General features: G+C 69.3%; 53 protein-coding genes and 1 tRNA gene (2 of these 54 cut by a window edge). 33 read left to right on the plus strand and 21 right to left on the minus strand.

From position 1 onward, the window contains the following. From NQV15_RS07825 to NQV15_RS07845, 5 genes are all read left to right on the plus strand, one after another. Nucleotides 1–2,271, plus strand: the 3' portion of a protein-coding gene (locus NQV15_RS07825; RefSeq protein ID WP_304523571.1) for an aconitate hydratase. 507 nt of this gene lie to the left of the window's left edge; the window shows 2,271 of its 2,778 coding nt (coding positions 508–2,778); its start codon lies off the left edge, out of view; the stop codon is at nt 2,269–2,271. 236 nt (nt 2,272–2,507) lie between these two features. Further along, nucleotides 2,508–3,581 carry a sugar ABC transporter substrate-binding protein gene (locus tag NQV15_RS07830; protein ID WP_257125108.1) on the plus strand — a complete coding sequence of 358 codons (1,074 nt, stop codon included), beginning with the start codon at nt 2,508–2,510 and terminating at the stop codon, nt 3,579–3,581. Nucleotides 3,582–3,701: 120 nt separating this feature from the next. Next, the gene (locus NQV15_RS07835; RefSeq protein ID WP_232399263.1) at nt 3,702–4,481 is read left to right on the plus strand and encodes an ATP-binding cassette domain-containing protein; all 780 of its coding nucleotides are present in this window, start codon (nt 3,702–3,704) and stop codon (nt 4,479–4,481) included. Between the two features lie 16 nt (nt 4,482–4,497). Next, complete coding sequence (locus NQV15_RS07840) at nt 4,498–5,772, plus strand: sugar ABC transporter permease (protein WP_232399264.1); 1,275 nt, start codon at nt 4,498–4,500, stop codon at nt 5,770–5,772. 2 nt (nt 5,773–5,774) lie between these two features. After that, a complete protein-coding gene (locus NQV15_RS07845; protein WP_232399265.1) occupies nt 5,775–6,998 on the plus strand; it encodes an ROK family transcriptional regulator in 1,224 nt (407 codons plus the stop codon). Between the two features lie 19 nt (nt 6,999–7,017). On the opposite strand, the gene NQV15_RS07850 is transcribed toward NQV15_RS07845, so the two are convergent. Continuing rightward, nucleotides 7,018–8,496, minus strand: a complete 1,479-nt coding sequence (locus NQV15_RS07850; protein WP_232399266.1) for a glutamine synthetase beta-grasp domain-containing protein — start codon at nt 8,494–8,496, stop codon at nt 7,018–7,020. A gap of 161 nt (nt 8,497–8,657) precedes the next feature. Between NQV15_RS07850 and NQV15_RS07855 the strand changes: the two genes are divergently transcribed. The 4 genes from NQV15_RS07855 (at nt 8,658) to NQV15_RS07870 (ending at nt 12,393) form a co-directional block, all read left to right on the plus strand. After that, nucleotides 8,658–9,884, plus strand: a complete 1,227-nt coding sequence (locus tag NQV15_RS07855) for an alpha/beta hydrolase (RefSeq protein ID WP_232399267.1) — start codon at nt 8,658–8,660, stop codon at nt 9,882–9,884. A 202-nt stretch (nt 9,885–10,086) separates the two neighbouring features. Then, complete coding sequence (locus NQV15_RS07860) at nt 10,087–10,434, plus strand: YciI family protein (protein WP_232399805.1); 348 nt, start codon at nt 10,087–10,089, stop codon at nt 10,432–10,434. A gap of 40 nt (nt 10,435–10,474) precedes the next feature. After that, nucleotides 10,475–11,761 carry an RNA polymerase sigma factor gene (locus NQV15_RS07865; RefSeq protein WP_232399268.1) on the plus strand — a complete coding sequence of 429 codons (1,287 nt, stop codon included), beginning with the start codon at nt 10,475–10,477 and terminating at the stop codon, nt 11,759–11,761. Between the two features lie 14 nt (nt 11,762–11,775). Beyond that, complete coding sequence (locus tag NQV15_RS07870) at nt 11,776–12,393, plus strand: M23 family metallopeptidase (RefSeq protein WP_232399269.1); 618 nt, start codon at nt 11,776–11,778, stop codon at nt 12,391–12,393. Between the two features lie 2 nt (nt 12,394–12,395). Here NQV15_RS07870 and NQV15_RS07875 read toward each other — a convergent pair whose 3' ends face one another. Beyond that, the gene (locus NQV15_RS07875) at nt 12,396–13,172 is read right to left on the minus strand and encodes an alpha/beta fold hydrolase (protein WP_232399270.1); all 777 of its coding nucleotides are present in this window, start codon (nt 13,170–13,172) and stop codon (nt 12,396–12,398) included. Between the two features lie 47 nt (nt 13,173–13,219). Between NQV15_RS07875 and NQV15_RS07880 the strand changes: the two genes are divergently transcribed. Next, the gene (locus tag NQV15_RS07880) at nt 13,220–14,986 is read left to right on the plus strand and encodes a GNAT family N-acetyltransferase (RefSeq protein ID WP_232399271.1); all 1,767 of its coding nucleotides are present in this window, start codon (nt 13,220–13,222) and stop codon (nt 14,984–14,986) included. A gap of 48 nt (nt 14,987–15,034) precedes the next feature. Then, on the plus strand, nt 15,035–15,382 hold the full coding sequence (locus NQV15_RS07885; protein ID WP_232399272.1) for a TfoX/Sxy family protein: 348 nt from the start codon (nt 15,035–15,037) through the stop codon (nt 15,380–15,382). A 24-nt stretch (nt 15,383–15,406) separates the two neighbouring features. On the opposite strand, the gene NQV15_RS07890 is transcribed toward NQV15_RS07885, so the two are convergent. Continuing rightward, nucleotides 15,407–15,808: a YccF domain-containing protein gene (locus NQV15_RS07890; protein WP_232399273.1), complete on the minus strand. Its 402-nt coding sequence runs from the start codon at nt 15,806–15,808 to the stop codon at nt 15,407–15,409. A gap of 65 nt (nt 15,809–15,873) precedes the next feature. On the opposite strand from NQV15_RS07890, the gene NQV15_RS07895 reads away from it, so the two are divergent. Next, entirely contained in the window at nt 15,874–16,350 is a 477-nt protein-coding gene (locus NQV15_RS07895; RefSeq protein WP_232399274.1) for an SRPBCC family protein, read from the plus strand. A 9-nt stretch (nt 16,351–16,359) separates the two neighbouring features. Here NQV15_RS07895 and NQV15_RS07900 read toward each other — a convergent pair whose 3' ends face one another. After that, nucleotides 16,360–17,589: an HNH endonuclease gene (locus NQV15_RS07900; RefSeq protein WP_232399275.1), complete on the minus strand. Its 1,230-nt coding sequence runs from the start codon at nt 17,587–17,589 to the stop codon at nt 16,360–16,362. An 87-nt stretch (nt 17,590–17,676) separates the two neighbouring features. Here NQV15_RS07900 and NQV15_RS07905 point away from each other — a divergent pair, with 87 nt between their 5' ends. Then, on the plus strand, nt 17,677–18,267 hold the full coding sequence (locus NQV15_RS07905) for an MOSC domain-containing protein (protein ID WP_232399276.1): 591 nt from the start codon (nt 17,677–17,679) through the stop codon (nt 18,265–18,267). A gap of 78 nt (nt 18,268–18,345) precedes the next feature. Here the strand turns inward: NQV15_RS07905 and NQV15_RS07910 are convergent, their stop codons facing one another. Beyond that, entirely contained in the window at nt 18,346–19,263 is a 918-nt protein-coding gene (locus tag NQV15_RS07910; RefSeq protein ID WP_255669744.1) for a LysR family transcriptional regulator, read from the minus strand. A 48-nt stretch (nt 19,264–19,311) separates the two neighbouring features. Here NQV15_RS07910 and NQV15_RS07915 point away from each other — a divergent pair, with 48 nt between their 5' ends. Next, on the plus strand, nt 19,312–20,313 hold the full coding sequence (locus tag NQV15_RS07915; protein WP_232399278.1) for a DMT family transporter: 1,002 nt from the start codon (nt 19,312–19,314) through the stop codon (nt 20,311–20,313). Here the strand turns inward: NQV15_RS07915 and NQV15_RS07920 are convergent. Next, a complete protein-coding gene (locus NQV15_RS07920; protein WP_232399279.1) occupies nt 20,248–20,676 on the minus strand; it encodes a GNAT family N-acetyltransferase in 429 nt (142 codons plus the stop codon). The genes NQV15_RS07915 and NQV15_RS07920 overlap by 66 nt on opposite strands. Nucleotides 20,677–20,967: 291 nt before the next feature. Here NQV15_RS07920 and NQV15_RS07925 point away from each other — a divergent pair, with 291 nt between their 5' ends. The 3 genes from NQV15_RS07925 to NQV15_RS07935 are packed head-to-tail and all read left to right on the plus strand — an operon-like array spanning nt 20,968 to nt 23,608. Next, nucleotides 20,968–22,050, plus strand: a complete 1,083-nt coding sequence (locus tag NQV15_RS07925; protein ID WP_232399280.1) for a type III polyketide synthase — start codon at nt 20,968–20,970, stop codon at nt 22,048–22,050. Continuing rightward, nucleotides 22,047–22,583: an isoprenylcysteine carboxyl methyltransferase family protein gene (locus NQV15_RS07930; protein WP_232399281.1), complete on the plus strand. Its 537-nt coding sequence runs from the start codon at nt 22,047–22,049 to the stop codon at nt 22,581–22,583. The genes NQV15_RS07925 and NQV15_RS07930 overlap by 4 nt, the downstream gene beginning before the upstream one ends. Further along, nucleotides 22,583–23,608: an NAD(P)/FAD-dependent oxidoreductase gene (locus NQV15_RS07935; RefSeq protein WP_232399282.1), complete on the plus strand. Its 1,026-nt coding sequence runs from the start codon at nt 22,583–22,585 to the stop codon at nt 23,606–23,608. The genes NQV15_RS07930 and NQV15_RS07935 overlap by 1 nt, the downstream gene beginning before the upstream one ends. Nucleotides 23,609–23,649: 41 nt before the next feature. Here NQV15_RS07935 and NQV15_RS07940 read toward each other — a convergent pair whose 3' ends face one another. Next, a complete protein-coding gene (locus NQV15_RS07940) occupies nt 23,650–24,573 on the minus strand; it encodes a pyridoxal-phosphate dependent enzyme (protein WP_232399283.1) in 924 nt (307 codons plus the stop codon). Nucleotides 24,574–24,673: 100 nt separating this feature from the next. Here NQV15_RS07940 and NQV15_RS07945 point away from each other — a divergent pair, with 100 nt between their 5' ends. From NQV15_RS07945 to NQV15_RS07960, 4 genes are all read left to right on the plus strand, one after another. Then, a complete protein-coding gene (locus NQV15_RS07945) occupies nt 24,674–25,366 on the plus strand; it encodes a DUF6629 family protein (protein ID WP_232399284.1) in 693 nt (230 codons plus the stop codon). A gap of 46 nt (nt 25,367–25,412) precedes the next feature. Further along, on the plus strand, nt 25,413–28,118 hold the full coding sequence (locus NQV15_RS07950; protein WP_232399285.1) for a helix-turn-helix transcriptional regulator: 2,706 nt from the start codon (nt 25,413–25,415) through the stop codon (nt 28,116–28,118). 120 nt (nt 28,119–28,238) lie between these two features. Continuing rightward, nucleotides 28,239–29,072 carry an alpha/beta fold hydrolase gene (locus NQV15_RS07955; protein ID WP_232399286.1) on the plus strand — a complete coding sequence of 278 codons (834 nt, stop codon included), beginning with the start codon at nt 28,239–28,241 and terminating at the stop codon, nt 29,070–29,072. Between the two features lie 70 nt (nt 29,073–29,142). Beyond that, nucleotides 29,143–30,012, plus strand: a complete 870-nt coding sequence (locus NQV15_RS07960) for an alpha/beta fold hydrolase (protein WP_232399287.1) — start codon at nt 29,143–29,145, stop codon at nt 30,010–30,012. A gap of 89 nt (nt 30,013–30,101) precedes the next feature. On the opposite strand, the gene NQV15_RS07965 is transcribed toward NQV15_RS07960, so the two are convergent. Continuing rightward, nucleotides 30,102–30,175 (minus strand) — tRNA-Gly (locus NQV15_RS07965). Between the two features lie 137 nt (nt 30,176–30,312). Here NQV15_RS07965 and NQV15_RS07970 point away from each other — a divergent pair. Together NQV15_RS07970 and NQV15_RS07975 are read left to right on the plus strand one after the other, a co-directional pair. Beyond that, nucleotides 30,313–30,942, plus strand: coding sequence for a hypothetical protein (locus tag NQV15_RS07970; protein WP_232399288.1), 630 nt, complete (start codon nt 30,313–30,315; stop codon nt 30,940–30,942). Nucleotides 30,943–31,008: 66 nt separating this feature from the next. Next, nucleotides 31,009–31,716, plus strand: a complete 708-nt coding sequence (locus NQV15_RS07975) for a FadR/GntR family transcriptional regulator (RefSeq protein ID WP_232399289.1) — start codon at nt 31,009–31,011, stop codon at nt 31,714–31,716. Nucleotides 31,717–31,743: 27 nt separating this feature from the next. Here NQV15_RS07975 and NQV15_RS07980 read toward each other — a convergent pair whose 3' ends face one another. From NQV15_RS07980 to NQV15_RS07995, 4 genes are all read right to left on the minus strand, one after another. Beyond that, a complete protein-coding gene (locus NQV15_RS07980) occupies nt 31,744–32,940 on the minus strand; it encodes an amidase (RefSeq protein WP_232399290.1) in 1,197 nt (398 codons plus the stop codon). A gap of 50 nt (nt 32,941–32,990) precedes the next feature. Next, nucleotides 32,991–34,811 carry a hydantoinase B/oxoprolinase family protein gene (locus NQV15_RS07985; protein WP_232399291.1) on the minus strand — a complete coding sequence of 607 codons (1,821 nt, stop codon included), beginning with the start codon at nt 34,809–34,811 and terminating at the stop codon, nt 32,991–32,993. After that, nucleotides 34,808–36,889, minus strand: coding sequence for a hydantoinase/oxoprolinase family protein (locus NQV15_RS07990; protein WP_232399292.1), 2,082 nt, complete (start codon nt 36,887–36,889; stop codon nt 34,808–34,810). Before NQV15_RS07990 ends, NQV15_RS07985 begins: the two co-directional genes overlap by 4 nt. A gap of 149 nt (nt 36,890–37,038) precedes the next feature. Next, the gene (locus tag NQV15_RS07995; protein WP_232399293.1) at nt 37,039–37,989 is read right to left on the minus strand and encodes an alpha/beta fold hydrolase; all 951 of its coding nucleotides are present in this window, start codon (nt 37,987–37,989) and stop codon (nt 37,039–37,041) included. Between the two features lie 38 nt (nt 37,990–38,027). Between NQV15_RS07995 and NQV15_RS08000 the strand changes: the two genes are divergently transcribed. Beyond that, nucleotides 38,028–39,500 carry a protein adenylyltransferase SelO gene (locus NQV15_RS08000; RefSeq protein ID WP_232399294.1) on the plus strand — a complete coding sequence of 491 codons (1,473 nt, stop codon included), beginning with the start codon at nt 38,028–38,030 and terminating at the stop codon, nt 39,498–39,500. Between the two features lie 40 nt (nt 39,501–39,540). On the opposite strand, the gene NQV15_RS08005 is transcribed toward NQV15_RS08000, so the two are convergent. Both NQV15_RS08005 and NQV15_RS08010 read right to left on the minus strand, forming a co-directional pair. Then, a complete protein-coding gene (locus tag NQV15_RS08005; protein ID WP_232399295.1) occupies nt 39,541–39,993 on the minus strand; it encodes a DUF1801 domain-containing protein in 453 nt (150 codons plus the stop codon). Nucleotides 39,994–40,005: 12 nt separating this feature from the next. After that, entirely contained in the window at nt 40,006–41,739 is a 1,734-nt protein-coding gene (locus NQV15_RS08010; RefSeq protein WP_232399296.1) for a DEAD/DEAH box helicase, read from the minus strand. 95 nt (nt 41,740–41,834) lie between these two features. On the opposite strand from NQV15_RS08010, the gene NQV15_RS08015 reads away from it, so the two are divergent. Both NQV15_RS08015 and NQV15_RS08020 read left to right on the plus strand, forming a co-directional pair. Next, nucleotides 41,835–42,224 carry an OsmC family protein gene (locus tag NQV15_RS08015; protein ID WP_232399297.1) on the plus strand — a complete coding sequence of 130 codons (390 nt, stop codon included), beginning with the start codon at nt 41,835–41,837 and terminating at the stop codon, nt 42,222–42,224. A gap of 94 nt (nt 42,225–42,318) precedes the next feature. Beyond that, nucleotides 42,319–43,257, plus strand: a complete 939-nt coding sequence (locus NQV15_RS08020; RefSeq protein WP_232399298.1) for a class II glutamine amidotransferase — start codon at nt 42,319–42,321, stop codon at nt 43,255–43,257. Between the two features lie 69 nt (nt 43,258–43,326). On the opposite strand, the gene NQV15_RS08025 is transcribed toward NQV15_RS08020, so the two are convergent. Both NQV15_RS08025 and NQV15_RS08030 read right to left on the minus strand, forming a co-directional pair. Continuing rightward, nucleotides 43,327–44,127, minus strand: coding sequence for an ABC-2 transporter permease (locus NQV15_RS08025; protein ID WP_232399299.1), 801 nt, complete (start codon nt 44,125–44,127; stop codon nt 43,327–43,329). After that, nucleotides 44,124–45,065, minus strand: a complete 942-nt coding sequence (locus tag NQV15_RS08030; protein ID WP_232399300.1) for an ABC transporter ATP-binding protein — start codon at nt 45,063–45,065, stop codon at nt 44,124–44,126. The genes NQV15_RS08025 and NQV15_RS08030 overlap by 4 nt, the downstream gene beginning before the upstream one ends. A 212-nt stretch (nt 45,066–45,277) precedes the next feature. Between NQV15_RS08030 and NQV15_RS08035 the strand changes: the two genes are divergently transcribed. The 3 genes from NQV15_RS08035 (at nt 45,278) to bsh (ending at nt 48,263) form a co-directional block, all read left to right on the plus strand. After that, complete coding sequence (locus tag NQV15_RS08035) at nt 45,278–46,456, plus strand: sensor histidine kinase (RefSeq protein WP_232399301.1); 1,179 nt, start codon at nt 45,278–45,280, stop codon at nt 46,454–46,456. After that, nucleotides 46,453–47,139, plus strand: coding sequence for a response regulator transcription factor (locus NQV15_RS08040; RefSeq protein ID WP_232399302.1), 687 nt, complete (start codon nt 46,453–46,455; stop codon nt 47,137–47,139). Before NQV15_RS08035 ends, NQV15_RS08040 begins: the two co-directional genes overlap by 4 nt. A gap of 152 nt (nt 47,140–47,291) precedes the next feature. Next, entirely contained in the window at nt 47,292–48,263 is a 972-nt protein-coding gene (bsh, locus tag NQV15_RS08045; protein WP_232399303.1) for a choloylglycine hydrolase, read from the plus strand. A 60-nt stretch (nt 48,264–48,323) separates the two neighbouring features. On the opposite strand, the gene NQV15_RS08050 is transcribed toward bsh, so the two are convergent. Continuing rightward, entirely contained in the window at nt 48,324–49,031 is a 708-nt protein-coding gene (locus NQV15_RS08050) for a DinB family protein (protein WP_232399304.1), read from the minus strand. Between the two features lie 190 nt (nt 49,032–49,221). Here NQV15_RS08050 and NQV15_RS08055 point away from each other — a divergent pair, with 190 nt between their 5' ends. After that, entirely contained in the window at nt 49,222–51,516 is a 2,295-nt protein-coding gene (locus NQV15_RS08055; protein ID WP_257125109.1) for a glycoside hydrolase family 3 protein, read from the plus strand. On the opposite strand, the gene NQV15_RS08060 is transcribed toward NQV15_RS08055, so the two are convergent. Beyond that, a complete protein-coding gene (locus NQV15_RS08060) occupies nt 51,513–52,121 on the minus strand; it encodes a class I SAM-dependent methyltransferase (protein WP_232399306.1) in 609 nt (202 codons plus the stop codon). The two genes, NQV15_RS08055 and NQV15_RS08060, sit on opposite strands and share 4 nt — an antisense overlap. 112 nt (nt 52,122–52,233) lie before the next feature. Here NQV15_RS08060 and NQV15_RS08065 point away from each other — a divergent pair, with 112 nt between their 5' ends. Then, the gene (locus NQV15_RS08065; protein ID WP_306459368.1) at nt 52,234–53,007 is read left to right on the plus strand and encodes a hypothetical protein; all 774 of its coding nucleotides are present in this window, start codon (nt 52,234–52,236) and stop codon (nt 53,005–53,007) included. A 76-nt stretch (nt 53,008–53,083) separates the two neighbouring features. Here NQV15_RS08065 and NQV15_RS08070 read toward each other — a convergent pair whose 3' ends face one another. From NQV15_RS08070 to NQV15_RS08080, 3 genes are read right to left on the minus strand one after another with little or no spacing between them, the layout of a single operon-like run. Further along, entirely contained in the window at nt 53,084–53,740 is a 657-nt protein-coding gene (locus tag NQV15_RS08070; protein ID WP_232399308.1) for a response regulator, read from the minus strand. Further along, complete coding sequence (locus NQV15_RS08075; protein ID WP_232399309.1) at nt 53,737–54,879, minus strand: sensor histidine kinase; 1,143 nt, start codon at nt 54,877–54,879, stop codon at nt 53,737–53,739. The genes NQV15_RS08070 and NQV15_RS08075 overlap by 4 nt, the downstream gene beginning before the upstream one ends. After that, entirely contained in the window at nt 54,876–55,268 is a 393-nt protein-coding gene (locus NQV15_RS08080) for a hypothetical protein (RefSeq protein WP_232399310.1), read from the minus strand. Before NQV15_RS08080 ends, NQV15_RS08075 begins: the two co-directional genes overlap by 4 nt. A gap of 160 nt (nt 55,269–55,428) precedes the next feature. On the opposite strand from NQV15_RS08080, the gene NQV15_RS08085 reads away from it, so the two are divergent. Both NQV15_RS08085 and NQV15_RS08090 read left to right on the plus strand, forming a co-directional pair. Beyond that, nucleotides 55,429–56,391 (plus strand): LysR substrate-binding domain-containing protein, encoded by a 963-nt coding sequence (locus NQV15_RS08085; RefSeq protein WP_232399311.1) that lies wholly within the window; start codon nt 55,429–55,431, stop codon nt 56,389–56,391. 66 nt (nt 56,392–56,457) lie between these two features. Then, nucleotides 56,458–56,644, plus strand: partial view of a Glu/Leu/Phe/Val family dehydrogenase gene (locus tag NQV15_RS08090; protein WP_232399312.1) — the 5' portion only. It continues 965 nt past the right edge of the window; 187 of the gene's 1,152 nt are visible here — the first part of the coding sequence; its start codon is at nt 56,458–56,460; its stop codon lies off the right edge, out of view.

Genomic DNA, 56,644 nt, shown 5'->3' on the forward strand with positions numbered 1-56,644 from the left:
AAGGTCGTCCCCCCGGGAACCGGCATCGTGCACCAGGTCAACATCGAGAAGCTCGCGCGCGTCGTGTTCGACAAGAACGGCACGGTCTACCCCGACTCCTGCGTCGGCACCGACTCGCACACCACGATGGTCAACGGCCTGGGCGTCGTCGGCTGGGGCGTCGGTGGCATCGAGGCCGAGGCGGCCATGCTCGGCCAGCCGATCAGCATGCTGATCCCGCGCGTCGTCGGCTTCAAGCTCTCCGGTGAGCTGCCCGAGGGCGCCACCGCGACCGACCTCGTGCTGGTCATCACCGAGAAGCTGCGCCAGCACGGCGTGGTCGGCAAGTTCGTGGAGTTCTACGGCTCCGGCGTCGGCGCCGTCCCGCTGGCCAACCGCGCCACGATCGGCAACATGAGCCCCGAGTACGGCTCGACCATCGCGGTCTTCCCGATCGACGACGAGACCACGAAGTACATGCGCCTCACGGGCCGCGACGAGCAGCAGATCGCCCTGGTCGAGGCCTACGCCAAGGCCCAGGGCCTGTGGCACGACCCGGAGCACGAGGCTCGCTACTCCGAGTACCTCGAGCTCGACCTCGGCGATGTCGTCCCGTCGATCGCCGGCCCGAAGCGTCCCCAGGACCGCGTGTCGCTGACCGAGAGCAAGGGCTCGTTCCGCACCGCTCTGCGCGACTACACCGAGCAGGACCTGAATGGCTACGACGAGGCCGTCGACGAGTCCTTCCCGGCCTCCGACGCGCCCAGCAGCACCGATGACGGCCTGAACGGCGACAAGCCGAACGCGCCTTCCCCGTCCGGTGCCGGACGCCCGAGCAACCCGCAGTCGGTCACGCTGGAGGACGGCACGTCCTTCGAGCTCGACCACGGCGCCGTCACGATCGCCGCGATCACGTCGTGCACCAACACGTCCAACCCGTCGGTCATGATCGGCGCGGGCCTGCTGGCCAAGAAGGCCGTCGAGAAGGGCCTGCAGCGCAAGCCGTGGGTCAAGACGACGCTGGCTCCCGGCTCGAAGGTCGTCACCGACTACTACGAGAAGTCCGGCCTGAACGTCTACCTGGACAAGCTCGGCTTCAACCTGGTCGGCTACGGCTGCACCACCTGCATCGGCAACTCCGGTCCGCTGATCCCCGAGGTCAGCAAGGCCGTCAACGACGGCGACCTCGCGGTCACCGCCGTGCTGTCGGGCAACCGCAACTTCGAGGGTCGCATCAACCCCGACATCAAGATGAACTACCTGGCGTCCCCGCCGCTGGTCATCGCGTACGCGCTGGCCGGCTCGATGGACGTCGACCTGTTCAAGGAGCCGCTGGGCCAGGACCAGGACGGCAACGACGTCTTCATGAAGGACATCTGGCCGTCGCCGCAGGAGGTCGAGGAGGTCATCGCCGCCTCGATCGACTCCGACACGTTCAGCCGTGAGTACGCCGACGTCTTCGCCGGTGACGAGCGCTGGCAGAACCTGCCGACCCCGGCAGGTGACGTGTTCGAGTGGGACCCCGAGTCCACCTACGTCCGCAAGGCGCCCTACTTCGACGGGATGGCCCTCGAGCCGTCGCCGGTCGAGGAGGTCACCGGTGCGCGCGTGCTGCTCAAGCTCGGCGACTCGGTCACGACCGACCACATCAGCCCCGCTGGTGCGATCAAGAAGGACAGCCCGGCCGGCAAGTACCTGTCCGAGCACGGCATCGAGCCGCGTGACTTCAACTCCTACGGCTCGCGCCGTGGCAACCACGAGGTCATGATCCGCGGCACCTTCGCCAACATCCGTCTGCGCAACCAGATGGCTCCCGGCACCGAGGGCGGCTACACCCGCAACCTCATTGCCGGTGGCGAGGTCACCAGCGTGTTCGAGGCGTCCCAGGCCTACCAGGAGGCCGGCGTCCCGCTGGTCGTCCTGTCGGGCAAGGAGTACGGCTCGGGCTCGTCGCGCGACTGGGCTGCCAAGGGCACCGCGCTGCTGGGTGTCAAGGTCGTCATCGCCGAGTCGTACGAGCGCATCCACCGCTCGAACCTGATCGGCATGGGTGTCCTCCCGCTGCAGTACCCCGAGGGCCAGAACGCCGAGTCGTTGGGCCTGACGGGCGAGGAGACGTTCGACTTCACGGGCATCACCGAGCTCAACGAGGGCCGTACCCCCAAGACGGTCCACGTGAAGGCGGGCGACGTCGAGTTCGACGCCGTCGTGCGCATCGACACGCCCGGTGAGGCGAACTACTACCGCAACGGCGGCATCATGCCGTACGTGCTGCGCAGCCTGCTCGACTGATCAAGTCCGCGCACCTCAGGGGCATCGCCGATTCCGGCGGTGCCCCTGCTGCGTTGTGTGCCGATGCGACAAAATGCTGTCGGCAACAACAATTTGTTGCGAAGATGCTGGACGCGCCTCCAAACGCGCTATACGTTGTCCCAAACAACAAACGCGTTACGTGCTCGAAACATGTCGGCCACGACGCACAACTGGAGGAATTGGAGGCGGTCTGTGTGAAGCGGACACGCAATCTCGTGCTTGCCACAGTCATGGGTGCGACTCTCGCACTCAGTGCGTGCGGTGGTAGCGACAGCGAAGGCGGCGACGGCGGCAGCGCCGGCGGCAACAGCAAGGCCGAGGGCAAGATCGGCGTGATCCTGCCTGACACCAAGTCATCCGTGCGGTGGGAGAGCGCTGACAAGCCGGCGCTCGAGAAGGCCTTCAAGGCCGCCGGCGTCGACTACGACGTCCAGAACGCCGAGGGTGACGCCGACAAGATGGCCACCATCGCCGACGGCATGATCACCGGTGGTGTGACCGTGCTGGCGATCGTCAACCTCGACTCCGAGTCCGGTGCCGCCATCGAGTCCAAGGCGGCCAAGCAGGGCGTCAAGACCATCGACTACGACCGCCTCACGCTGGGTGGCTCGGCCGACGTCTACATCTCCTACGACAACAGCAAGGTCGGCGCCCTGCAGGGCGAGGGTCTGGCCAAGTGCCTGGGCGAGAAGGACGCGAACATCGTCTTCCTGAACGGTTCGCCGACCGACAACAACGCGAAGCTGTTCTCCGACGGTGCGCACAGCGTCCTCGACAAGGTCTCGACGTACACCAACGTCGCTGAGCAGTCCGTCCCGGACTGGGACAACGACAAGGCCGTCACGATCTTCGAGCAGCTCTACACCAAGGTCGACGGCAAGGTCGACGGCGTCTACGCGGCCAACGACGGCCTCGCGGGCGGTGTCATCTCGATCCTGAAGAAGAACGGCCAGAACGGCAAGGTCCCCGTGACCGGTCAGGACGCGTCGGTCGAGGGTCTGCAGAACATCCTCGCCGGTGACCAGTGCATGACGATCCAGAAGTCGGCCACCGGTCAGGCCAATGCGCTCGCGGAGACCGCAATCGCGATGGTCAAGGGCGAGGACCCCAAGACCACCAGCACGGTCAAGGACGATGAGGGCGGCCGCGACGTGCCGTCGATCCTGCTCGACCCGGTCTCGATCGACAAGACCAACGTCCAGGCAGTCGTGGACGCCGGAGACCTCAAGGCCTCCGACATCTGCGAGGGCAAGTTCGCCCAGCTCTGCAAGGACAACGGCGTCGGTTGATCCGCGGGGTGCGACCCCTCGGAGCTCTTCCGAGGGGTCGCACCCGGTGCTGTTCCCGGCACCGCTCCAGCGTCACCCCATCGCCACACTTTCTCGGATCCTGCCCTCGGAAGGCTCACCATGAGCGACACCACCCCACTCCTGCAGCTGCGCGGAGTCAACAAGAGCTTCGGCGTGGCCCACGTCCTGCACGACGTCGACCTCGCCATCTATCCCGGCCAGGTCACCGCCCTGGTCGGTGACAACGGCGCCGGCAAGTCCACGCTGGTCAAGACGATCGCGGGCATCCACCCCGCCGACAGCGGCGAGTACCTGTTCGAGGGCAACCCGGTCCACGTGCACGGCCCCAAGGACGCCTCCGCCCTGGGCATCGAGGTCGTGTACCAGGACCTCGCCCTCGCCGAGAACCTCGACATCGTCGAGAACATGTTCCTGGGCCGGGAGAAGACCAAGGGCCTGGTCCTGGACGAGACGACGATGGAGTCCAAGGCCCGCGAGGCACTGACGTCGCTGTCGGTGCGGACCGTGAAGTCGGTCCGCCAGAGCGTCTCCAGCCTCTCCGGTGGCCAGCGCCAGACCGTGGCCATCGCCAAGTCGGTGCTGTGGAACTCCAAGGTCGTCCTGCTGGACGAGCCGACCGCCGCGCTGGGTGTCGCGCAGACGCGCCAGGTCCTCGACCTGGTGCGTCGCCTGGCCGATTCCGGGGTGGGCGTGCTGCTGATCTCGCACAACCTCGTCGACGTGTTCGAGGTCGCTGACCGCATCACGGCGCTGTACCTGGGCCGGGTCGCGGCTGACGTCGCGACCAAGGACGTCACGTCCCGTCAGGTCGTCGAGCTCATCACGACCGGCACCTCATCCGACCTCGACGTGGCCGCGGCTTCGTCCACGACCATCTGACGCGGGGGACACTCACATGACTGACATCATCGACTCGGACGCCAAAGAGGCTGAGCAGGTCGGCTTCGCCGCCGATCTCACGCAGTCCGCAACGCTGGGCGAATCGATCCGGGCGTACATCCAGCGCGTGCGCGGCGGCGACATGGGGCCGCTGCCCTCGATCTTGGGCCTGATCGTCCTGCTGATCGTCTTCGGCTTCGCCAACGACCGGTTCCTGTCGAACCTCAACCTGGCCAACCTGACGACCCAGGCGGGGTCGATCATCATCCTGGCGATGGCGCTCGTCCCGGTGCTGCTGCTCGGTGACATCGACCTGGCAGCGGGCTACACCGGCGGCACGTCCGCCGCCGTCATGGGCCTGCTGATCGTCAAGCAGGACCAGCCGTGGGGAGTGGCGGTCCTCGCCGCCCTGGCGACCGGTGCCGTCATCGGCACGATCATCGGCGTGCTGGTGGCCAAGCTCGGTATTCCCTCGTTCGTGGTGACGCTGGCGTTCTTCCTCGGACTGCAGGGCGTGCTGCTGAAGCTGATCGGTGAGGGCGGCTCGGTCCGCGTCAACCAGGAGGTCATCAGCGGTATCGCCAACAGCAACATGAGCGTGGCCGCAGGCTGGATCTCGGCGGTCGTCATCATCGCGGCGCTGGCGGCCCTGGGGCTGCTGGGTCATCGTCGCAAGGTGTCCCGCGGGCTCCAGCACCAGCCGCTGGCCGTCGTCGTCGCGCAGATCGTCGCGATCGGCGCGTTCATCCTGGTCGTGACATACATCCTGAACCAGAACCGCAGCGTCAACGCGAACTTCCCGATCCAGGGCATCCCGTACGTCATCCCGCTGGTCGTCGTGCTGCTGATCATCTGGTCGTTCGCGCTGGGTCGCACGACCTGGGGACGTCACGTCTACGCCGTCGGCGGCAACGCCGAGGCGGCACGTCGTGCCGGCATCAACGTCGACCGCATCCGCGTCTCGGTGTTCATGCTGTCCTCGACCACGGCCGCCCTGAGCGGCATCGTCGCCGCCTCGTACGTCGGCAAGGTCTCCACCTCGTCCGGCGGCGGCAACACCCTGCTGTACGCGGTGGGCGCGGCCGTCATCGGCGGCACGAGCCTGTTCGGTGGCAAGGGCAAGGCCAGCAACGCCATCGTCGGTGGTCTGGTCATCGCGACGATCGCCAACGGCCTGGGCCTGCTCGCCCAGGCGTCCTGGATCAACTTCGTGGTCACCGGCGGCGTGCTGCTCCTCGCAGCGAGCGTCGACGCGGTGTCGCGCAGGCGGCGTTCCGCGACAGGCCTGTAGACATGGCCTCCGCCGGACGCGCAGGTGTCGGCACCAACCAGGAGGACATTCGCCGGCACAACCTCGGGACGGTGCTCGGTCACGTGCACCGTTCGGAGCGGCTGTCGCGCGCTGAGCTGACCGCACGGATGGGTCTGAACCGCAGCACGATCGCGGGTCTGGTCACCGAGCTGGAGTCGCTGGGGCTGGCCGAGCAGGCCAAGCCCTCGGGGGCCCGGATCGGGGCCGGCCGGCCCTCGGTCGACGTCAAGGCACGCAGCGGGGCATATGTGTTGGCCGTCGACCTGCGGGTCGACGGCCTCACGGTCGCCCGCGTGGGGCTGGGCGGCATCATCCAGTCCCGGGCGACCGGCCCCGTGCCGCAGGGGCACGACCCGCACGCGATCACCGACTCGGTCCTGGACCTGATGCGGCTGGTCGTCAAGGACGTCGAGCCCGGCTCCGCGCTGGTGGGCGTCGGGGTCGGTGTCCCGGGCATCATCCGTGCCGAGGACGGGTTGGTGCGCCTGGCGCCCAACCTGTCGTGGCGTGATGTGCCGTTCGCGCAGATCCTGGGCGAACGCCTCGGGTCGATCGGCATGCCCGTGCTGGGCAATGACGCCGACCTGGGCGCCCTGGCCGAGCACCTGCGCGGTGCCGGGGTCGGCGTCGAGGACCTCGTGTACCTGTCCGGTGAGGTGGGCGTGGGTGCGGGCGTCATCGTCAGCGGCCACAAGCTCGAGGGGGCCGGCGGCTACGCCGGCGAGATCGGCCACATGCCGTTCCTGCCGGACGGCAAGCTGTGCCACTGCGGCGCGCATGGCTGCTGGGAGACCGAGATCGGTGCCGAGGCCATCGCCCTGGCGATCGGCTGCCCGGCAGAGCGCGTCGGCGCGCTGGGGGAGTTCCTCGAGGGAGTTCACGAGGCGTCGCCGGACCTGCGCCAGGTCGGCCGCCACCTCGGCCGCGGCATCGCCGGCATCGTCAACATGCTCAATCCGCGGGTCATCGTGCTCGGCGGATACCTGCGGTCGCTCTCGCCGCTGGTGCAGGAGGACGTCGATCAGGAGATCGCCGTCCATGCGCTGACCGCTTCGCACGAGCTCGTCCGGGTGACGCTGCCGGGACTCGGCGGTGACTCGGTGCTGCACGGTGCGGCCGAGCTGGCCTTCGAGCCGCTGCTGGCCGATCCGGTCGGGCGGCTGGCCACCGCCTGCCGCGACGCCGAGGCCGCGCTCGCCGTCTGACGACGGCGAGCGCGGGCGCTCAGCCCACGTGCCAGTAGCGGCGGACGAGCTCGTCGCGGGTCGCGTCGTCCTTGGCGACCTTCTTCATGAGCTTGGCGTCGTCGTGTGCTCGCAGCCCGTCGATCGTGGCGTCGATCAGCTCCGGTGGGAAGACACCGTCGGCCTCCAGGGCCGCGCGGTCGCGCTGGAGCGCGTCCGCCGAGTCGGCGCACGACTGCGGCAGCTGCTCGAACTTGTCGTGGTCGTCGGTGCTGAGACGGGCGGCTCGCTTGAGGCTCTTGGGATCGTTGAGTCCGCGCCTGGCCGCGACGGCCATGCCGGCCAGGAGCAGGTGAACGTCTGCCGAGCCGTCGCCGAGCCGGAGCTCGACCGTCTGGGGGTGGATGTCCGGTGTGGGGATCGGCTCCGAGCTGCCGGGGTTGGCGTGGGCGACCATCCCGGGCAGCACGCCGCCACCCCATGCCAGGGGCACCCGGACCAGGCCGGTGCGGTCGGTCTCGCCCCAGCTGATGCCTTCGGGTGACTCCCCGCCCTCGCTGAACCGAAGGTAGGACGTCGGCACGGTGTTCGCGAACGCGGTGAGCGCCTTGGCCATCGACAAGTAGCCGGCGATGAGCTGTCGCCCGGTGTCGTTCACGCCGCCGTCGTCCGTGATGGCGTTGGCACCGTCGCGCACGAGCCTGCTGTGCACGTGCAGACCGCTGCCCGCCCCATCCCCGCTGACCGACGGGGCGAAGGTCACCTCCAGCCCGTGCCGGTAGGCGACCTCGCGCACGACCCACTTGGCGATCACGAGGGCGTCCGCCGCCTGTTCGACCGGTACGGGCCAGAACTCGATCTCGTGCTGCACCAGCTGTCGGTCGTCCTCCAGGATGTTGCCGACCTCGCCGTGCGCGTACTTGAGCCTGATCCCCATGGCGGCCAGGTGCCCGAGAGCCTCCTCCCGGATCTGCTCACCCTTGGAGAACGGCGACGATTCCTGGTAGCCGTGCTCCTCCTCGACCGGGAAGATGCGCTCGGGCTGGTCGACGAGGTAGTACTCGAGCTCGCCGAACGCCTCGAGCACCATCCCGGTGTCCTCGGTGAGTGCCTCGGCGGCGCGGCGCACGACCTGCTCGCGGGAGTACGACAGGGGCTGGCCGTCCTCGTCGTAGAACGAGCACAGGACGTCGAGGGAGGGTCGCTCCCCGAACGGGTTGATGAAGGCGGTGCGGTGACGCGGCACGATGTAGACGTCGCTGGACTCGCTGCCGACGCCGGGGAAGATGCTCGAGCCGTCGACCCGCTCGCCCTGCGTCAGCACCTCTGCCAGGTGCTCCCGCGAGTCGACCGGGAAGGCGACCGACTTGAGTCGGCCATCGCCGCCGACGTAGCGCAGATTCACTTGTCGCAGCTCCAGCTCCTCGGCGGCTCGGACCAGGTCGGCGCAGGTGAACTCGGCAGCAGGCTTCTCCAGCAGGCGGACGATCGGATGGGGTTCGAAGGTGTCGGTGCTCATGGTTGGTTGGTACCCGCTGGCCGCCCGGTGACGCTCCAGCGCGTAGTCGCATCTCGCAACCGTGCCCCGTGCTCGGTGCTCGGACGGTAGTGCCTGCTGTACCCGGCATTGGGTAGTTGAAGGGATCGAACGGGCGGATCCACGGCCATAGCGTCGATGTCATGACCACATCAACGAAGTACCGCAGACTGGCCATCGGGCTCACCGCCGCCGCCCTGCTCGCAGGTGGCGTCAGTGCAGCGAACGCCGGCGTGGCCGAGAAGACGCCCCACGAGGGACACTCGGCCACCACCAAGACCTCCGGCTGGGCGGGCATCACCCGCAAGCAGGTCACCATCGACTTCGGCAAGGGCTGGGTCACCAAGGCCGAGCTGACGTACCCGACCAGGTCGAAGGGACGTCTGCCTCTCGTGGTGATGCTGCACGGCAGCGGCCACAACGACATGAACCAGACGTTGCCGGGCGGCAAGGGAACGACCTTCGTGCCGATCGCCCAGGCCGCGTCCCGGGAGGGCTTCGCGACGCTGCGCTTCAACAAGCGCGGCGTCACCGACATCGGCCCGGTGGAGAGCAAGGATCCCCGCCAGCTGAACCCCAAGAACCCGTACGAGCAGATCCAGAAGGACGCCGCCTCGGCGATCCGGTTCGGTGCCGCGTCGCCGAGGGTGGATGCCTCACGGATCTTCCTGCTCGGGCACAGCGAAGGGACGAACGTCGCGGCCAATCTGGCCTCCGATCCGCGCCGCTACCGGATCCCGCAGCCGGCCGGCGTCGTCGAGATGGGGGTGGTCGGGCAGAGCATCAAGGAGCTGCTGACCTTCCAGCTCTACGGTCGTCTCCTGCTGCAGCTGCACGACGAGTTCGACGTCGACGGCGACGGCCGGCTGACCCAGGAGGAGGCAGTCAACGGCTTCATCGGGCAGCCGAAGGACCTCGCGGACCAGCTGCGTCCGGTCCTGCTCGACGGGGACGAGCTCCGGGCCAGCACCGACACCGACAACGACGGCACGATCGCGGTCGACGCGGAGGCCGGCGTGGTGCTGCGCAAGGCCACCGGGATCGACAACTACCCGGACACCCCAGGGCTGGAGGACTTGAAGGAGTACGTGGCCGACATCGCCCGCTTCCCGACGGTCACCGAGGCGCTGCCGAAGTTCTCGGGTCCGACGCTGCTGCTCAACGGCGAGAACGACCTGCAGACCCCGGCTCGTGTCGCGCTCACCGCTGACGCGGCGATCGCTGCGGCCGGCAACAAGGATCACAAGGTCGTCATCTACCCGGGCATGGCGCACACCATGAACATCACGCCCAAGTTCACGCCCGAGTTCGGCGATCCCGACCCGCAGGTCCTGCGTGACATCCGCAGCTGGTTGAGGTCCCACCGCTGAACCCACCCACCCCGAGGGCGGCCGCCGAGCAGGCGGTCGCCCTCCCGCGCGTCCAGCGCTGGCGGCAGGCAATTCCGGAGCCGCTGGAGAAATCTTGGACCTGGATGTCGAAGGAACCGGTTGCCGTTCGACGTGTGGGCGAGGAGCATTTCAGCAACCACAAGGAGTGATCACCATGCCGCGTTTCATGGGTTTCGTGAGGATGGAAGAAGGCGTCGGCACACCGCCGCAGGAGCTGTTCGAGGCGATGGACGCCTACATCGGGGAGCAGTCCGCCAAGGGTGTGTTCATCGACGGCGGCGGCCTCTACGGCACCGAGGACGCGGTGAACTTCGTCGCCCGCAAGGGCGAGGTCAGCCGGGTCGACGGGCCGTACGCCGAGACCAAGGAGGTCGTCGGCGGCTGGGCCATCCTGCAGTACGACACTCTCGAGGAGGCGGTTGCCGACCAGCAGGAGTTCGCCGAGCTGCACGCGAAGTACTGGCCCGAGGTCACCGTGATCTCCACGCTGCGGCAGATCTCGATGGGCCCGGACGCTCCGGGCGACTGAGCGGTAGCCCGTGGCGACGGGAACTCATTACGCTGGTGCGGTGCCGGCCGACACCAGTGCGGAAGACCCGAACCGGGCGATTCTCGCCGCGTGGCGGGCCGAGTCGGCTCGCCTCGTGGGCGCCCTGACCCGGATGACCCGGGAGGTCGAGCTCGCCGAGGACCTGGCACAGGACGCGCTCGTCGCGGCGCTCGAGCAGTGGCCGACGACCGGTGTCCCTGACAATCCGGGTGCTTGGCTGATGACGACGGCGAAGCGGCGCGGCATCGACCACTTCCGGCGCGCGGACGTCCTGCGCCGCAGGATCGACGATCTCGGGCGGGCCGCTGGGGGACAGGAGCAGGCCATGCCCGATCTCGACGACCAGGTCGACCACATCGAGGATGACGTCCTGCGGCTGATCTTCCTGACCTGTCACCCCGCCCTGACGGCGGAGTCGCGGGCGGCGCTGACGCTGCGGCTGGTCGGCGGTCTCACCACCGCGGAGATCGCCCGCGGCTTCCTGACCACCGAGGCCACAATGGGCCAGCGGATCTCCCGCGCCAAGAAGACCCTGTCCGCGGTGCGAGCAGAGTTCGAGCTGCCGACGGGGCAGGAGCGGATCAGCCGGCTGGACGACGTCATGGCCGTGATCTACCTGATCTTCACCGAGGGGCACACCGCCACCTCCGGCCCGGACTGGATGCGTCCCGAGCTGGCGGACGAGGCGATGCGGCTGGCCCGGATGCTGGCAACGCTGGCTCCGGACGAGCCCGAGGTTCTCGGGTTGCTGGCCCTGCTGGAGCTCCAGGGCTCGCGGATGCCGGCGCGGATCGACGAGTCCGGCCTGCCGGTGCTGCTGGAGGCGCAGGACCGGACCCGGTGGGACCAGCTGATGATTCGCCGCGGGATGACCGCGCTGCAGCGGGCGGAGTCGCTCGCGGCGGGCGGCACGCCGGTGGGCCGGTACTTCCTGCAGGCCTCGATCGCCGCGCAGCACGCCCGGGCGGCGCGCCCCGAGGACACCGACTGGCGCCGGATCGCGTGGCTGTACGACGTCCTGGCCCAGGCTGCGCCGGGACCGATCGTCGAGGTCAACCGGGCCGTCGCCCACGGACGCGCATTCGGCCCCGACGCCGGGCTGGCGGTGCTCGACGCCGTGCCCGCCGGCTCCCCTGGCGACACGCCGCTGGTGCCGAGCGTGCGTGGGGACCTGCTCGAGCGGGCCGGGCTGCACCGCGCGGCGAGTGAGGCGTTCACCGCGGCGGCTGCGCGAAGCCGCAACGAGAGCGAACGAGCGCTCCTGCTCGGCCGGGCCCAGGCCTGCTCCATGCGGGTAGAGAAGTAGCGCGATCATCCGCCATGCCCCAGACCGTGAACCTCACGTTCCCGTTCCGCGGCCGCTGGCTGGTGCAGAACAGCCCCGCCAACCGGGTTCCCAGTCACGGCACGGACGCCTTCGCCTCGGCGTACGCGATCGACTTCGTCCCGGTGGACGCGCGCGGTCGCACGGCACGGTTCTCGATCGCCTCGCTCCTGCATCCCGAGCCTCCCGACCTGTTCCCGGGGTTCGGGCGCCCGATAACCGCGCCCGCGATCGGTGTGGTCGCGGCCGTCCACGACGGCGAGGCCGACCACGACGCCTTCCGGGGTTTACCGTCGGTCCGGTACGCGTTGACGCAGCACCGGCGCGCTGCCCGGGGATGGCGCGCTCTGGCTGGCAACCACGTGATCATCGAGATCGGACCCGGGGAGGTCGTGGCGCTGTGCCACCTCCAGCAGGGCAGCGTCACCGTGTCCGTTGGGCAGCCTGTCGCCGAGGGGGACGTGCTGGGCCGGTGCGGCAACTCCGGCAACAGCACCGAGGCGCACGTGCACGTGCAGGTGATGGACGCGGTGGACCCGGAGCGAGCCACTGCCGTCCCTGTCCGGTTCGACGAGTGGCTCCCGCGCAACCGGGAGATCGTGGAGATCGCGTGACGTCAGTGCGCGGCGACGTTCGCCGCCAGCACCGCGGGCCACGCGTCGAGGTCGGACCGGCTGCCCGCCACCTGGAGCGTCGCCGACGGCAGCAGCGCCTGCAGCGCCTCGGCCGTCGAGAGCGGATGTGCCGGATCCTCGGTCCAGGCCAGGATCGCGGCCGGGGTGCCGATCCGGGCGATCGCCTCGGCCGGCGGCAGGTCGCTGGCCGCTGCCCCGCGCAAGAGTGCAGGCAGCAGGCTGACCGGCACGTCCGGCACCGTATCGGGAAGGCCGGCCGTTGCGGGCGGGACCGGCGCCAGGCGTCCGGCCTCCAGGAAGGCGTCCACGCCCTGCTCCTCGACCAGCTGCGCCGCGGCGCGGTAGTCCTGGCTCTTCGCGACCCGGGTGTCCCATGCGGTGGGCGGCACGAGCAGGGTGAGCCCGCTGAACCGCTCGGGTTCGCGCAAGGCGGCGTGCAGCAGGGTCGCGGTGCCCATGGACGGTCCCACGCCGTGCACCTGCTCGCCGGGGAACCAGTGGTCGAGCAGCCGCAGGAGGTCGTCCGCGAGACTGGGCCAACGGTAGTCCGCCGGCTCCGGCCGCCCGGTCGAGCGTCCGTGGCCGCGTGCGTCGTACCGCAGCAGGCGGCTGCCGCTGAGGCCCCGGCCGAGGTCGAGATCCAGCACCCGGTCGCGCGAGCGGCTTGAGGTGAGGCCGTGCAGCTGGACGACCGCGGGTCCGCCCTCGTCGCTCAGCTCGACGTCCAGCTCGGCGCCGGGAACTGCGAACGTGCTCACCGGTACGTCCCCCTGCCACGTGGTTGCTCAGCGCTAGGGTATCGGCCATGCGACTCACCAACGTCGCCCATCTGCGCCTCCCGTTCGGACGACTGATCGGGTACGACGTGAGGGTGTCTGCACCCGGCCGTGAGCTGCCCATCTCGTTCGACCAGCGGCGGCACGTCAAGGCGGGGGACCGGCCCGGGTCATGGATGGCCATCTCGATCCGGCTCGACCAGCCGGTCGACAGGGACGTCCTCGCAGCCGCGTGGCTGGCGGTGATCGCCCGCCACGGCACCCTGCGGTCGGTGTTCGTGCCCGGCGACGACGGAGAGTCGCGGCTGCACGAGGTCGAGGTGGTCGGTGGTTCGTGGACCGAGCACCCCATCGCCCCGGGGCAGGCCGTCAACGATGCCCTCAAGGAGGTGCTCGACGCGGCGTGTCGCCCCTGCTCGGCGCCCTCGCACCGGCTCAGCGTCCTGGAGACCGCGGCGGGTCCGACGATCGTCGTCGCCGCGGATCACTCCCACGTCGACATGTGGTCGATGCTGGTGATCGTCCGTGAGCTGCTCGCCGCGCTGGCGGACGCCGGAGCGGGCCGGGCATCCAGTCTGGTTGCCGTTCCCGCGTTCGCCGAGCACTCCGCCGCGCTGCTGGACCGGGCCAGGGCGCCGCAGGAGGTCCACGACCGGTGGCGCGAGATCCTCGAGGGCAGCGGCGGGATGATGCCGCGGTTCCCGCTGCCACTCGGGGAGCCGGTGCCGCACCTGGAGCGGGTCGAGGTGCGCGACGTGCTCGACGTCGACGACAGCGCCGCCTTCACCGCGCAGGCCGGCGCCGATGGCGTCTCGACGCTCACGCTCGCAGTCTCGGCGATGACCGGGGTCACCCGCGAGCTGGCCGGTGAGCCGCTGCGCGCGGTCTTCCCGGTCCACAGCAGGTACGAGAGCACCTGGCACGACTCGGTCGGATGGTTCATCACCAACTCCGTGCTGGAGTCGGGCGATCCCGATCCGCGCACGTGCGCGGCCGCGGTCAAGGAGGCCGTCCAGCTGGGCTCGTGGCCGCTGGAGGAGATCCTGCGGCCATGGGGCGGCATGCCCGAAGCGCCCGGCATGTTCGCGATCTCGTGGCTCGACCTGCGGCGCCTGCCGGTGCGGGTCGACGCGGCCGGTCTCGAGGCCCAGTACGTCAGCGCCGCGATCCGCACCGACGGCGTCATGCTGTGGTTCATCCTCGACGAGAGCGGGCTGCACCTGCGGTGCCGCTACCCGGACACGCCGGAGGCGCGGACGCATGTGGGCGCGTGGCTGGACCAGCTGGTGGCCCGGCTGCAGCGCATCGCTCGTTCGTCGGCGGGCGGCCGCCTCGAGGTCGTCGGCCGGAGCTACCGGGTGGAGCGGGCGACCCGGGCCGACGTGCCTGCTGTCGTCGCTCTGCTGGCCGACGACGGGCTGGGACGAACCCGCGAGAATGCGGACGACGCGCGGTACGAGGCGGCGTTCGACGTCGTGGCACGTGACTCGTCGCAGTACCTCGCCGTCGTCCGCGACGAGACCGACGGGGTCGTGGCGACGATGCAGCTGACGATCATCCCCGGCCTCGTGCGCTCCGGCACGACGCGGTTGCAGATCGAGGGGGTGCGGGTCGCGGCGGCGCACCGCGCCCGCGGGCTGGGCGCGGCGATGCTCGAGTGGGCCCACGCGCACGGTCGCTCGCGGGGTGCCACGCTCGCGCAGCTCACGACGGACGGATCCCGGGAGCGGGCGCGGTCCTTCTACGAGCGGCTCGGCTACGAGCCCAGCCATGTCGGTCTGAAGCGGCATCTGTAGGCCATACTGGGAGGTGGTCGCTGCGAGACGAGCCCGAGGGGGTTGGCGATGGCATATGACCAAGCCCTGGCCGGACGGATCCGCGCCGCCGTCGAAGCAGCCGCCGGGGCGGTCGACTGCCGTGAGATCTCGATGTTCGGCGGACTCTGCTGGACGGTCAGCGGCCACATGGCCGTCGGTGCAGTGGGCGACGACCTCATGGTCCACGTCGGCACGGATGGTCTGGACGAAGCGCTGCGACAGGGTGCGCGACGGGCAACGATGGGGGAGCGGACGATGGGCGGCGTTGTGCTGGTCGCCGCCGCGGACCTGCCGACCTCCGCGGCACTCGACGGCTGGGTCGACCCCGCCGTGCAACGGGCCCGGGCTAAGCCACCCAAGACCGCCAAGGGCTGACCGTCGTCGGTGATAGGGGCGCCGTCAGGTGGTGACGAGCGCCGGATGCGACGCGTCCGCTGGCACGATGTCCCGCCCGAGCGGGAACAGCGAGATCGGGATCAGCTTGAAGTTCGCCAGGCCCAGCGGGATCCCGATGATGGTGATGCACAAGATGGCGCCGAGCACCGCGTGCCCGATCGCCAGCCACAGGCCCGAGAAGATGAACCACAGCACGTTGCCGATACCCGAGGCGACGCCGGCCCCGGGCTTGACGACGACGGTTCGTCCGAACGGCCACAGCGCGAACAGGCCGATGCGGAACGAGGCGATGCCGAACGGGATCCCGATGATCGTGATGCACCACAGGGCTCCGGCGAGCATGTAGCCGAGGAACATCCAGAAGCCGGAGACGACGAGCCAGAGGATGTTGAGCAGTAGTCGCATGTTTTCCGCCTGTCGGTGTCCACTCCACATTCTCACGCCCGAGCGTGCCGGTATCGTCCGGTGCCGTGCCCCCGCGAGCCAGGACCATCGAGAACGAGGTCGACGTGCCGGCGGACGCCGCAGCAGTCTGGGACCGGGTCGTCGATCCGGACGGCATCAATCACGAGATGCAGCCGTGGATGACGATGCGTCTTCCGCGCCGAGCCGCCGGGATGACCATCGAGACCATCCCGCTCGGTAGACCGGTGGGACGGGCCTGGCTGCGGCTGTTCGGCCTCGTCCCGTTCGACTTCGATCACCTGATGCTCGTCGAGGTCGAGACGGGCGTCCGGTTCGTGGAGAGGTCCACCATGATGAGCATGCGGCGCTGGGAGCACGAACGGACATTGACAACCGTCGCCGGTGGCACGCGCGTGCGCGACCGGGTGACCCTCCAGCCGCGGGTGCCCGTCCCGGGGCTGACCGTCGTTCTCGCGCGGGTGGTCGATGCGTTCTTCAAGCACCGGCAGCGGCGACTGGCACGGTACTTCGAAACCCATTGAGCTGCTCGCCTATTGGCGTAGGTGTCCGGGCAGCAGTGGTGGTGGGTCGGATCGGTATTGGTGGCCGGTGGGGGTTCGCCAGACGGTGGCTTTGCCGTCGGCGGTGACGGCCCAGCCTGGTAGGTGCTTGATGCTGTGGGATCGAGCGCACAGGCCTTGGCCGTTGTCCTTGACTGACAGTCCGCCGTGCTCGTAGGCGTGGACGTGGTCGTCGTGGCGAACTTTCAGGTCGCAGCCGGGTTGGCGGCAGTACTGGTCGCGGGTGCGGATGTGCGCCGACGTGGTGCGGTCGAAGCGGCGCCTGCGGGGTTCGCGGACGGCCAGGGTGCCGTCGACGGGGTCGATGAGCAGGCGGCGGACCGAGGCGCGGGGTGCGCGGGCGAGGATCTCCTCGGCGACATCGGGGCAGATGGGTCCGTAACCGGTCAGCTCGACGGGAGTGTCGCCGCCGGCGACGAGGGTCTTGGCGTCCAGGACCAGGTTCAGTTCGACATCACAGGAGTCTGCGTAGGTCAGGCCGGTGACGCGTTCGACCAGGGTCTGGCACATGATCTGCCCGCGGGTGCGGGGATCGCCGGTGGCGCGCAGGCCGCTGGCGTAGTCGTCCAGGGCTTTGTAGGCGGCCAGGATCTGCTCGGCGGGGCCGCGGACGTGCAGGTGCGCGACGCCGTCCTTGTCGGGGAACATCGACACGCGTTGATCGGCACGGTTGCGGGTGGCCCGCTCGTGCGCGGCTTCGGCGTCGATGCTGATGACGACCCGGGCGGCAGCACGCCTGGCTTCGGCGGTGGTCAGGCCCGGCAGCTCGGGGGCGAGCTCACCGTCGGCGACGATCAGGTCGTCGACGTGCAGGGAGTCGACTTCGTGGGCGATGCCCCGAACGGTCGCTTCGCTGATGACACCGGTGGCGAACAGGGCGAACACGGCCGGCATCTGCGCCATCACTAGCGCGACACCGACCTGGGTGCCGGCGGCGGTGGGGCCGATGTTGCGGGCCATCGCCACTTCGCCGATGACCGAAAGGGTCGGGTCTCCAGTGCCCAAGGGCATCAGCTTGGTGCGCTCGGAGAGCAGTCCGGCGATCTGCGCCAGCTGTTCGGCCTGCAGCGCCCGGATCCCACGATCGAGGGCCACGATCGCATCGATCCGGTGGCCGCCACGGTCCAGAACCGGGTCCCCACCGAAGTCGTGGGCGCGCACCCGAGTCAGTACTGACTCCGTCGGCGCGTCCTTGAACATACCTCCACACTAGAGGCCACCACCGACACAAACTTCCTGCGAGATCAGCGGTTTCCACACCCTCGACTCGCACGACACAATGAGCTCATGCCCACCCCTCAGGTCGTCGCCGTCAGCCGTGACCAGACCCACCGATTCAGCAAGGTGCCGGTCGACTCGATCACCCTGGTGGCTGGGCTGGGGGTGCTCGGGGACGCCCACGCCGGCACGTTGGTGCAGCACCGATCGCGGGTGCGTCGCAACCCCAACCAGCCCAACCTGCGGCAGGTGCACCTGCTCCAGGCCGAGATCTTCGATGACGCCCGCGCCATGGGCTACGAGCTGCACGCCGGCGACCTGGGGGAGAACATCCTGACCGCAGACCTGGACCTCCTGGGTCTGCCGACAGGGACGTTGCTCGACCTGGGGGGCCCGGTCGTGCGGCTCACCGGGCTGCGCAACCCGTGCGTCCAGATCAACACCTTCCGGGCCGGCCTGATGAAGGTCGTGCTGTCCCGCGCGGACGGGACGCCGTCCGAGCAGCCGGCGCCCTCAACCGCGTCGGCGAAGCACTCGACCACGCACGTCATCCGCAAGGCAGGAGTCATGGCTGTCGTCGATCGCGGCGGCGACGTCGTCCCGGGCCAGGCGATCACGGTGACTCTTCCCGACACGCGCACACCACTGAAGCCGGTCTAACTGGGGATGTTCCCTATTCCCCGATATGACGCGGATACGCCTCGCGGGTTCTGAACCGACCTTCGCGGCGGGTCCCGTTCACTCGGGGGCCCAGCGCTCGGTGAGCCCCGTCGCGATGGTCTTCACCTCTGCCAGAACTGCCTTCACCGTGGCGCGCTCGAGGGTCTCCGCTCTGGCGAGGCAGTCGATGTATCGGCCGAGACCCGGATTGGCGATCGGGCGGAGCACCAGGTCCGGATGGGCGCGGAGGTCGCTGGTGTACCGGGGCATCAGCGCTATGCAGTCGCTGGCGGACACCACCGCGGCGGCCACCAGGAACTCGTTGATCCGGTGCACGATGCGGGCCTCGTTGCCGCCGACGCCCGCGATCACGGTGATGGCCTGTTCCAGTGGGAAGCCCTCGTGCACCGCGACCCAGGACTCATCACCGAGATCGGCTGGCTCGATCGCCGACTTCGCTGCCAGGCGATGGTCGCGTCGGACGACGATGTCCAAGGGCTCGAACAGCAGCGGTTCTGCACGCACCGATGTCGGCCACGTCGGGGAGCCGACGAGTCGATGCGCCAGGACCAGGTCGTGATCGGTCGTGAGCGAGGGAAAATCACCCTGAGCCACGTCGAAGTCGCCCAGCCTGAGGTCCGGCTTGTCGGGTCCGTGCAGCGCCTTGATCAGCGGCGCAAAGATTGCCAGTCCCGCGCTGTGGAAGGCTGCCACCGAAACGGTGCCGGAGCGGTCGTCCTGGAAGCGCGCCACTGCCTGCTCGGCGCGCTCGAGCGCCACCTCCACGTCGATCGCAGCCTTCGCCAGAGCGCGTCCGGCGTCGGTCAGCGCCGTCCGTCGCCCGTCCCGGTACGTCAACGGGACGGGTGAGCGGCGTTGCAGCGCACTGATCTGCTGCGAGATCGATGACGGGCTGACGCGCATGGCGGCCGCCACCGCGGCGATGCTGCCCCGGTCGCCCAGCTCTCTCAAAGCTCGAAGCTGGCCAAGTTCCATAAGGCCAAACTAAACCATCAGTTCCATAATCACTGTCTTGTCTAATGTGTGAGCCGGCAAGACGATGATGAGATGCACCTTGTCTCCCGTTTCCGCGTCGACCTGCTCCTGTTCATGGTCGCCGCCGCGTGGGGCTCGACGTACCTCGTGGCCAAGGAGCTGGTGACCCCGAGCTCCGTGGTGGCACTCCTGGCGCTGCGGATGCTGCTCGCCGCCACCGTCATGGGGGCGATCGTGGCGGCTCGGCGCCGCCCGGTGACCGCAGCCGAGCTGCAGGTAGGTGTCTTTCTCGGAGGGCTGCTGGCCGGCGTGTTCGTGTTTGAGACCTTTGGGATCGCTCACACCTCGGCCACGAACGCCGGACTGATCATCAGCCTGACGATCGTGTTCACGCCGATCCTCGACTCGTTCGTCTCCGGTCGCCGGTTGCCGGTCACGTTCCTTGTCGCCGCCACGATCGCCGTCGTCGGGGTCGCACTTCTCGCCGGAAACGGTGCACTGCGTCCACCGAACCTCGGCGATCTGCTGATCCTCGGAGCGGCAGTCGTCCGAGCTGTCCATGTGACCTGGATGCCCAAGCTCACGGCCGACAGGCCGATGGACACACTCCACCTCACGACGGTGCAGCTGGCCACCTGCGCGGCGCTCTTCTCCGCGGGATCCGTGGTTCACGGCGACTCGATCCCGCAGTACGTCGCCCAGCTCGACCTCGGACGAGTCACCCTGTTCCTCTATCTGGTGCTCGTGTGCACGGTCTTTGCCTTCTTCGTTCAGATCTGGGCAGTGCGGCGCACGTCCCCCTCCAGGGTCAGCCTGCTTCTTGGCAGCGAACCCATCTGGGCCGCCGTCATCGGCATCACGGTGGCCAACGACAGCCTCACGCCGGCCGGCTATTGCGGCATCGGCCTCATCCTTGCCGGCACGGCCTGGGGCCGCTCCGTCGAGCGGAACCACCGGCTCCTGGCCGGGAGGCGGCCTGCCCCGTCACGGTCTGACAAAGACGCCCATGCGCCCGGCCGGACGGAAGCCGTTCCTTTCGTAGAAGGCTGACGCGTCCCCGTCTCGCGCAGTCAGGAGATACCAGTGCCGCACGTCTCCCAGCTGATCGGCCAGGGCCTGCAGGAGCCGGGTGCCGTGGCCACAGCGCTGCACGCCTGCGCGAACACACATCTCCTTGAGGAGGAAGTGATCGTCGCCCGCTGAGCGTTCCAGATGACCGAGAGCGAAACCGAGCAGCTCGCCGGCGGGATCCCACAGACAGACGCCGTGGGCACGAGGTGTGGCGAGGATGTCGCCGAGCCGCTGCGCAGCATCGACGGCACTCCACGATTCGTTCCACGGTGGCGCGCTGAAGGTGTCGACGTAGAGGGAGACACAAGCGCCGAGCGCGTTGGTCGTCAGCGTGGTGATCACGTATGAACCATGTCAGGTCGGTTGCCCCGCGGCCTGTCGGACGGAGTACGGCGAACACGGAGCCGCCTCCATGGTGACGTCCGCTGCCAGGATGTTGGCTCGAGACTGCGAAGTGCCCGACCCTGTGCCTGGCACAGATCGACCCCACGACGGGCTGCATCGAGGCCTGAGCTGATCGGACCACGTCGACGCTGGGATGACAATTGTTCTCGAGATGTCGCCCCGGTCGGCCCGTGTGACGATGAAAAGAACCGGCATGGCGCTGCGGCGCCCCCGACGAAGGGAACGCGCGTGCAGATTCTCTCGGTGCGTGGCGCACTGCCCGAGCACTGCTACCAGCAGGACGAGATCACCGACGCCTTCGTGAGAGTCGTCGGTGACGGAACCCTCGATCGTGACCAACTGCAGGCCTTCCACGACCATGCGGGCGTCCGACAGCGACATCTCGTGCTGCCGTTGGAGGACTACGCGGAGCTCGACGACTTCGGACGCTCGAACGACCTCTTCATCGAGCACGCGGTTGCGCTGGGGTCCCGCGCGCTGCTCGATGCCTTGAAGGCGGCTGGTCTGACGCCGTCCGACGTCGACCTGATCGTGACCACCACCGTCACCGGAGTGGCGGTTCCGTCGCTCGACGCGCGGCTGGCCTCCGCCATCGGCCTGCGACCGGACGTGAAGCGCGTCCCGATCTTCGGCCTCGGATGCGTGGCGGGCGCGGCTGGTATCGCCCGCCTCCATGATCATCTCGTCGGGCATCCCGGCGACGTGGCGGTGCTGGTCTCGGTGGAGCTGTGCTCGCTCACGGTCCAGCGCGCAGACGTCTCCGTCGCCAACCTGGTGGCCAGCGGCCTGTTCGCCGACGGCGCGGCGGCCCTCGTCGCGCGGGGCTCAACGGGCGGGCGACCAGTGACCGTCCCCTCCGGCGCTGCCACGATCGAGGTGATCGACTCGCGCAGCCGGTTGTACCCGGACTCCGAACGCGTCATGGGCTTCGACCTGAGGTCGACGGGGCTTCGGATCGTGCTGGACGTGGGCGTGCCCGCCGTCGTCGAGCAGTTCATCGGTGGCGACGTCGACCTGTTCCTGGAGTCCCACGGATTGACCCGGGCCGACATCGACTTCTGGGTCTGCCACCCAGGTGGGCCGAAGGTGATCGAGGCGCTCGAACGGACGCTCGGGCTCAGCCACGAGGACGTCGCCCTGACGTGGGAGTCGCTGGCCACGGTCGGCAACCTCTCGTCCGCCTCGGTGCTGCACGTCCTGATGGACACGCTGCGCGAGCGACCACCGGCGCCGGGTGCGTACGGCATCCTCATGGCGATGGGGCCGGGCTTCTGCTCCGAGCTGGTGCTGGTGCGCGGGGCAGCGGCATGACCAGCCTGCTGGCGTTCACGATCCTGGTCGGTCTCGTCGGGCTCGAGCGGGTCGCGGAGATGATCGTGTCGCGCCGCAATGCCGAGTGGAGCTTCGCGCGGGGCGGCGTCGAGAGCGGCCAGCGGCACTTCCCGGTCATGGTGGCGCTCCACACGGCGTTCCTGGTGGGCATGCTCGTGGAGGCGTGGTGGCGACGGCCGGACGTGCCCGCGGCCCTCGCCTGGTCGATGCTGGCCGTGGTCATCGCCTGCCAAGCGGGACGCTGGTGGTGCATCCAGGCGCTGGGCCGGCACTGGAACACGCGGGTGATCATCGTCCCGGGCACACCGCCGGTGCGGCGCGGGCCCTACCGGGTGCTGAGCCATCCGAACTACGTGGTCGTCGTGGTCGAGGGAGTCGCGCTGCCCATGGTCCACGACGCGTGGATCACCGCCGTCGTGTTCACGGTGCTCAACGCCGCCCTCCTGACGGTGCGGCTCCGCGTGGAGTCGGCCGCCCTGCGCACGTTGCCGGTCGCCCAGCCCGCCGCCTGATGCGGGACCTCGTCGTCGCGGGCGGAGGGCCGGTCGGACTCATCACGGCCCTGTTCGCGGCGCGCGCGGGCCTGGACGTCGTGGTGCGTGAACCGCGCCGGGGCCCGGTCGACAAGGCGTGCGGGGAAGGGCTCATGCCGGGGGCGGTGGCCGGCCTCCAGGAGCTCGGTGTCGAGCTGTGGGGACGTCCGCTCGCCGGCATCCGCTACCTGGATGCGACGCGTTCGGCCGAGGCGCCGTTCCGCCACGGCACGGGCATGGGGGTCAGGCGGACGGCGCTGCACGCCGCGCTGACCGAGGCGGTCGCCGCCGCTGGCGTCGAGGTGGAGCAGGCGGCGGTCCGGGACGTCCAGGATCGTGGCGATCACGTGCTGGCCGACGGCACGCCCGCCCGGTACCTGATCGCTGCGGACGGTCTGCACTCGCCGACCCGGCGGGCGCTGGGGCTGGACGGAGTCAGCCGCATGCCGCAGCGGTACGCGCAGCGCGCGCACGCGTCGATCGAACCGTGGACCGACCTCGTCGAGGTGCACTGGGCGCAGTCGGGGGAGGCATACGTGACGCCGACCGCCGACGGCCAGGTCGGCGTGGCGATCCTGACGCGTCAGCGGGGCAGGAGCTTCCACGACCTGCTCGCCGACCACCCGGGGCTGGTCGAGCGCCTCGCCGGTGCACCGCTGGGCCGCGTCAAGGGTGCCGGTCCGTTGCGCCAGCGCGCGACCAGGCGGGTGCAGGGACAGGTGCTGCTGGTCGGCGACGCGGCCGGCTACGTCGACGCGCTGACCGGCGAGGGGATCGCGCTGGGTCTCGCGCAGGCCAGGGCCGCGATCGCCGCCGTGCTCGCCGCCGACCCGGAGCGCTACGAGCAGGACTGGCGACGGCTCACCTGGCGCCACGACCTGATGACCGCGGCCCTGGTGACGGCGAGCCGGGCGTCCCTCGTCCGCTCCGGCATCGTCCCGGCAGCACGACGGCTCCCGGCGGTGTTCGGCTGGGCGGTCGACCAGCTCGCCCGACCCGCCTGAGCGCGCCCGAGGACGCTCGCGACGGCTGGTCGTCGGCGGGGCTAGAACGCCTCGTGGCCGAACAGGCCGGGAAGCCCGCCGGTGTGCAGGAAGACGGTCCTGTCGCCGGGCCGGATCCCTCCCGAGGCGACGGCCGAGACGAGACCGGCCATGGCACGTCCGGAGTAGGTCGGGTCGAGGATGAGTCCTTCGGTGCGGGCGGCGCGAGACAGCGCGGCACGCGTCGACTCGGCCAGGTGCTCGTACCCCTGCCCGACCTGCCCTCCGTCGATGCGCAGCGAGTCCGCGGCGCCCTGGGTGCCGGACCGCATCCCCTCCATCAGGGCGTGGACGGTGCGGCGGGCGTCGGGCACGGCGCCGGTGTCCACGCCCAGGACCCGTTCCGCACCGAGGGCTGTGACGAGTCCGGCCATGGTTCCACCTGATCCGACGGCGACGACGACGTGGCGGACGTCGGGCACCTGGTCGAGCACCTCCTGGCCGGCGCGCACGTACGCCTCGGCGCTCGCAGGGCTCGAGCCGCCGAACGGGATGCGATGGACTCGCCCTCGGCTTCGGTCGTGCTCGACCTCGTCCGCGACGGCCTCGGGCGGCCGGCGCCCGGACCAGATGATCTCCGCCCCGAAGAGGCGGTCGAGCAGGACGTTGCCCCGCTCGGTCTCGGGCGCATGACCCTGGAGCACCAGGACGACCGGCAGGCCGACCCGCGCGCCCGCCGCGGCCGTGAGCCGGGCGTGGTTGCTCTGGGCTGCTCCGGTGGTGACCACCACGTCCGCCGCGGCATCCAGGGCCTGCCCCATCGTCACCTGCAGCTTGCGGACCTTGTTGCCGCCCCCGCCGAGCCCCATCAGGTCGTCGCGCTTGACGAGCAGATCGTCGGCGTCGAGGCCGAGGTCCACCGCGAGCCTCGGTGCGGCGTCGATGGGGGTGGGGCCGTTCATGAACCCTGCCGTGCCGTTGCTCATGTGTCTCCCTGTCGTGGGGGCTGCCAACTCTAGCCCGGCGGAGCCCACAGATGGCTGACGGAACGTAGGCTGAGGTTCTACCCACAGAGAGCCGGCTGCCATGTGCTTCTCCACCGAGGCCGATGTGGTCGCAGGGATCGCCCTGCTGCCCGTGGCAGCACTGTCGCTGCGCGAGGTCCGCCACGTGCGGGAGCTGCCATTCGCCGCGCTACCGCTGCTGTTCGCCGCCCATCAGCTCACCGAGGCCATCGTCTGGGCGGGATTCGACGGTGACGTGTCGTCGAGCGTCCAGAAGGTCGCGGCGATGGTCTACGTGGTCTTCGCCTTCTCGGTGCTGCCGACGCTGGTCCCGGCCGCCGTGCTGCTCCTGGAGCCGAGGGGCGCCCGGCTGCGGGTGTCACCCTTCGTCGTCCTCGGCCTGGTGGTCTCTGCCCAGCTGACCTACTTCGTGCTCAACGGCCCGGTCTCCGTCGAGGAGCACAACCATGCCGTGGAGTACCACGTGGGCCTGCAGAACGGCACGTTCTGGGCCGTGCTCTACATCGTTGCCGTGATCGGTCCGTCGCTGTTGTCGGGATACCCGTCCATCGTGGCCTTCGGTCTGCTCAACCTGGTCGGGCTGACACTGGTCGCCGTCCTGTACCGCGAGGCGTTCGCCTCGATCTGGTGCGTGGTGGCGGCCCTCCTGTCGGTGCTGGTGCTGGTGCACATGTATCTCCGTAGACGTCTGCCCGACCCGCACAGGCTTCACGGACAACCGCTCGAGCCGTCGCCTGATCCGGCGAACCGTTAAGTGAAGGGGTGTCCCATAGCCGGGCCCGGCCCCTACGATGCGAGCCATGGTCCCCACCAACCGGCTCATCGGGCGGTCGCGAGAGATCGACTGGCTCTCGTCGGTGCTGTCCGGCGGCTGGCGGGCCGCGGTCGCGGAGGGCGACGCCGGCGTGGGCAAGACAGCGCTCCTGGACGAGCTGGAGCGACATGGCCGAGCCGACGGGTGGACGGTGGTGCGGCTCCAGTGCGTGGAGGCGGAGCGCGGATTCCCGTACGCTGCTCTCGACCGGATCCTGCGACCGCTCAAGGCCTACGTCCAGGCGCTGGCCGATCACCAACGCATGGCCGTCGAGGTGGTGCTCGGACGCAGGACCGGTGATGCTCCCGCCGTCATCGCGCTGGGCACAGCCGTCCTGGACCTGCTCGTGCTGGCAGGTGAGGACTCGCCGCGTCTGCTCATCGTCGACGACGCGCACTGGATCGACACAGCGAGCGGCGAGGTGCTGATGTTCGTGGCGCGCCGGCTCAGCGACGCCCGGGCGTCGATCGCCCTGGGGTTGCGCACCGGCGAGCCGACCGACCTCGACGTGGCCGGCATCGAGCACCTCGAGCTGTCGCCGCTCGACCCGGCGAGCGCGGCCGAGCTGCTCGACGCTCATCACCCCACCCTGTCCTCTGCGCTGCGGGCCGAGGTGCTCCGGTGGGCGGTGGGCAATCCGTTGGCGCTCGCCGAGCTGCCGGCTTCACTGGCGGCCGGCTCGACAACGGTCGCGAGGCCCGAGCTGCCGCTGCCACGACGACTCGAGCGGGCGTACGCCCAGCGTCTGGGGCGCTTGCCGCGGGATGAGCGAGACGCCCTGCTGCTCCTGGCGCTGGACGGGATGGCAGAGGCGATCGGGGATCACGGCTTGGCACACGGGCTCGACGGAGCCCGCACCGCCGGGCTCGTCGACGTCCACCCGTCGGACGGTCGACTGTCATTTCGTCACCCCTTGGTGCGGTCCGCGGTCGTCGGTGCGGCGTCGTCGGGGCAGGTGCGGACCGCGCACCTGCATCTTGCCGAGGTCCGCGCGAGCGATCCGCTGCGACGAGCCCACCACCTGGCGTCGGCCACGATCGAGCCCGACGAGGAGGTCGCACTCGTCGTGCAGAGGGGCGCCGAGCACGCCGCCCGGCGTGGTGGAGCCACCGTCGCGGTCAAGCTGCTGGTCCGTGCCGCGGCGTTGAGCGAGCATCCGGACGTTCGGGAGCGACGCCTCGCCGACGCCGCCTTCGTCGCCACCAGCGCGGGTCTGCTCGATGACGCCGCGGCGCTGCTCGGCCAGCTGGACCGGATCAGCGGCGAGCTGACCTCTCCGTCGGCGGTGCTCACCGACGCCTATCTGCGGCTGTTCCGTGGGGGTGCGGCTGTGCCGACGCACCGCATGGTGCTGGCCACAGTGCGACGGCACGGCCATGACGTGGACGACGAGACTCTCGATCGTCTCATCAACGTGCTGCTGATGATCACCATGTACTCCGCCGATCCGGCCCTGTGGGCACAGACCGAGTCTCTGATCGATGAGCACGCCGAGCGGCTCGGGCCGGTGAGCTTGCTCGTGCGCGAGATCGGGGGACACCTGCTGAGTCACGCAGACGGTGCCCGCGACCGCGTGGCCGAGGCGTTCACCCTGCCCGGCCACGACCCATTGGACGTGGTCATGTTGGCGCTCTGCGCCTTCTGGGTCGACTCGCTGGGAGAGCACCGCTCATACCTGGAGCGGATGGTCGACAGGGAGGTCGCGGCCGGCGCCCGGTCCGACGCGATGGCGCTGCTGCACTTCACGCTCCTCAGCCAGACGGACGCAGGGCTCTGGGACGACGCTGCGACGACGTTCGCCCGCGGTGTGGAGCTGAGCACCGAGCTCGGATTCGAGATGTTCACCTATCTCTACCGCGCGTTCTACGCTCGCGTCCTGGCTCAGCGCGGTGACATCGAGGCAGCCCGCGAGCTGGCGTTCTCGGTCGACGCGTGGGCCCGCCCACGGGGACTCGGGGTCATGCTTCATCACGTGGAAGGTGCCGCGCTGGCCGGCCTGCTCGCGGTCGGTGAGTACCACCGGGCATGGGGTTTCGCCATCGGCCTCGGCGCGCCCGGCTCCTTCCCGCCGTACGTCCATGAGTCGTTCCGTTGCCTGCTCGACGTCGTCGAGGCCGGGATGGCGACGGGCCACGCCGACGAGGCGCGCCGGCACGCGCTGGCGGCGGATGCTCAGGGCGTGCGGGCCGTGTCACCGCGGATGGACATGCTGACGACAGCTGTTCTGGCGATCACCGACATCACTGCCGAGGCGGACCGGTTGTTCACGATCGCGTCCGCACACCCGGCCGCGCCGGCTTTCCCGTTCGACCAGGCCCGGATCAGTCTGGCCCACGGCAGGTGGTTGCGGCGTCACGGCGACCTGCGCCGCGCACGGGTCGCCTTGACCCGTGCGGTCGACCAGTTCGACCGTCTGGGCACCCCGCCGTGGGCGGAGCGTGCGGCGCACGAGCGGTCGTTGGCGGGATCCTCCGGTGGGGAGGCTGACGACCGCCTCCGCCACCTGACGGAGCAGGAGCTGCGCATCGCCGAGCTCGCCGCGACCGGGTTGAGCAACAAGGAGATCGGTGCTCGGCTCTACCTGTCCCCGCGCACGGTGGGCACGCACCTCTACCGCATCTTCCCCAAGCTGGACATCACCTCCCGCGCCGCGCTGCGCGACGCATTGGCAGAGGCCAAGTCCGACGAGTGACGTACGCATGTACGTCACCAGGTGAAGTCATCTGACCGACCGCGACGGCGCTGTGTCCCGCCAACGTTGATGACGAGCCGGAACACCCCGGCTCGCCAGAGACGGAATCGAGACACGAACATGCCGATGCTGACTGTGGGCGCCGAGAACGGTGCGCCCGTCGAGCTCTACTACGAGGTGCAGGGCAGGGGAGCCCCCGTCGTGCTGATCCACGGATGGCCGTTGAGCGGCCGATCCTGGGAGAAGCAGGTCGTCGCCCTGGTCGAGGCCGGCTACCAGGCCATCACCTACGACCGTCGCGGGTTCGGGCGGTCCACACCCACCTGGGACGGCCACGACTACGACACCATCGCGGCCGACCTGGACGCCCTGCTCGTCCACCTGGACCTGACGGACGTCACGCTGGTCGGCTTCTCGGCCGGTGGCGGCGCCGTCGCTCGCTACATCGGCAGCCACGGCACCGCCCGGGTTGCCAAGGCGGTGCTGGCCAGCGCGGTGACTCCGTTCCTGCACGTCACCGATGGCAACCCCGAGGGCGGCCTGGACGACGGCACGATCGCGCACTTCGAGGCCGGCATCCGCGCCGACCGAGCGGGATTCGCCGACCAGTTCCTCACCCTGCTCTACTCCGCCGCCGGCACGTCCACCGTCAGCGAGCCGCAGCGCCTGCACGGTCGCGACCTGGCCAACGCCGCCTCGCCGCGAGCGACCCTCGCGGGACCTGACGCGTTCGGACGCACCGACTTCCGCCCCGACCTGGAGAAGTTCGACGTGCCCACGCTCGTCATCCACGGCGACTCGGACGCCGTCGTGCCCTTCCACGTCAGCGGACGGCGCGCGGCTGCTGCGATCGACGGGGCCGAACTGGTCCTCATCGAGGGCGGCCCACACGGCATCAACGTCTCTCACGCCGACCAGTTCAACGACGCGCTGATCGGCTTCCTCGACCGCTGACCGGTCCGGCCCACCTTTCCCCGCAACACCCACCCACCGGCGCGTCCGCGCCACCCACAAGGAGAACACCATGTCCATCCACCGCCCCCTCACACGCACCAAGATCGTGACCTCCGGCATGGCCCTCGCGGCCGTCGTCGGCCTGAGCGCGACGGCCCCGGCGTTCGCGTCATCGTCCGGCGACTCCACCCACACGGCGGCGGCTCGCACCGCCGCCAAGCCCACCATCGTGCTGGTCCACGGTGCCTGGGCCGACTCGTCGAGTTTCGCGCCGGTCACCAAGAAGCTGCAGAAGGACGGGTACACCGTCCTCAGTGCACCGAACCCGCTGCGTGGCCTGCGCCAGGACTCGGCCAACGTCGCGACGTTCGTCAACGCGGCCACCAAGGGCCCCGTCGTGCTCGTCGGTCACTCGTACGGAGGCAGCGTGATCACCAACGCGGCCACCAAGACGCCGCGGGTCAAGGCGCTGGTCTACGTCGACGCCTACGCACCTGCGAAGGGGGAGAGCGTCATCGACCTGACCGGCGCCAAGCCCGGTTCGGCGTTCGCGGTGAAGGACCCGACCACGGTGTTCAACTTCGTCCCCTACGCGAACGCGCCGAAGGGTGACGTCGACGCCTACGTCAAGCCCGAGCTGTTCAAGAGCACCTTTGCCGCGAAGCTGCCCACCTCGCACACGAAGGTGCTCGCGGCGAGCCAGAGCCCGATCGCGCTGAGCGCGCTGCAGGCCCCGTCGAAGACTCCTGCCTGGAAGAAGATCAAGAGCTACTTCTTCGTCGGCACCCGCGACAAGGTGCTGCCCGCGGCCCAGCAGATCGCGATGGCCAAGCGCGCCGAGGGTGTGATCGTCACGCGCAAGGCTGACCACCTGTCGATGCTGGAGAAGCCCAAGCAGATCACGACGCTGATCGAGCGGGCCGCCCGCCACGCCAGGTAGCGGCTCCACCGGAGGGCTCCTGCCCGGGCGACCACCCGGGCGGGAGCCCTTCATCGAGCGCCCAGCCGTCGATCCGGCGGAAGGAAGCGTGGAGCGGACGCGAGGATTTGAACCTCGACCCATTCCCTGGAAGGGAAGCGTGCTGCAACTACACCACGTCCGCGACGTCAGCCGTCGAAGGCTGACCCGCCCAAGTATGGACCGTCCGGTGCCCCGCCGGCCGGGAGGGTATGACGAGTTCGTTGACAGCCTTTCGCCCGGGTTCCACACTGGGGCCAACCCCTAGCCCATGGTGGATCCGTGAAACGCACGCCCGTCGTCCTCGTGGCCGTTGCCGTCGCTGGTCTGGCGACCGCCGGAATCGTCGCCGTCGTGAGCGGCGACGCAGCGGGTTCGAAGCCCGGGGGCACACCTCCTGCGGCCGCCATCGCACCCGAGGCGGAGCCGTCGCGCCAGTTCGATCGCGACACGCTGGAGCGTCAGGCGAAGGAGCAGGCCGATCAGACCGCGCAGGCGCAGGACGCGCTCGCGGACCAGGTGAGAAAGCGGGCCGATGAGCTCGGGGCGGCTGCGTCGTCGAGGCCCCACCAGCTCCAGGTGACCATCAGCGAGCAGAAGCCGTATGACGCCTACATGCCGGGGGACCGGCCGGGTCAGTGCGTGCGCGCCTCCTTGGCGCCGGCGAGCCTGGTCGTGACAGACGCCGCGGCCACGTCCTCGACCCCGCTGGCGGACCAGGCCCTGCCCGCGACGGCTCGCCTGACCCCTGGCGGCACCTGCGAGGCGCGGATGAGCGTCGAGGTGCCCAGGGCCGCGATGTACCACCTCGGGGTGGCGATCATGGGACGTGGGATCAAGGGGCCGACCGACCCCGGTGGCACCGAGGTCCAGGCCGGAGTGAGCCCGCAGCGAGTCGTCGTGGTGGGCTGACGTCGCCCACGTCCCGGCACGGTGGGCCCGGTCCGTGATTGACTTCACGGGAACGGAAGGACGTGCATGACCAAGGGGAAGCTTCCCGCCTACGAAGTCGTGGCGGCAGAGATCCGGCAACGGATCCTCTCCGGTGAGTTCGCGCCGGGAGAGCGGCTGCCCAGCGAGGCCGAGCTGATCGAGTCGTCGGGCAACAGCCGCAGCACGATCCGCGAGGCGATGCGCACGCTGGCCAGTGAGAACCTGGTCTACACGACCCGTGGGACGACCGGCGGCACCTTCGTGGCCAGCCCGGACGTCGCAGCCATCACCTCGCACCTCGAGAACAGCGTGACCCTCATGGCCGCCGCGCTGTCGGTCACCGTCGAGCAGCTGATGGACGTGCGCCAGCTCACCGAGGTCCATGCGGCAGGACGCGCGGCGCACCACCGGACCGAGGAGCAGATGGCCACGATGCGCCGATCCGTCGACTCGGCCGCCCTCGAGACCGACTACGCCGGCCACCAGGACTTCCACATGCAGATCCTGCACGCGTCCGGCAACCCCATGCTCGAGCTGGTGTGCGCGCCCGTCTTCCGGGTGCTCAGTCGTCGGTTCGTGGCGGACCGGGCGGCGGCGGACTTCTGGGAGGCCTCGCAGGCCGAGCACCGCGCGATCATGGCGGCCATCGAGTCGCAGGACTCGCTGACCGCCATGTCGCTGATGCAGCGGCACCTGCACCGCATCGAGGACGCGTACAAGGAGATGGAGCTGCTCACCAGCCCGGTGAGCTGAACCCCACGTCCGTGCCGCTCCGGGCGCTCAGAGGCAGACGGGCGGTCGGCGCGTGTGCCAGTCGGTCTCGGACTGGTAGAGACGGCCGATCGTGAACAACGCCTCCTCGTCGCAGTGGGCAGCGGTGAGCTGGGCGCCCACCGGCATCCCGGAGCCGGCGTGGAAGCCGACCGGCAGCGACATCGTCGGCCCGTTGTGCAGCGACCACGGGTACGACAGCTGGCCCAGCCGCACCGACTGGGTCAGCACCGCCTCCTCCTCGCGCGCGAACGGGACGTCGACCGGAAGGGTGGGTGTGACCACCACGTCGACACTCTCCAGAACCTGCCGCATCCCGGCCCGGAAGTCGCTGCGCGCTCGAGCGGCGGCGCGGTGCTGGTCCGCCGTGATGAACACGCCCTGGCGTATCCGCTGCAAGGTCGGCGGCTGGAAGCGCTCCGGTTCCTCCAGCCGCTCTCGGTGCAGCTGCGCCAGGTCGTGGTACAGCAGCGTGTAGACGTGGCTCTGTGCCTCGTCGGCCAACGGGATGTCGATCTCGACGACCTCCAGGCCGAGGTCGCCCAGGTGCTGGACGAAATCGGCGACGGCCCGCGCGACGTCCGGATCCACGTCGTCGGTGACGAACCGCCGCGGCACCCCCACCCGCCGGGGGGCGGGACGGGTGCTTCGGGGCGTCTCGCACAGGACGTCGAACGTCCGCGCGACCAGGTCGACGGTGCGGGCCATCGGGCCGACGGTGTCGAAGTCCGGGCTGACGGGGAAGACGCCGGTCATGTCCAGGATGCCCGGCGTGGGTCGCAGGCCGACCACGCCGCAGGCGGCGGCCGGCAGCCGGACCGAGCCCCCGCTGTCGGTGCCCAGGGCGATGTCGACCAGGCCGGCCGCGACCGCCGCTCCCGACCCACCACTTGAACCAGCCGGAACCCGCCGCGGGTCCCACGGGTTGCGCGGCCCGCCGGCGGCCGAGTTCTGCGATGTCACGCCGACGGCGAACTCGGCCAGGTTGAGGGTGGCGACCACGGCGGCGCCCGCGGCGCGCAGGCGCCGCACGACGGTGGCGTCCTCGTCGGCCACCCGGTCGGCGAAGAAGGTGGAGGCGCACGTGGAGCGAACCCCACCGACGTCGATGTTGTCCTTGACCCCGAGGGTGAGTCCAGCCAGCGGACCGGCCGCCGTCTCACCCGGCTCCACCCAGGTGATGACGGAGTTGATGGCCTCGTCCACCCTCAGGTGCCCGGGGGAGGGGGCCGTGCGGCCCCCTCCCAGCACGGTGCTCAGACCGCGGCCCTCGCAGCCCGCAACCGCTCCGTGCCGGCCTCGTCGATCGTCCACGTCTGCGTGTCGACGACGACACCGTAGTCGCGCGCGGCGTCCTCGGCCGTCAGGTACTCGTCCCACACGTCGGAGAGCACCTTGAACGCATCCCGCTCGAACGGGTCGCCGAACCCTCCGCCGGAGGGCATCTTGATGTCCAGCGTGTCGCCCGAGCGGATCATCTCCTGGGTGACCTTGGAGTACAGCACCTCTTCGCGATCGGTGCCGACGTTGCGGACGAACGAGCCCGAGACGCCGTCGTGACCGCCCAGCGCGCCGGCCGGCGGGTCGGAGCGGTTGTCGGCCTCCGAGCCCAGGAACGTGTCGGTGAGCATCAACCAGCTGCGGTGGCTGCCGATGCCGCCGCGCCACTTGCCGGGCGCCGGGGCGTCGTCCCTCAGCTCGTAGCGCAGCGCGCGCATCGCGTGGTTGAGCTCGAGCTCCTCGATCGGGTTGTTGCGGGTGTTGGCCATCAGGGCGTCGACGGCGTCCATGCCGTCCTTGCCCTGGCGACCGCCGTAGGAGCCCTCGTTGATCTCGATGTAGACCCAGTACGACTCGCCGTCGTCGGCCAGACCCGAGTAGGCGATCGCGCACAGCGCCGCCGACGAGCCCGCGATCGCGTGGTCCGGGAGCACCGGGGCCAGCGCCAGGTTGATCGAGTCGAAGACCCGGTTGACCTGGGAGAAGCGCGCGAAGCACGACGCCGGGAAGTCCGGGTTGAAGATCGTGCCCTCGGGGGCGTACGCCTTCACCGGCCGGAAGCAGCCGTCGTTCTGCGGCACGTACTCGTCGATCACGGCCTCGTCCAGCAAGATGGTGCGGATCGCGCTGACCGCCACCGGCAGCACCGAGCCCTCGAAGGGCACGTTGAAGGCGGTCGGCACCTGGGGGCTCGACCCGGTGAGGTCGATCAGGATCTCGTCGCCCTCGACCTGCACCCGCACGGCCACGGCGACCGGGACGTCCCGGTTCTTGCCGTCGTCGTCGAGGTAGCCCACGGGAGCCTCGTAGCTGCCGTCGGGGATGGCCCGGATGCGCGAGCGGAGCATCTCCTCGGAGTAGTCCATCCAGCGCTCGGCCGAGCTCATGACGACGTCCAGGCCGTACTTCTCCAGCATCTCGACGAAGCGCTTCTCGCCGATCCGTGCCGAGGCGATGAGGGCCTCGAGGTCGCCACGGTTCTGCTCGGGGGTGCGCACGTTGTCGAGGATGTGCTGGATGAGCGCGTCGTTGCGCACGCCGCCGTCGTAGATCTTCATCGAGTCGATCAGCTTGCCTTCGGCCCAGACGTCCACGACGTCCATGCAGAGGCCGGGGAAGTTGCCGCCGATGTCGGAGACGTGGCCGGTGCACCCGGCGAAGCCGACGTGCTCGCCCTCCCAGAAGATCGGGATGACGACGCCGTAGTCGGGGGAGTGCGCCGCACCGTGGTACGGGTGGTTGTGCAGGACCACGTCGCCGGGCTTGTACGTGCCGGCCAGACGACGGTTGATCCCGCGGATGTACGCCGGGATCGAGCCGCAGTGCATCGGCGTCGAGTCCGACTCGCACAGCTCGCGGCCGTTGACGTCGAACAGGCCGGCGCCGAGGTCCTCGGACTCCCTGATCAGGCTGGAGTAGGCCATCCGGTACAGGACCTGAGCCATCTCCTTGGCCGTGGAGTCGAGGGCGCCGCCGATGACCCGCAGGGTGATCGGGTCGACCTCGACGTCGTTCCAGGTGCGCGTGGCCTCACCGGCGAGGGAGACACCGGTCGTGGGCATGACGTCCTTGCTCATGCGGAAGCCCTTTCGATGATGATGTGGCCGACCTTGTCGATCGTGGCCTGCTGGCCGATGCCGATGATGGTCGTGGAGTCGAACTGCTCGACGATCGCCGGACCGGTGAAGGTGTTGCCGGCCAGCAGCTTCTCGCGCTGGTAGACCGGTGTGTCGACCCACACGGGGTCGGCGGAGTCGCGCTCCCAGAACAGGGCGCGGGTGGTGGTCTTGATCGCCCCGGAGGCGTCCGTGCCGCCGGACTCGATCTCCTGGATCTCGACGTGCGGCACCGTGCCGACGCCGGTGACCCGGATGTTGACGAGCTGGACCGACTTGTCGTCGAAGCGCTGTGAGTACGTGCGGCCGTGTGCCTCGTGGAAGGCGTCGGCGACCTGCTGCACCCACTCGGTGGTGATCTCGCCGGCCGGGGCCGGCACGCGCAGCTCGTACCCCTGGCCGACGTAGCGGCAGTCGACGCTGCGCTCGAGGCTCACGTCCTGCTCGGGGATGCCGTCGGCGCGGAGCTGGTCGCCGGCCTCGGTGGCCAGACGGTCCATCTCCGACTGGAGCAGCGCCAGGTCCGGGTCGTCCGAGGCCGTCCAGACCGTGGTGGGCACCTCGTAGCGGATGTCGGTGGTCAGCAGCCCCACCGCGGAGGTGATGCCGGGGTGGCCCGGCACGATGACGCGCGGGATGCTCAGCTGCTCGGCGATCTGCCACGCGTACAGCGGCCCGGCGCCGCCCTCGGCGACGAGGGAGAAGTCGCGGGGGTCGTATCCCTTGCGCACCGAGTGCAGGCTGATCGCCTCAGTCATCGAGTGGCTCAGGATCGTGAAGATGCCCATCGCGGCCTTCTCGATGCTGGTGCCGAGCTTCTCGGCGATCTGCTCGCGGACCGCGTCCACGGCCAGGTCGCGCTTCACGGCCATCGTGCCGGACAGGAAGCTGTCCTCGCGGAGCCAGCCCATCACCATCATCGCGTCGGTGGAGGTGGGCTCCACGCCGCCGCGGTCGTAGCAGGCGGGGCCCGGGTACGCGCCGGCGCTGCGCGGGCCGACGCGGAACATGCCGCCCTCGTCCACGACGGCGACCGAGCCGCCGCCCGCACCGATGGTGTCGACCTCGGCCATCGGGATCATCGCGTGGTAGTCGCCGATCCGGGTGTCGAGGAGGTGCTTCATCCGCAGCCGGCCGTCAGGGGCGACGCCGACGTCAGCGGAGGTGCCGCCCACGTCGAGGGTGATGACGCTCGGGAATCCCGATGCCTTGCCGATCGCGCATCCGCCCAGCAGGCCGGCGACCACGCCGCTGGTGAGCAGCGAGACCGGGATCTCGCTGGCGCTGCGGGCGGTGACCAGGCCGCCGGCCGAGGTCATCAGGTGCACGTCCTCGCCGACCTTCGCGGCGGCGGCCTTGTCGGCCAGGTTCGCGACGTAGGTGGAGGTCTTGGGGCCGACGAAGGCGTTCAGGGCCGTCGTGGAGAAGCGCTCGTACTCGCGGTACTGGGGAGCGACCTCGCTGGACAGCGAGATGAAGACCTCGGGGTACTCCTCGAGGATGATCTCCTTGACCCGCTGCTCGTGGGACGGGTTGCGGTAGGCGTGCAGGAAGGCGACCGCGATGGCCTCGACCTGGCGCTCGCGCAGCACGCGCACCTCACGACGCACGGCTTCCTCGTCGAGCGGGGTGATGACGTTGCCGGCGGCGTCGATGCGCTCGGGGACCGTGCGGCGGTTGCGCCGGGGGACCAGCTGCCACTTCTGCCACGGCAGGTCCTGGTAGTTGGAGTAGTTCAGCGGGCGCTTCTTGCGCGCGATGTGCAGCAGGTCGCGGAAGCCGTCGGTGGTGATCATGCCGACGTCGCTGCCGTTGTGCTCCAGGACGATGTTGGTGGCCACGGTCGTGCCGTGGAAGAACATGTCGATCTCACTGGGATCGATCCCGGCCTGCTCGGCCAGGACCTTGATGCCGTCCATGGTTCCGATGGAGGGATCATGATTGGTCGAGGGCGTCTTGTGCACGGTGACCGTGCCGTCGTCGTCCCACAACACGAGGTCAGTGAACGTGCCACCGACGTCGACTCCGATTCGCTTCATGCTCATCCGTTCTGCGGTCGTCACTAGGGGAGCTCCATAGTGACCCGCACCACGCCCGGAAATCAATACCTCTGACAATTAAGTTTGTTTTGGTCGCAAGTCGCGGCAAAAAGACCTTGCGATCCCGCAAAGAGCAGAGGAATAGCGGCTCACGTCCTGCGGCCGTCGAACTTCAGGAGGCTCTCGACCAGCGCTTCCGGGTTCTCCTCGGCGATCCAGTGACCCGCATCGGCGATGCCGACGACGGTGACGTCATCGGCCAGCTCGCGTCCGATGTCCTCGGCCGCGTCGGCGTGCGCCAGGCTCGCCGTCCCGTACAGGCCGAGGCATGGGATCGTCAGCTTCCCGCCGTCGCGCACGGCGGCGCGGATGTCGTCGGCGTCCTGGTCGAAGGCGCGGTAGAGGTCGAAGCCGGCGCGCATGGCCCCGGCCTGCGCGTAGGCGGTCGCGTACGCATCGGTGTCGACGGCCATTGGCCTGGCCGCGTGGCGGTCGAAGAAGTACTGCAGGTAGAGGCGCTCCCGGCCGGCGACCAGCGCCTCGGGCAGGTCCAGCAGGGCGTGGAAGTTGTAGTGCCACTCGATGGCGGAGTTCCTCAACCGGTCGAACACCGCGGTGCCCGGTTGGCTGGCCTCGCCGTACCCCAGCGCCCGCGTGGCGTCGCGATACCGGAACGCGTACGCGGTGGCGACCATCGAGCCGATGTCGAGGCCGAGCACGAACGCCGGCCGCCGCAGACCGAGGTGCTCGTGCAGGAGGAGGTGGATGTCCTCGGCCATGGTCCATTTCGAGTAGCCGGCCCGCGGGAGCGTCACACCACCGCGCAGGTCCGCCGTCCTCCCCGGGCCGTCGCTGGGACGCGAGGAGTGACCGGCCCCGCGGTAGTCGGGAGCGATCACCCGGTACCCGGCGTCCGCCAGCGGCCCCAGCACATGGCGCCACTGCCACGCCGTCTGCGGATAACCGTGCAGCAGCACGAGGGTGTCGTCCCCGTCGCCGCAGTCGTAGTAGTGCAGTCGGACCCCGGTCTCCAGGTAGGCAGAGGCCGTCATGGTGCCGATGCCGTCGCCGGCCCTGCGGGCATTCACTGTGGGCTCCATGACGAGAGCCTAGGCGCGCTCGCGACGACGTGCCGCTGATGAGGCCCGCGACTACGCTGGACGGGGTGACGACGACTCCGGTGACGCTTCCAATCGGCAACCAGTTCGCGTCCGAGCTGCCCGAGCTGGCGGTGCCGTGGCAGTCGGACGAGACGCCGGACCCCCGGTTGCTCGTGCTCAACGAGGCGCTGGCCTCCGAGCTCGGTCTCGACGCGGACGCGCTGCGCAGCGCCGACGGCCTCGGGCTGCTCACCGGCACGACGGTGCCGCCGGGCGCCACGCCGGTCGCCCAGGGGTACGCGGGCCACCAGTTCGGCGGCTATGCGCCGCGCCTCGGTGACGGGCGTGCCCTCCTGATCGGCGAGCTGACCGACCGTGAGGGACGACTGCGCGACCTGCACCTCAAGGGGTCCGGACGTACCCCGTTCTCGCGTGGGGGAGACGGCCTCGCCGCCGTCGGCCCGATGCTGCGCGAGTACGTCGTGAGCGAGGCCATGCACGCCCTGGGTGTGCCGACGACGCGCGCGCTGGCAGTGGTCGCGACCGGTCGGGACGTGCGGCGCGAGACCGTCCTGCCCGGTGCCGTGCTGGCGCGGGTCGCGAGCAGCCACCTGCGGGTGGGCAGCTTCCAGTACGTCGCCGCGTCCGGCGACGTCGAGCTGCTGCGACGGCTGGCCGATCACGCGATCGCCCGTCACCACCCGGCGGCAGCGGGCGCCGAGCACCCGTACCGGGCGCTGTTCGAGGCCGTCGTCGCCGCCCAGGCCGACCTGGTGGCGCGGTGGATGCTGGTGGGCTTCGTCCACGGCGTCATGAACACCGACAACATGACGATCTCCGGCGAGACCATCGACTACGGGCCGTGCGCGTTCATCGAGTCCTTCGATCCCGGGGCGGTGTTCAGCTCGATCGACACCGGCGGACGCTACGCGTACGGCAACCAGCCCGCGGCCGCGGAGTGGAACCTCGCCCGGTTCGCCGAGGCGCTGCTGCCGCTGCTCGCGGACGACCAGGAGCGTGCGGTCGAGCTCGCGGTGGAGTCGCTCGGCATGTTCCGCTCCAGGTACGCAGCCAGCTACTCCGCGGGCTTCGCGGCCAAGCTCGGCCTCACCGGGGCGGACGCCGCGCTGGGCGATGAGCTGCTGGGGCTGTTCCACGCGAGCCACGTCGACTGGACCGGCGGCTTCCGCGCGCTGTCGTCCGCGGCCCGCGGCGACACCGCTCCCGTCCGCGATCTGTTCATCGATCTGGCCGGCATCGACGACTGGCTCGCCCGCTGGCGCGCTCTCGATCCTGACCCAGCCCTGATGGACCGGACGAACCCCGTCCACATCCCGCGCAACCACCTGGTGGAGGAGGCGCTCGACGCCGCGACCGCCGGCGAGCCGGACCTGGTCGAACAGCTCGTGGACGTCGTGCGGCGCCCGTTCGAGCAGCGTCCGGGCCTGGAGCGCTACGCCGCCCCGGCCCCGCAGGATTTCGGCCGGTACATCACCTACTGCGGCACCTGATCGGACAGGGGCGCCCCACGTCTCCGGCAGACGAGACGGACTACTCCTGGGCCGCCCGGCGGATCAGCGCGGCGAGGTGGTCCCATGCCTTCTGACTCGGATCGGTCAGGGCGTACGAGGTCGCCCACACGCCGTCCGGCTCGTCCAGGTCTGCTTGGGCGCTGAAGCCGAAGGTCGAGTAGCGCTCCTTGTCCTGCTGGCCGCTGCGGAAGAAGCAGACGACCTTGCCGTTGCGGGCGTACCCGGGTTGCCCGTAGTACAGCTTCGGCTGGAGGGTCGGCGCGACGTCCGTGACGATGTCATGGACGCGCTGGGCGAGCTCGCGGTCACCGTCCGGCATGCCGGCGATCTTCGCCCGCACGTCCTCGGCGTCGGCTGCCGCCTTGTCCTTGGCCCGGCTGTTCCGGGCCTGCTTCTTGAGCTCGGCCGCCCGTTCCTTGACCGCCGTGCGCTCCTGCTCCGAAAGCGTGCCGTCCTCGTCCATGCCGTTCATGTTGTCACGCTGTCAGCCGTCGTTCGTCGTCATGGCCGTGGGTGGCAGCCAGTCGGCCCCGAGGAGCTGGGCGATGTCGGTGAGGCCGGCGGTGTCGCTGCCTGCCGTGTCGGATGCTGCGGCGATGCGCTCGACCATGACCTTGCCGACCTGCTCCTCGACGGTGCCCTCGGCGTAGGCGATGTGCCACGGCGAGACCTGGTGATCGCGGTGGGTGCGGCCGGTCACCTGCCGTGCGGCGATGCCCGAGAAGCGGGCCTGGTGGAAGATGCCCACCCGCGGCTCGGTGCTCGACCGGCGTCCGTCCGGGAGGGTCTCGCCGGCGTGCAGGCTGATCGAGGCGACCGTCGTGAACACGCAGACCTTCGCCTCTCCGGTCTGGAACCGGAGCCGCTCGGCCTCGACGTCGAACCGGTCGCGACCGTAGATCGAGGCCACCTCGATGCCGGAGTCACGCAGCCGGTCGGCGATCGGATCGGCGGCGGTCGTGACGAACTCGACCGAGCACGCCACCTGGCGATCGGCCTGGACCTGCTGGCCTATCCAGGCGACCGTCGAGTCGACCCGGATCAGCCCCGCCTTCTGCCGGAAGCGCAGCAGCGCGGCCCGGCCCTTCGCAACACTGCGGCCGCGTCGCGCGATGTCCATCTCACGGCAGAACTCGCCCCATTCCGCCTCGTAGGCCGTCCGCTCTGTCGGTGTCAGGGTCACCGGCATGCCGGCGATCGGCACCGGCCCCCACGGCGCCGCGCGGTGCAGCATCGCCGGCGGCCGATCGTCCGAGAGCCAGCCCCGCACCAGCTTGAGGTCCGCCGCACGTCGCGCGGGATCGGTGGTCCACTCCGCTCCGTAGCGGCCGCGCTCCACCCCGACGCCGTGGCGCTCGAGCGCGGCGGCGAACACGCCGCCGGGCTGTGTCGCCGAGGTCCACTCCTTCATCGGCTCGCCGAGCACCTGCGCGTAGGCGGGCGCGAGGTAGGGCAGCTCGAGTGGCGTGTGGCCGGGTGTCGCGGTCGTCGCAATGACGAACGGCGCCTTGTCGTGCGGCTTGCCGTGCCCCGAGACCTTCGCCCAGAACTTCCACCGCTTCGTCGTCGTCCGTCGCAGTGCGTGGGCCTCGTCCGCGATGATCACGTCCCACGTGTGGTCCTTGACCTTCTCAAGCCGGTCCCACGTGATCACGACCCATTCGAGGCCACCGTCGCCCAGCGCGGTGATCGTGCGGCACCAGTGGCCGATCGTGATCGCCGCGGGACGGTCGGCCACGACAAGAACCCGCTGCGCACCGCGGAGGTCGCCGACCGCCGTCGCGCCGAGGACGGCCGAGATCGTTTTGCCCACGCCGGGCTCGTCGGCCAGGAGGAACAGGCGGCCACCGGCGGCGGCACGCTCGGCGATCGCGTCGGCCGCTTCGAACTGGATCTTCCGCGGCTCGAGGGCGCCGGTCGGCTCAGGGCTGGGCGTCGGGTCGTCGGGGTTCAGGGAGTTCTCGACGAACCGGCCGAGCGTGTACGCGCCGGGGGAGTACGGAGCGAGGTGCGGAGGCAGGGCGCGCCCGACGAACAGGTGGGTCTTGACCGCCGGGTGCCAGATGGCCCCGTCGACCTGCGTGCCGTAGGGCACGTCGAGCACCCACACCCGCTCGCCCGGCCCGGCGACCGGCAACGGCTGCGTGGCCTGTCGTGTCCCGCCACGACGTGGGGACGCGCTGCGCCGACGAGCACTGGATCGGCGGGAACTGGGCACCCCCGGACGTTACCCGGACCTCCGACTCGATCAGTGCTGGCTCGCCCGAGCCGGATCGCTCGACCTGGGGCATCAGGTGGCTGCACAATCGCCCCATGGACCTGTCCCCGCTGGGCGTACGTGCCGCCGCGGGCAGCCTGCGCTCGTCGGAAGGTGTCCTGCTCCACCACACCTGGACCGATGAAGGTGTCTCCGTCAGCCCGGCCGCCAACGGCGCGCACCTGCTGCACTTGTCAGTGGCGCTCTGCGTCCTGAACGACACGTACCGGGAGGCAGGCCGACTCGACGTCACGGTGGACGGCATCTGCGTCGAGGTCGACGGTGGCTTCGATGCCGAATGGCGATCAACCGGCATCGAGTACGCGGTCACGCTCGACTCCCGGGCCCCCGCAGCGGATCTGGCGCGCCTGAACGATGTGGTCGACAACATCGCCGAGATCCCTCGCGCGATCCGGGCCGGAGCCCGGGTCAACCGACGTCCCTGACGCAACGGTCGCTCACCCGCGCCCCTAGGCTGCTGAGGCGCGAAAAGCCGATCCAGATTCGACGAACCATCAGTGAGGGAACTTCATGTGCCGAGTGCTTGCCTACATCGGGCCGGAGATACCGGTGGAGAATCTGCTTCTCAAGCCCGAGAACAGTCTCGTCAACCAGACCCTCGACCCGGAGCGCCATCCGCAGCTTCAGCTCGCCGGCTGGGGTTTCGGGATCTGGAGCGAACATCTGCTGAAGACAGATGAGCCCCTGCTCTACCACCGACCGATGGCTGCGTTCTACGACGACAACGTGGCCGGCATCGTGCCGAGCCTCCAGGCCAGCACGCTGCTCGCCCATGTGCGAGCCGCCGACTACAACTCGGCCGCGGTCCTGGCCGACGAGAACTGCCACCCGTTCTCCTACCAGGGCACGCCGTGGATGATCGCTCAAAATGGTGATCTGCCGAACTGGAAGCTGTTGCAGCGTGAGCTGCTGCAGCACTGCAAGGACGAGTTCCTCAAGCAGATGCGCGGCACCACCGACACGGAGTTCCTCTACGTGCTGCTGCTCTCGCTGCTCGAGGACGACAGTGATGAAGGCGTTCAGCGTGGGTTCGAAGAGATGCTGAAGCTCATCGTCAAGGCCATGGACACCCTCGAGCTTCCGAGCCTGACCAAGCTGAAGATGGCCCTGGTCGCCCCGAACCGCATCATCGGAGTCAACTTCGGCACAGGACACCAGGGCGAGACCGACCCGGCGGGGGACTGGCAGGAACTGCGAAAGTCCGGCCCGGGGACCGACGATTTCGCGCTCTCGATGCTGCTGGAGCCGATGTATCTGCTGATGGGGCGCAACTTCGAGGACGACGAGACCACCTACGACTTCGAGGACTGCACGGAGGAAGAGGCGACGTCCGTCATCCTCGCCTCCGAGCCGCTGACCGAGAACGATGGCTGGTTGAACCTGGAGTTCGGGGAGATCGTCTTCCTCGAGAAGAAGGGCGAGAACATCACGAGGACCGTCGGCAGCTTGACGGTGTAGGGCGACGGCCAACCGCCCACCGCCTCGAGGAGGCAGTGGGCGGGCAGCGGGCGAGCGGATGGGTGCTGGTCATGCAGCGCGACGCTTGAACGCCACAGCGGCCGCGAGGAGCGGTACGACGATCCATGCGGCGAACACGGCCGCACCGGCGGCCGGGCTGAGGATGGACGCCTCCGGTGCCACCGCGGTGAACGAGCTTCCGGCGATGGACGGCAGGTACTGCAGGACCTGGTCGCGCGAGCCGGCCGGAAGCATGATCGTGCCGAGGGCCGGGACGAGGAAGATGATCGCGAACAGGACCGAGATGGCTCCTGCCGTGCTGCGCAACAGGGTGCCGATCGCGAGCCCCATCAGGGCGGTGCCGGTCAGGAACGCACCGGCACCGATCACGGCACGCAGGACGCCCGGGTCACCCAACGAGACCGTGTCGATGTCTCCGCTGGCGATCAGGGCCTGACCGGCGAAGAACGCGACGAAGGCACTCGCCCCGAGCGCGACCATCGTCGTGACCGCCAGCACCGCGACCTTGGCGCCGAACACGGGCAGCCGGGACGGCACCGAGGTCAGCGTGGTCCGGATCAGCCCGGTGCTGTACTCGCTGGTGATCACGAGGACACCAAGCACACCGATGATGAGCTGCGCGATCTGGACGCCGGCGAGGGCTGCGCCGGCGGTGTCGCCCTCGACATCGGTCTGCGTGCTGCCCAGCACCCCGCCGACCATGGCGGAGAAGATGAGGCCGATGAGCAGCAGCGCTGCCGCCGCGGAGGCGAGAGTGACCATGTTGCTGCGGATGGACCGGATCTTGGTCCACTCCGAGCGCATCACGCCGCTCATCGTGATGCGGCGGGGTTCGGTGTGGATGCTCATGAGAATGCCTTCTTGTCTGTGGAGTGAACGGTGGTGGTGGTCTCGCCGGTGTACTCGACGGCGTCGCGGGTGAGCTCCATGAACGCCTCCTCGAGGGAGGCCTGGTTGCTGCTCAGCTCGTGCACGGGGATCGACGCCTCGCCGGCCCGGGCCCCGATCTGCTCGGGGGTCAGGCCGATGACGTCCAGCGATCCGTCCGGCTCCGTCGTCACGGTGACGCCGTCGCCGGTGAGCAGCGGCTGCAGCAGTGCGGCCTGCGGGCTGCGGACGCGCACACTGCGGACGGAGCGACTCATGAGCTCGGCGACGGGCAGGTCTGCGATGAGCGTGCCGCGGCCGACGATCACGAGGTGCTCGGCGGTCATGGCCATCTCGGTCATCAGGTGGGAGGAGACGAACACGGTGCGGCCCTCGGCGGCTAGGCCGCGGAGCAGCTCGCGGATCCAGCGGATGCCCTCGGGGTCGAGGCCGTTGACCGGCTCGTCCAGCACCACCGTCTGCGGGTCCCCGAGCAGGGCGCCGGCGATCCCGAGGCGCTGCCCCATGCCGAGGGAGAATCCGCCCACCCGCTTCTTGGCGACGTCGGCGAGGCCGACCAGCTCGAGCATCTCGTCGACCCGGCGGGCCGGCAGTCCGTGGGTGTGGGCCTGGGCCAGGAGGTGATCGCGGGCCGACCGGCCGGGATGTGTCGCCCCGGCGTCCAGCAGGACGCCGAGCTCGTGCAGTGGCATGGAGTGCTCGCGGTACGGGCGGCCGTTGACGGTGGCGGTCCCGCCGGTCGGCTCCTCCAGACCGACCAGCATCCTCATGGTGGTCGACTTGCCGGCCCCGTTGGGCCCGAGGAAGCCGGTGACGACCCCGGGCTTCACGGTGATGGTGAGATCGTCCACCACCGTCTTGGAGCCGTACTGCTTGGTCAGGTGCTGAAGCTCGATCATGATGTTTCCCCTCAGGTGGCCGGCGCTTCCGGCGTTGAGAAAGAGCCTCGTCGTTCGGTGCCGCCGGGTCGTCGTCCTGGCGCAGACACCTGTTCCTGCTGCAGCCGGAGCAGCACGGCGACCATCCACGACCCGGGTACTGCGTCTGCGGTACCCCGGGCGTACTGCGTCGATACGACGCCGTGAGCGCTCGCGCTTCGTAGGCTGTGCGCATGCCAGGGCTCAGCGACGTGCGCGCATTCCACGACGATCACCCCGTGGTGTTCGACGCGCTGCTGGCGCTGGCGCTCATGCCGGTCGTGGTCTTCATCCCCGATTCGGCTCGCGCGGAGCCCTCGTCGTTGTCCGGCGCCGCTGCCGTCGTGGCCGTCCTGACCTGCGCCGCGCTGGCCTGGCGTCGCCGCCACCCGGGCGCTGTGCTCGTTGCCACCGTCGTGGGCGCCGCAGCGGTCATCCTCCTGGACGGGGGACCGTCGACGATCTCCTTCGTGCCATTCGTGGCGTTGTACTCGTTCGCGGTCGCGCACGGCTGGCTCAGCACGCTGGTCGGCTTCGCGGCGTCGGTGGTGGGGGTGGGGACCGCCGTGGCGCTGGCCACGACTCCGTGGCCGCCCGACTCCCGCGCCTTCCAGCACGTCTCGTCGTTCGCGGTCGCCGCCGCCGTGGGCATGACGGTCCGGGCGCGCCGCGCCTACGTCGTGGCGATCGAGGAACGCGCCGAGCGAGCCGAACGCACCCGCGAGCAGGAGGCCGCCCGGCGGGTGGCCGAGGAGCGGTTGCGCATCGCCCGCGAGCTCCACGACGTCATCGCCCACCGCGTCGCGATCGTGAACGTCCAGGCGTCGGTGGCTCGTCATCTCGTGCTGTCCGACCCGCCGGCCGCGCTGACGGCGATCGAGCACGTGCGAGAGGCGGGGAAGGCGATCCTCGATGAGCTGGGTGAGGTCCTGAATGTCCTGCGCCAGCACGATGACGAGGTGGACCCTCACACGCCTGCACCAGGTCTGGACCAGCTCGAGCACCTGGTCGCGTCCTTCCGGGCAGCGGGCATGAGCATCAGGCACTCGGTGTCCGGCAGTCCTCGCGCCATCGCCGGGGGAGCGGACCTCGTGGCCTACCGGGTTCTCCAGGAGGCGCTCACCAACGCACACAAGCACGGGACGGGAACCGCAACCATGACGATCTGTTACGAGCCGACCCACGTCGAGATCGAGGTGACCAATCCCGTCGGTGACGACGAGACGGATCACTCCGGAGGCACCGGCTTCGGCCTCATCGGGATGCGCGAACGCGTCGCCGCGGTCGGCGGGCAGATGGCCGCCCGGCACGGTGCTGACGGGCGTTTCGAGGTGTCGGTCCGGCTCCCCGACCGGGCAGGAGTGCACGCATGAGCATCCGTGTGGTCATCGCGGACGACCAAGGGCTGATCCGTGCAGGCTTCAGGTCGCTGATCGACTCCGCCCCGGACATGTGCGTGGTGGGCGAGGCCGCCAACGGGCAGGAGGCGGTCGACCTGATTCGGTCCGCCCGGGCCGATGTCGTCGTCATGGACATCCGCATGCCCGAGCTGGATGGTCTCGGAGCGACGCGCCTCATCTGCGCCGACGAGGACCTGGCCGGCGTCCGTGTCCTCATCCTGACCACCTTCGAGCTCGACGAGTACGTCCTCGAAGCCGTCGAGGCCGGTGCCAGCGGCTTTCTCGGCAAGAGCGTCGACCCGGAACAGCTGGTGCAGGCGATCCGGACATTGGCTGCCGGCGACGCCCTGCTCTCGCCCAAGGCCACCCGGGCCTTGATCAGCCGCTACGCGAGCACCGACGCGGCCGGCCCGACCGACGCCCTGGACTCGACGCTGTTGCCGGCGCTGACCGACCGAGAGCGCGAGGTGGTCGCCCTGGTGGCCCAGGGGCTGACCAACGACGACATCGCAGAGCGGCTGTTCGTGTCTCCGCTGACGGCCAAGACCCATGTGAACCGGGCGATGATGAAGGTGGGTGCGCGCGATCGCGCGCAGCTTGTCGTCATCGCGTACCAGAGCGGCCTCATCCGCCCCGGAACGGCACCACGACGCTGATCGAGCGGGCCGCCCGCACCAAGTAGCGGACCTCGACAGTGCCTAAGTCCTCTGTCCAGGACCCGATGACCTTCCTAGCGTTGACACCAGCCCGGCCGGACCCCGTCCCGGGCCGGATCAGTCGAGTCGGACACCACCGTGGAGGTCGCAGCGTGTGCACTGCAACGAACTATGTCGCCAAGGATCACTACTTCGGGCGCAATCTGGATCTGGAGTTCTCCTATCGCGAGTCGGTCACCATCACCCCGCGTAACTTCCCGCTCCCGTTCCGGACCGTGAGCGACCTGACGACCCACCACGCCTTCATCGGGATGACGACGGTGGCCGACGGCTACCCGCTCTACTACGACGCGACCAACGAGAAGGGTCTGAGCATGGCGGGGCTCAACTTTCCGGGCAACGCCGACTACAAGCCCGAGACGCCGGGCAAGAACAACATCACGCCGTTCGAGTTCATCCCGTGGATCCTCGGCCAGTTCGAGACCGTCTCCCAGGCCCGCGAGGCCCTGCAGGAGATGGTGCTGGTCGACATCCCGTTCAGCGCTGAGTTCCCGCTGTCACCGCTGCACTGGATCATCTCCGACCGTGAGGAGTCGGTGACGGTGGAGTCGGTCAAGGATGGGCTGCGGGTCTATGACAACCCGGTGGGTCTGCTGACCAACAACCCCACCTTCGACATCCAGCTGTTCAATCTCAACAACTACGCGAGCATGTCGACCGCGCAGCCGGAGAACCACTTCTCCAAGAAGCTGCAGCTCGACACGTACAGCAGGGGACTGGGTGCCGTCGGTCTGCCCGGCGACCTCTCCTCGATGTCCCGGTTCGTCAAGGCTGCGTTCACGGCGATGAACTCGATCTCGGGGGAGTCGGAGTCCGAGGCCATCAGCCAGTTCTTCCACATCCTCGGCTCCGTCGCGCAGCAGCGGGGCTGCGTGGAGGTCGGGGACAAGTACGAGATCACGATCTACTCGTCGTGCTGCAACACCGACAAGGGCATCTACTACTACACGACCTACGAGAACAGCCAGGTCACAGCAGTGGACATGCACAAGGTCGACCTCGACGGCGCCGACTTGTCCACCTATCCGCTGGTCACCGGGCAGCAGATCCTGGCGCAGAACTAAGGGGAGTCCAGGTCAGTCGGACACGTACTCCCCGTGGATGTCCGGTGCTGGCGCAGGCGCCTAGCTCATGCGGTCGAGGTCACGCGCGCAGAACCTGTGGTGCGCCCATTCCTCGTTGAGCACGGTGCCGAGGCACTGCCGCACCGTCCGACCCTCCGCGTAGGGGGGCCATCTGTCGTCGTCGGGAACCGGCGCGGTCCGGGCGAGCTGATCAGGCGTGACGTCGGCCAGCCATGCCTCGACCTGCGCACCTTGCCGGGCTCGAACGGCGAGCACCTCATCGAGGCTCGGCCGGGCCAGCGGGTCGAGCCCGCTGTCCGCGTGGTCCATGACGAGCGGGGGACCCAGTCCCATGGGGGTGAAGGGCTCAGTGCGGCCGAGCACGCAGCGTCGGAACCAGGAGTCGTGCACGAAGACCAGGTGACGCAGAGTCTCGACCATCGACCACTCACCGTCGACGCTGCGATGCTCGCTGTTCTCGGGCATGGACCGGACCCGCTCCGCGGTCGTCGCCCAGTCGTCGCTCAGCTGGCGCCACGCCTCTCGCAGATCGCCCGGCAGATCGGAGCGCATCCGCAGCCGTACCGGATGACGGCGGTCGAGCTCCGCCTCGACGTACGGCATCACCTCGACCCCGTTGACCACCAGGCTCGTGACCATGCCGTCGATCTCGGCGTCCCGCATCATCACGCCGACCATCCGCGCCCCACTCAGGTCGCATTCGCGAAACTCTGCGCCGGTGAGGTCTTCGTCGTCGAAGCGTCTCATGCAGACAGGCTAGGCCTCCACGCCTGCCACGAGCAACGGCGAGAACACGCCGCCGGGGACAACGACTCCTGGCCCAAAGACTTGGCTGCGAGGTGTGGCGTAGGTCACATTCAGGTGGTTTGATGCCAAGAACCCTCTGTGTTCACGCGCCGAACGTTGATGGCCGTGCCGCCTCCGGAGAAGGATCATGATGACAACGAAATCCAGCTCACTGACGCGGCGCGTCGCGGTGGTGGCGACCGGCGCGGTCTCCACGATTGCCATCGCTGCGGGTGCCGGGATCACCAGTCCCGCAACGGCCGCCGGACCCACCCAGCCCCCGATCAGTACTCGCGATGTTCCTGTCGTGACGGAGGACGGGCTGCAGTTCCGTGACTTGGATCGTGACGGCGACCTCACGCCCTACGAGGACTGGAGGCTGAGTCCAGCCGAGCGCGCTTCGGACCTGCTGGCCCGCATGAGCACAGAACAGAAGGCTGGCCTCCTGGTGCACGGCACGTTGGCCACGAGCGGACAGGCCTACAACACCGCCACCAACACCGACTACATCCAGACCCGCAACATCAGCACGTTCATCACGCGCCTGGCCCTCGCGCCAGCCGCGCTCGCCGAGCAGTCCAACGCCGTTCAGCAGATCGCTGAGAACACGCCGTGGGGAGTTCCGGTCACGATCTCTACCGATCCGCGCAACGGGTTCGCTGTCACGGAAGGGCAGACCGTGGCTCGAGTGGGAAATACTGCGTTCCCCGATGCCATCGGAATGGGCGCGGCCGGGGATCCAGCGCTGACTCGTTCGTACGGAGACATCATCCGTCAGGAGTACCGAGCGGTTGGCATCCACGAAGGGCTTTCTCCTCAGGCAGACCTCGCCACGGAACCCCGATGGACGCGCATCAACGGCACGTTCGGATCTGATCCGCAGCGCGTCAAGCAGCAGGTCAATGCGTACATCGTTGGCATGCAGGGAGGGTCGGACGGCGTCAACCCGGCCGGCACCGTCGCGACCGTCAAGCACTGGGTGGGCTACGGTGCGCAGGTCAACGGCTACGACAGTCACTACTTCTACGGTCGGTACGCCAGCTTCGACGGTGGCCAGTTCGCCCAGCACCTCATCCCGTTCGAAGGGGCGTTCGCCGCGAACGCTGGCGGAGTCATGCCGACCTATTCGATCTTGAAGGACCTGGTCTACAAGGGCCAGACCGTCGAGCAGGTCGGGGCAGGATTCAACTCGTTCTTGACCAAGGACCTTCTTCGCGGCGAGTACGGGTTCAAGGGCGTGACGGTCTCTGACTTCGGCATCGTTGGAAACTGCCCGCAGATCTGCCAGGACACCCGGCCTCCGGCAAGCTTCATAGGCCCGTGGGGTGTGGGAATGCCATGGGGGGTTGAAGACCTCACGGTGACCGAGCGCTACGGCAAGGCCATATCGGCCGGAGTCGACCAGATCGGTGGATCGGTCGAGCCGGCCCAAGTTGTCGCTGCTCACCAGGCTGGACTGATCTCCCGCTCGCGCCTCAACGAGGCCGCCCGCCGAGTGCTCATCCAGAAGTTCCAGCTCGGTCTGTTCGAGAATCCCTTCGTCGACCCAGCCCGCGCCGCAACGGTGGCCGGGAGCGCGAGCTTCAAGACGATCGGCGACGCCGCACAGGCCCGATCGCTGACGCTGCTCACCAACCAGAAGAAGACCCTTCCCGCCTCTACGACAACGGTCAAGAAGGTCTATCTCAGCGGTGTGGGTGCCCAGACTGCCCAGGCTCGCGGACTGACTGTGGTCTCGACACCGGCTGAAGCCGACCTCGCGATCGTCCGGCTGGCGGACCCCCGCGGCGGAAGCGACTTGACGGACCTCGACTTCAAGGGCAGTGAGGCCGACTACCAGGCGTTCGCTGCTGCTGCAGCATCCGGGACGCCGACTGTCGCTGTGCCGAAGCTGGACCGTCCGCTCGTGCTGAGCAACGTTGTCGATCGGGCGCAGGCCGTCCTGGCCAACTACGGCGTGACCGACGAGGTGCTCCTGCAGACCATCTTCGGCGAGCGCGAGCCCGGCGGGAAGCTGCCGTTCGAGCTTCCCTCGTCCATCGCAGACGTGAAGCTGCAGCTGGGTGACGTCCCCAACGACACACCCCGGCAGCTTTTCGCACCCGGATCGGGTCTGTCCTACCGGGCGAGCACTCCGGAACCTCCCACACCCACGACTCCTCACCCGCGATTCACCTTCCGTCACAAGCCGACCTTTCACGGCACAGCCAGGGTCGGTCGCAAGGTCACCATCCGTGGGGTGGCCAGAAGCTCCATCACTCCCACCCCGGCCAAGGTCGCCGTGCGTTGGTACGTCGGCGGCAAGAGGGTCAGCAGTGCATCCAAGACCTCCTTCGTTCCGCGGCGACGGCACGTTGGCAAACACATCAAGGTGAAGGTGACCATTTCGGGAAATGCGGCACGCACGATCACCTACACGATCAGAGGCCCCCGAGTGCGCCGCTAGAGCCACCGCTCAGCAGCTGTCTGGGCCATCACGACGAGCCAGCCGTCGTCCTCAGGGGAGTGCTCGGCCCACTCCGGAGCGAGCCCCGAGGCATGCAGCGCCTCGATGAACTCGTCCTCGGTCCGAGGCGCTCGATAGTAGGTCCTGCCGGAGTCACCGACCTCCCAGCCCGTGCCCGCGAATCGCGGAGTCGACACCAGGAACCGGCCCCCCGGACGCAGGGCACCTGCCACCTTGCTGAGCACCGTGGACAGGTCCTTCGGCTCGATGTGCTGCAGCACCCGCAGCGCGACGACCGCGTCGTACGGCCCGCCGAGGTCGTCGTCGATCACGTCGAGCCGATCGACGTCCTTGCCGCGCGCCCGCTGCAGGTCGATGAACGCTTGGGTGACGTCGGTGCGCCGAACAGTCAGACCGGCCTCCTCGAGCTCGTCCGCGTCCCAACCCGGGCCGGATCCGACATCCAGGACATGACCGGCCGGGACGGCTTCGGCCAAGCGTGTCAGCGGCTCGGTGAAGGCGCCGCCGCCGGATGTCTCCTCGGCGTAGGCGACGGCGATCTCCTCGTACGACTGAACCGTGCGGGCGTTCGGCGAGGGCTCCATGACGAGAGCCTAGGCACGTGTGGCCGTCATTCGCGATCACCGTCGTGGTGGCAGGCGCAGTCCAAGAGGCCATTTTTCCCAGCAGATATAGGATCCGTTGATGGAACTGTTCGTGCTCGTGCTGGTCATCGCGGCGCTGGGAGCCATCGTCGTGGTGGCGAGGCGCCGCCTCAAGGAACGCGAGCTGATCCGACGCGAGAACGAGATCGCGCCGGTGAGGAAGCTGGCCTTCGAGGACATCACTGCATTCGGCCAGGACCTGCAACAGCTCGACCTGGACATGATCGGCCATGAGCTCGACGCGGGCGCGAACGCCGACTACTTGCGAGCGCTCGACGCCTATGAAGCGGCGAAGCTCGCCGGCGACTCCATCACCCAGCCCGATGACATCCGGCACATCACCGAGATCGTCGAGGACGGCCGATATGCCATCGCGTGCGTACGCGCCAGAGTCGTGGGCGAACAGCTGCCGACCAGGCGGCCACCGTGCTTCTTCGACCCGCGCCACGGGCTCTCGGTGGCCGACGTTCCCTACGTGCCGCCGGACGGGGTCGAGCGAGACGTGCCGGCCTGCGCGCTGGATGCCGAGCGTGTCCGAGCCGGCGCGGATCCTGATGTCCGAAAGGTCATGGTCGGGGCGCAGCGGGTGCCCTACTGGCAGGGTGGCCGCGCGTACGAGCCCTATGCTGCGGGCTATTTCGGCGCCTTCGCCCCGATGACGTGGATGTTCATGGGAGGCATGATGTTCGGGGGCTTCGGCGGCGGCGATGACGGCGGTGGGGGCGATGGTGGCGGCGACGGTGGCGGCGACGGCGGCGGTGGCTTCTTCGACGGCGGCTTCGGCGGCGGTGGTGATGGTGGCGGCGGCTTCGATGGGGGCTTCTGAGCCAGGACCACCAAGACGGTGCAGGAGCTGATGCCGCCCGCGGTCTCAGAGAGCTGAGTTTGCCTGGACACCGGGTTCAGTCGCCCACCCGGCCGGTGTCGTAGGCCCACATCGCGACCTCGACCCTGTTGCGGGCGCCGATCTTGGCCAGCAGGCTGGCGACGTGGGTCTTGGCGGTGGTCAGGCCGATGAAGAGATCAGCGGCGATCTCGGCGTTCGTGCGGCCACGGGCGAGCAGCGCCAGCACCTCCTCTTCGCGGGCGGTGAGCGGCTCGATCGGTTGGGTACGTCGGCCCGACGGTTGCCTGGCGGCCAGGGTGGACAGCAACCGTCGGGTGATGTTCGGCGCGATCAGCGCATCGCCGGCGGCGGCCGCATGCACGGCCTGGACCAGCAGCTCCGGCCCGGCGTCCTTGAGCAGAAATCCTCGGGCGCCGGCCCGGAGGGCGCCGTGGACGTACTCGTCGAGGTCGAAGGTCGTGATCACCACCACCGCCATCGGGTCCGCGACGTCCCGCCCGGCGAGGAGCTCGGTCACCTCGATGCCGTCGAGCCCGGGCATCCGGATGTCGACCAGGCACACATCGGGGCGGAGCCGACGCGCCAGCTCGACCGCAGCGTGGCCGTCGGCTGCCTGGCCGACGACCTCGATGCCAGGCTGCGCGGCAAGGATCATGGAGAGGCCGGTACGCACCAGATCCTGGTCGTCGGCCACCAGCACGCGCACCGTCATCGGCGCACCTTCGTCGGCAGCTCGGCGTCGACCGTCCACCCGCCGCCGGCCGCCGGGCCGGCACGCAGAGTGCCGCCGAGCAGCTCCACCCGCTCGGTCATCCCCAGCAGCCCGAAGCCGTGCCTCGCGGGCCGCGCCGGGTCGATCTGCCCGTCGTCGGTCACCCGTAGTCGCAGCCGTCCGGCGCCCTCGACGACCCGGATCTCCACCCGCGTGGCGTCGTGGGCGTGCCGCAGTGCGTTGGTCAGCGCCTCTTGGGCCAGCCGATAGACGGCCGCGTCGACGTGGAGCGGAAGCTCGTCCAGGTCGTCTGGCAGCGCCACGTCGACGACCGGGACCGAATCGCGGCGGGCCAGGGACGCCAGGTCGGCGACACCGGGCTGGGGGGCGTACTCCGCCGACGCTCCGTCGCGCAGCACCCGGACCATCGCGCGCATCTCCGCGAGAGTCCGCGACGCTTCACCCTCGATGACCGCCAGCGCCTCGAGCCCTGCTTCGGGTCGCTGGCCGGCCATCGCCTGGCCCGCCTGCGCCTGAACAGCGATCGCCGAGACGTGGTGCGCGACCATGTCGTGCAGCTCGCGCGCGAGGCCGACCCGCTCCTGGCTGCGGATCTGGTCCAACGCCCGGCGCCAGCTCTCGGCGCGATAGCGGAACGCCGCGCCGCCCGCGGCGGCCGCCGCCAGGACGGCGAACCCACCAAAGACGTCGCCCGGCCCGGTGGCGTCGGCGACCGTACCGATGACCGCGGCGACCAGCACCATCGACAGCCCGATCACGATCTCGCGCCCTGAGCCCCAGCGGACCAGCGCGTAGACGAACACCAGGACGAAGATCATCGTGTTGAGGCCCAGGCTGGGCGCCCCGCCCACCAGGCTCGCCAGCCCCAACACCAGTGCAGTGCCGAAGGCCACCACGACACAGGCCAATGGGTGGCTGCGCCGCCACAGCAGGACCGGCGCGAGCCCGACCGTCACGATCGTCACGAACGGCCGCCCGGCGACGTCGTCCCGCAGGACTCCTTCGAGCAGCGCCGTCACCAGCACCACGGCGACCAGCACCCAGTCGCGCGGCGCCCGTGCCGGAGCGTCCGCGGCCCGGGGCTCAGCCCACAGCGAGCGCAGGGCGGTGGAGATCACACCCCCAAAGTAGGGGCCGCCAGGGCGTGGGGGACCGGCCGAAAGGACGAGATCTCGCAGCCGTTGACGCCAATATCGCTGTCACTGTCGAAGCCGATGTCCTGGCGGGTGCTGCGTCGGGGTTCGCCGAGTCCACCGACGGGCGCTGGGCCGTCCCCGCGCCCTGGCCCGCCGATGTGATCGCCACCGGAAGCCCGTTCTGGCACCGCATCGTCAGCGACGACGTCCTGGCCCACGAATACCTCGGGAGATTCGCCCCGACACTCTGACCCCGGACCGAAGGCGAGCTCAAGCCCAAACCACGGCGTGGGGGAGCGAATGATCACCGAGGTGGTGTCCGGCGGGTCGGCGGCCTGCAGCAGTGCCTTCAGATAATTGACGCGCATCATCAGGTCGAAGGGCGAGTACTACGCTGCTCAAGATTCAGCCCTGCCGGTCCCGCCGGATAGGTGGTCGGATACAAACTGACGTCAAACCGATTCACATGGGCATTTCCGGCGCGCGACCTCGGCTGGAATGCGGAGTTCTGCTTGCGGAAAGGGATACCAAGTGCTCAACCCCACCCATCTGCAGACACTGCGCATGGTGGTCGCTGAAGGCTCGTTCGCGGGAGCTGCGCGCACGCTCGGCTACACGGCGTCAGCGGTTTCTCAGCAGATCGCCACGTTGGAGGAAGAGGTCGGGTTCCCGCTCTTCGACCGCCGTGCCCGGGCTACCGTCGCGACGCCGGAAGCGCTGATGCTTGCCGACGAATCGGCGGAAGTCCTCGGCATGCTCGAGGATCTTGGCAGTCTGGTTGGCGACATCGCCCATGGGCGTCGGTCTCACGTGGTGATCGGCAGCTTTCCCTCCGCGAGCGAGCACCTCCTGCCCCGGGCGCTGACTGCGCTGCGCCGATCGGGGAGGGTTGCCGTCGAGCTGCACGAGGATGAGCCGCAGCGGTTGCTGCCAAGCCTGGTTGATCGCCAGCTCGACCTCGTGCTGGCATATGAATACGATCTGGTTCCGCTCAGGTGGCCTGGCGGAATGCTGCGCGACACGTTGCTGAGCGAGGAGCTCGTCTTGGTGGCGCCGGCGAGTCGCACGTCGTTGGGAGAGCGCCCACGGCTCGCGGACCTGGCCGACGAGGTGTGGATGTGCACAGCGCTCGACAGTGACGGATCAGTCTGTTTGGAGCGGGCCTGTGCCGCGGCGGGTTTCGTCCCGAACGTCGCCTTCCGATCAAACGACTATGACGTCGTGCATCGGTTGGTGGGTGCGGGCCACGGGGTTGCCCTCGTGCCCGGGATGGCGGTGCGCCCCGCACCCGACATCCGGGTGCTCCGTCCTGAAGGCCTCGACCTGTTCCGCCACGTGAGCGTCCTTCGTCGCGGCGGCGCGGCTAAACCCGCACTGTCGGCGATGGATGCCGCTCTGCGCGACAGCGCGCACGCCCTAGCGGCGGAAGCGGACTGGTTGACCGGGCCAAGCACCAGAGATGCTGATGCTTGGTTAAGAGATTCGCGGGATTGACTAACTGTTGAAACGCTCCGTCGGCTGAAAGGCTGGCCGCATGAAGTTTTGTGGCGGTGAGTTCCAGTGACCGATGTTTTCGCACTTATGGACCAGTGGGGGCCGGAGAAGGTGGTCTGCGTGCATGACCGCAAGACCGGCATGAAGGGCGTGCTGGTGATCGACAACACCTCGCGCGGCATGGGCAAGGGCGGGACCCGGATGGGGCCGAACCTCGATGTGACGGAGGTGGCCCGGCTTGCTCGCACCATGA

Origin of the sequence: Aeromicrobium wangtongii, assembly GCF_024584515.1 — a bacterium.
GTDB classification, from domain to species: domain Bacteria; phylum Actinomycetota; class Actinomycetes; order Propionibacteriales; family Nocardioidaceae; genus Aeromicrobium; species Aeromicrobium wangtongii.

Coding starts and splice junctions, on each gene's coding strand:
- NQV15_RS07880 (WP_232399271.1), top strand. CDS start 13,220: ATGCGACTCACCAACGTCGCCCATCTGCGCCTCCCGTTCGGACGACTG.
- NQV15_RS07900 (WP_232399275.1), bottom strand. CDS start 17,589: ATGTTCAAGGACGCGCCGACGGAGTCAGTACTGACTCGGGTGCGCGCC.
- NQV15_RS07990 (WP_232399292.1), bottom strand. CDS start 36,889: ATGAAGCGAATCGGAGTCGACGTCGGTGGCACGTTCACTGACCTCGTG.
- NQV15_RS07945 (WP_232399284.1), top strand. CDS start 24,674: ATGTGCTTCTCCACCGAGGCCGATGTGGTCGCAGGGATCGCCCTGCTG.
- NQV15_RS07995 (WP_232399293.1), bottom strand. CDS start 37,989: ATGGAGCCCACAGTGAATGCCCGCAGGGCCGGCGACGGCATCGGCACC.
- NQV15_RS07955 (WP_232399286.1), top strand. CDS start 28,239: ATGCCGATGCTGACTGTGGGCGCCGAGAACGGTGCGCCCGTCGAGCTC.
- NQV15_RS07855 (WP_232399267.1), top strand. CDS start 8,658: ATGACCACATCAACGAAGTACCGCAGACTGGCCATCGGGCTCACCGCC.
- NQV15_RS07835 (WP_232399263.1), top strand. CDS start 3,702: ATGAGCGACACCACCCCACTCCTGCAGCTGCGCGGAGTCAACAAGAGC.
- NQV15_RS08005 (WP_232399295.1), bottom strand. CDS start 39,993: ATGAACGGCATGGACGAGGACGGCACGCTTTCGGAGCAGGAGCGCACG.
- NQV15_RS07885 (WP_232399272.1), top strand. CDS start 15,035: ATGGCATATGACCAAGCCCTGGCCGGACGGATCCGCGCCGCCGTCGAA.
- NQV15_RS07985 (WP_232399291.1), bottom strand. CDS start 34,811: ATGAGCAAGGACGTCATGCCCACGACCGGTGTCTCCCTCGCCGGTGAG.
- NQV15_RS07860 (WP_232399805.1), top strand. CDS start 10,087: ATGGAAGAAGGCGTCGGCACACCGCCGCAGGAGCTGTTCGAGGCGATG.
- NQV15_RS07845 (WP_232399265.1), top strand. CDS start 5,775: ATGGCCTCCGCCGGACGCGCAGGTGTCGGCACCAACCAGGAGGACATT.
- NQV15_RS08025 (WP_232399299.1), bottom strand. CDS start 44,127: ATGAGCATCCACACCGAACCCCGCCGCATCACGATGAGCGGCGTGATG.
- NQV15_RS08060 (WP_232399306.1), bottom strand. CDS start 52,121: ATGGAGCCCTCGCCGAACGCCCGCACGGTTCAGTCGTACGAGGAGATC.
- NQV15_RS07960 (WP_232399287.1), top strand. CDS start 29,143: ATGTCCATCCACCGCCCCCTCACACGCACCAAGATCGTGACCTCCGGC.
- NQV15_RS07975 (WP_232399289.1), top strand. CDS start 31,009: ATGACCAAGGGGAAGCTTCCCGCCTACGAAGTCGTGGCGGCAGAGATC.
- NQV15_RS07840 (WP_232399264.1), top strand. CDS start 4,498: ATGACTGACATCATCGACTCGGACGCCAAAGAGGCTGAGCAGGTCGGC.
- NQV15_RS08035 (WP_232399301.1), top strand. CDS start 45,278: ATGCCAGGGCTCAGCGACGTGCGCGCATTCCACGACGATCACCCCGTG.
- NQV15_RS07935 (WP_232399282.1), top strand. CDS start 22,583: ATGCGGGACCTCGTCGTCGCGGGCGGAGGGCCGGTCGGACTCATCACG.
- NQV15_RS08055 (WP_257125109.1), top strand. CDS start 49,222: ATGACAACGAAATCCAGCTCACTGACGCGGCGCGTCGCGGTGGTGGCG.
- NQV15_RS08040 (WP_232399302.1), top strand. CDS start 46,453: ATGAGCATCCGTGTGGTCATCGCGGACGACCAAGGGCTGATCCGTGCA.
- NQV15_RS07890 (WP_232399273.1), bottom strand. CDS start 15,808: ATGCGACTACTGCTCAACATCCTCTGGCTCGTCGTCTCCGGCTTCTGG.
- NQV15_RS07930 (WP_232399281.1), top strand. CDS start 22,047: ATGACCAGCCTGCTGGCGTTCACGATCCTGGTCGGTCTCGTCGGGCTC.
- NQV15_RS07950 (WP_232399285.1), top strand. CDS start 25,413: ATGGTCCCCACCAACCGGCTCATCGGGCGGTCGCGAGAGATCGACTGG.
- NQV15_RS08050 (WP_232399304.1), bottom strand. CDS start 49,031: ATGAGACGCTTCGACGACGAAGACCTCACCGGCGCAGAGTTTCGCGAA.
- NQV15_RS08030 (WP_232399300.1), bottom strand. CDS start 45,065: ATGATCGAGCTTCAGCACCTGACCAAGCAGTACGGCTCCAAGACGGTG.
- NQV15_RS07850 (WP_232399266.1), bottom strand. CDS start 8,496: ATGAGCACCGACACCTTCGAACCCCATCCGATCGTCCGCCTGCTGGAG.
- NQV15_RS07870 (WP_232399269.1), top strand. CDS start 11,776: ATGCCCCAGACCGTGAACCTCACGTTCCCGTTCCGCGGCCGCTGGCTG.
- NQV15_RS08015 (WP_232399297.1), top strand. CDS start 41,835: ATGGACCTGTCCCCGCTGGGCGTACGTGCCGCCGCGGGCAGCCTGCGC.
- NQV15_RS07940 (WP_232399283.1), bottom strand. CDS start 24,573: ATGAGCAACGGCACGGCAGGGTTCATGAACGGCCCCACCCCCATCGAC.
- NQV15_RS07905 (WP_232399276.1), top strand. CDS start 17,677: ATGCCCACCCCTCAGGTCGTCGCCGTCAGCCGTGACCAGACCCACCGA.
- NQV15_RS08080 (WP_232399310.1), bottom strand. CDS start 55,268: ATGATGCGCGTCAATTATCTGAAGGCACTGCTGCAGGCCGCCGACCCG.
- NQV15_RS08070 (WP_232399308.1), bottom strand. CDS start 53,740: ATGACGGTGCGCGTGCTGGTGGCCGACGACCAGGATCTGGTGCGTACC.
- NQV15_RS07910 (WP_255669744.1), bottom strand. CDS start 19,263: ATGGAACTTGGCCAGCTTCGAGCTTTGAGAGAGCTGGGCGACCGGGGC.
- NQV15_RS08000 (WP_232399294.1), top strand. CDS start 38,028: ATGAGGCCCGCGACTACGCTGGACGGGGTGACGACGACTCCGGTGACG.